This is a genomic window from Endozoicomonas atrinae, from assembly GCF_001647025.1.
Lineage (GTDB): Bacteria > Pseudomonadota > Gammaproteobacteria > Pseudomonadales > Endozoicomonadaceae > Endozoicomonas > Endozoicomonas atrinae.
In genome coordinates this window covers 1-42,594 of record NZ_LUKQ02000018.1, presented here as the reverse complement: position 1 = coordinate 42,594, position 42,594 = coordinate 1, and the positions used below count along the sequence as shown (strand labels likewise).

Here is a 42,594-nt window from a genome sequence, read left to right as displayed (position 1 = left end):
ATCAGAACCTGATGCACAGAGTTTTTGAGAAGTTAGGCTTGGCAATGAATGACGAAAAAGTCATGAATACTTATGAGGAGCTAAGTAGCTATGGTGCTATCGCTGCATAATAGTGTCCGGAGTATTGTCTCATCAACCTTATCTGAAACCTTCTCCAACTCACAAGCTTTTATTTCAACCCGATGACCTTTCCGTGAACATGCACTCCTATAATCATTAAATATCCTTTCACATTTACGGATTATTTTTTTGAAGTTAGAATAATCCCAGATAAAGCATAATTCTCTAAATAAAACCTCAATTAAAGCAAGCTCACAAGTGATAACCATGAAGGGTTTGACATCCTTACTTCTTAAAATATTTTCATACAATTCTCTTGCTGCAGAAGTGTTTTCACTCTGAAGTAACTCACATGCGCGATTACATATTGCCTCATTGGATAATCTTACTTGAGCCTTCACGTGATCAGCGATAGCTTCAGGAGTTTTTCTGTCACTTTGACTTATAGCTTCTGATACTTCGTCACTCTGACCTACATCACCTTCGTTAATAATTTCATTTTCCAGCTTTGACCACCTGACAGCCAACTGCTCCCCTCGAATACGCCCATAGCCTGATAAATATTGCCTTTTACTCGTTTCTATTTTATTCAACCAAGCATCTTTACCAATACGACTAACTCTCACATCAGCCAGCTTGCTTTCATGAAACCAAGAATCAGGAAGATTAATAAAAGCTCGGGAGAATTGAAAAAAACAATGACTGACCTGCTCCTTTCGCAAGTTTATACACCCCCCATCCCCCAACCTTTTGATGAAACTCTTATACATCTCCACGACTAATGCCTGCTTATTTCTCCCTGTAATTTTGCGATGTCCCGCAATTTTACATGCCAGTCCAGCAGACATAACCAGAGATATGTTATTTATGAATGGAAGCAGTTTACTTAAATCGATTTTCTCCAAATCGATACCGAAAACATAGTCCATCAAAAGAAAATCCAGAGTATCAAACAGCAACTTACTATATCCTTCATTTATTTTATCTAAAAAGCCTTCAAAAGCCCGTACAATAAAAGGATCAATTTTTCGAAAAATATATTCAGCCTGCTGCAGATCAACTTTTCGCTCATCTTTAGGACAACCTCTTGTCCATTTATAAAGCCTGGCACGAACATCTATAAATAATTGAAATTCCGATTCTTTTAATGAGAACCAAACATACTTAGCTGCATTTTCCTCAATAAGCTTCAAAACATCCACAACATGCTTAACAAAAAGCGCCGGATCATTCATTGAACCCAGCAGCAGGCGCCGCTTTTTCTTAATGCCATGAAGAGAAGATAAACTCAATTCATTAGCATCCTTTATTGGCACTACTCCCTCTGCTTGCTTTTGAGTATCGGAACTATTCGGTAATACAGGGTAATGTGCGCCAGCCACTTCAGTAACAATCGGTAGTTTTTTTATCGGCTTTGTTCTTTTACCACTACCAAGTTCAGAACCTGCTATCGCAGGTTGCTGTCGAGCAGAGGGGTTTGTAGCAGCACCCTCTCCAGCCTGAACCTTCTTCCTGGCCCTTCTTTTATTTTTTCTTACTTTTCTTACAGAGTCATCACTACTTATCCGCCTTGATACCTCTCTGCCTCCAACTATGCTCGCCCCTGGCTCCTGAAATGAAAGGCTGGCTCCCCCCTTTGCTGCCAAAACAGGTTTCACAGCCATTGAACGAACCGTACTTCCGGAAGCCGAATTCTGATATATGCCAGAAGACCTCTGATTAAAGGCAGCACAGGGTGATAACGAGTTATATATAGCAGGTATCACTCCTCCTGCTACATCATAAAACGGTACGGGTTTCTGAGAGATATCATTCACAGGCAGAATAGCTTGCCCTGCATGCACAGCTCTGACCACGCTGGCAGAGTGTTGCATATAGGGTAAACTGCCAACCATCCCCCCCATATTAAGAACCACTGGCTCCGACTGCGCGATTACCTGACATCCATAAAATACACCCTGTGGCCCCTCCATTGAAAAGCGCTGGTTTTCAATATACTGAGTATTAAGAAAACAACCAGGCTGGTCTTGCGAAAGCAAAGCATGTTGATTAATCGACAGGCCATGCTCCACAGCAACGGTTGGTATACACGTGCTACCTAAAAACGGAGCTGCTAATGACACTGACCGAGGGGCTTCCGGCATACTTGCCCTACAATCAGTTGATGGTGGTAAGTAATTCGGTAACCCATCATGATAACTCACAAAATCACCACGCCGAAAACCAAAAACAGGCTGACCGGATCTCCCGGTAATGGTCCTGCCATCCTCTCCTTTGACCTCAATGAAAGTCCCCTCTTCATTACAAAGGTTATATGCTGTTTGAACCTCATTACTTGAGACATTAGCCATGCGGATAACCTACTAACCTAGGGGGCGTTACCAACCGGACATACAACCAGACACTTTAATTGGAAGCCTCCACAAAACTGATTGCATACTGAAATCAGAATCCATTTACTAAAAATTTGTTCCAGATATCGGAACAAATCAATAAGAAATCCATGGAGCAAGCCTATAACAATTATTCAGAATCAAAACTCCCAGTCCGTTTCAATTACATTTATTTGCAAAATGCAACGCAAACCCGCGTCATACGTACAATTTCAGACTCCAATTTTTCGGCCGATATTGCTAATCTTAATGATGTTAACAGACCAGCCAACATCACAGGCAACCTCATGAAACTCCAAGCCAACAGCCGGCCAACACTGCGTCCAACACCAAATTCCCAGAATGTCTTTTCACTTCATCGCAGTACCATCAACCCGGTTAAACCGTTGCTAAAGGCTTCTACGACACTGCCTGCTTCAAAGTCATTCGATGAGACTGGTGGTTTTATCAAAGGCTATAATTGATCACTAACCCACCTTCGAAACTCCGCATATTATGGGCACGGCAGATAATTTATCTGCGCCCATCCATCTCTGTACAACAACTCCCCCCGAGCCAAATGAATCATTGATTTTTTCCAATAGCCTTGTTGGAATAGGATGTATTCAATCATTTTACCGGCTATGGATTAACGGCCTGATTTACATAAGGTTGTCCAGCTTTGAATACTCAACTGCTGTCATCCACCAAGCGACTGTATTATGCTGTATTAATCCCCAAGGGATACTCAAGACTTTGGCAGCCTGAGCGATGACTTGAGTAATGGTGAGTAATGGAAAGTGTCTTAGCCGTTAGGTTACTACTGAGCCAGGAAGGCACACTTCAACAGACAGAATGACACGGAGCTAACGCCCCTATGATATCGAAACTGCAGCCAGCTAAAAGAATTCTGCTGTTCTTTTCATCGCTGCTTTTCACAGTACTTCTCACAGGCAATCTCGCTCAGGCCGTAGACAAGGACATCAGCCAGCCAGTACCCACTCTGACGCCTAATCTGCAGCAGGCCATTGCCAGCGTCCACGTGGTTCAACTTCTTTCAAGAAGCCACTACCGGAAAATCCCCCTTGACCAGGACAATATGGAAAAGGTATTTGATCGCTACCTGGATCGCCTTGACCCAAACCGAAGCTTTTTCCTTCAGTCAGATATTCAGGAATTTGAGCCATATCGGAAAAAACTGGGAGACTCCCTGAAAAGCGGCGACCTCAACCCTGCCTTCGCCATCTTTAACCGCTATCGTGAACGAGCAGAAGAACGCGCACGCTTCATGCTTAAACAGTTAGACCTGGGCATTAAGGATCTGAACCTCAAAAAAAATGAAGAACTTGTGATTGAGCGCAAGGACGAGCCCTGGCTTACCAACAAGCAAGCCCAGCAACAGCTTTGGGTCAAGCAACTTAAAGACAGTGTATTAAGCCAGAAGCTGAACAACAAAACTGACGAAGAGATTATCAATCAGCTACGCAGAAGAAATACCAACCTGCTGCGCAGACTCCACCAGAGCAAAAGTGAAGATGCCTTTCAGACCTATATAAATGCCTTTGCTGGTATATACGACCCGCACACACAGTACTTCTCTCCACAGACGGCTGAAAACTTTGACATCAACATGAGCCTCTCTCTTGAAGGTATTGGAGCAGTACTTTCTGCAGAAGATGAATACACCAAAGTAGTCAGTGTTGTACCTGGCGGCCCTGCGGAGAAAGCCGGTCAGCTAAAACCCGGTGATAAAATCGTCAGCGTTGGACAGGGAAAGAAAGGCAACCTCGAAGATGTTGTCGGTATGCGTCTGGACGATGTGGTCAAATTGATTCGCGGCGCCAAACATACTCTGGTTCGCCTGGAGATTATCCCCGGTAGTAGCAAGGACAGCAGCACCCGGGTTTACGAGATTGTCCGGGATCGTGTCAAACTGGAAGAACAGGATGCTGCCAGCAAGATCATCGAAGTACCCATGAATGGAAAAAACAGTCGTATCGGAGTTATCGAGCTACCAACCTTCTACATCGACTTCAAAGCTGCCCAGGCCGGAGACCCCGATTATAAGAGTACTACCCGTGACGTCCGCAGGTTGTTGGAAAAATTAAAGAAAGAGAAAGTGGATGGCCTGATTATCGATCTTCGCGGTAATGGCGGAGGTTCATTGCAAGAAGCTAATGAATTGACCGGTCTGTTTATCGATAAAGGGCCTACCGTTGTCGTTCGTAATAACCGGGGTCGCTCTGAACGGCAGGAAGACCCGGACTCAGAGCAGCTCTACGATGGCCCCATGGTCGTCATGATTGATCGCCTCAGTGCATCCGCTTCCGAAATTTTTGCAGGTGCCATGCAGGATTATGGCAGGGCACTGATCGTTGGAAGCCAGAGTTACGGCAAAGGTACCGTGCAAAGCATCCAACCACTGAACCATGGGCAGCTGAAGCTCACGCTGGCCAAGTTCTACCGGGTTTCTGGCCAGAGCACGCAAAACCGTGGAGTTATACCCGATATAATCTTCCCATCCCTCTACGATGGCCGGGATATTGGTGAGGACACGCTTCCAGATGCACTACCATGGGACAATATCTCACCGGTATCTTACAGGCCTTATGCCAATTTCAGCCCCTACCTGCCGGAGCTGCAGAAAAAGCATGAATATCGCACCCGTAAAAATGCTGATTTTGTTTACCTCCATGAGATGAAGGACTACTTCGAACATTATGAAAATCAGAAAAAGGTTTCCCTGAATCAGGAAAGACGAGAGCTGGAGCTGCAAACCATGCGCAGCCAACGCCTTGCCATTGAAAACCGCCTGAGAAAATCCAGGGGACAGCCTTTGCTGAACAATCTTGATGAGCTCGAAGAGATTAATAATCAGGAGCTGGAACAGAAGAAAAAAGACAAAGAGCCTGATGCCTTTCTTCAGGAAGCGGGTGTCATCCTAACTGACATGGTGAAGGCTACCAACAATAAGCAACTCTTTACCCGCCGCTCTGGCTAGAACCTTCTTTCACTTAATAAAAAGCCCGCTATTGCGGGCTTTTTAATGAAAAGCACAATAATCAAACCAGGCTGGCTGACTGCTGACACTATCGATCTGGTCTATCTTGATTAAAGGAACCTCAAGCTCGAATAAGGCAATACCATCATGATGGATGCACAGTTCAACGATCTTTCAAGCCTGTTTTCCCAGCTAGGCCTTGAGACAGAACCAGAAGCCATTACCCACTTTCTCAATCAGCATTCACTGAAAAAAAATGAGAGGCTGGAAGATGCAGATTTCTGGAATACATCACAGAAGGCTTTTCTTGTGGAAGAAAGAGAGTTGGATGCGCAGTGGTGTGAAGCCATTGACGAGCTGGATACACTGCTGAGACATTAAAAGCCTACAAACCACAAAGATCACAAAGCACACGAAGAAAAGCTTTTCACCTTCTTTGTGGCTTGTGTGGTCTTCGTCGTGTTCAGGGCCTGATGACCTTTTCGCAGAGTAATATCAACTGAGCCCTGAGGATGAAATTCATAACACCCTCAAATCATCTAGTGACTTGTAGAGACGTCCCCCAACACTTCAGCAAGGCTTGAACGGGAAAGCTGCCCCTGTAACTGCCCATCATCATCAACCACAGGCAGGGGGAAGTCTGTATCCAATGTATCAGGAATCACTGACTCCAGAATCGAATCTGCCTGAATAGCGGGCACCGTCTCAATCAAGATAGAGCTTACTTTCTTGTGATTCCCCTTCAGTACCGCCTGTTCAAGGGTCTGCTGAAGTATAATGCCCTGATAACCCTCATCATTAACGTAATAGCCAAAGTCCTCAGATGTCTTTTTCATCTGACTCAACGCTTCATCAATGGTTTCCGCAGTAATCCGACAGGCCGGCGGCTTCATCACCGTTTCTACCGTCAATGCCCGGGCACGATTCACGTCTTTAACGAACGCTTCAACATATTCAGTAGCCGGGTTCAACAGAATTTCTTCCGGAGCCCCCTGCTGAACAAGCTCACCATCTTTCAGAATAGCGATGCGATCTCCTAACCTCAGCGCTTCATCGAGGTCATGGGTAATGAAAACAATGGTTTTATGCAGCTTGCTCTGCAGCTCTATCAACTGATCCTGCATTTCACTGCGAATCAGTGGGTCCAGAGCCGAGAAGGCTTCGTCCATCAACAGAATTTCCGCATCGGTACACAGTGCCCTGGCCAAACCAACCCGCTGTTGCTGACCACCAGATAACTGTGCCGGGTATTGCTGCTCATACCCTGCCAGACCAACCGTATCCAGCCACTGGGCCGCTTTCTTCAGTCGCTCTGCCTTGGCAACGCCTTGAACCGACAAACCATAAGCAACATTATCAATTACCGTCCGGTGAGGCATCAGCCCAAAACGCTGAAAGACCATGGACATCTTCTGCCGCCGGAAGTTCTCCAGCTCTTTGGCTGAAAACCGGGTAATATCGGTTCCATCAACCAGAATCTCACCCTCAGTGGGGTCAATCAAACGATTAAAGTGGCGAATCAAGGTAGACTTTCCAGATCCGGAAAGCCCCATGATCACAAAAATCTCACCCGATTTTACCTCAAGGTTGATATCCCTGAGTCCAAGCGTGTGCCCTGTATCAGCAAGAATCTGATCTTTGGACTCTCCCTGGTGAACCCGTGACATCACTTTTTCTGGTTGCTTCCCGAAAAGTTTGTATAACCCCCGGATTTGAATCAACGGCTTGTTAGTTTCACCATCACGCATGCTCAGCTCCCCCCAGATGTTTCTGGGTTCTGCGGGCATAAGCCTGAGAAACCCGATCGAAGATGATCGCCAACGCAACAATAGCAAGGCCGTTTAACAGTCCCAGTGTGAAATACTGGTTAGTAATCGATTTCAACACTGGCTGGCCAAGGCCTTTAACGCCAATCATGGATGCAATCACCACCATGGCCAGCGCCATCATGATGGTCTGATTAATCCCGGCCATAATGGTTGGCATTGCCAATGGCAGCTGAACACCCCATAACCGTTGAAAAGGGCTGGCGCCGTATGCAGTGGCTGCCTCCAGCACCTCTTTATCAACAAGGCGAATCCCAAGATTGGTCAGTCGAATGACCGGTGGAATGGCATAAATAACAACTGCGATTACACCGGGAATCTTACCAATTCCCAGTAACATCACGACAGGAATCAAATACACAAATGCTGGCATGGTCTGCATGATATCCAGAATTGGAGTAACAACCTTCTGTACCCGGTCTGAGCGGGCCATTGCAATACCAGTGGGTATACCCAGCACCAAGGAGAGTAACGTACATACCGTGATAACACTCAGGGTCCTCATGGTATTTTCCCACATACCAAAGTACCCAATTGCCAGAAGTGAACAGACAACACCTAAACACAGTTTCCAGGAGCGGCTGGCCGCATAGGCCAAACCAGTAATAACCGCCAGTATCAATAACCAGGGGGAGCTGATTAACAGGTTTTCAAACCAGACAAGAAAAGAAAGTAAAGGGTCAAAGAAAGACTCAATCAAATCGCCATATTCACGGGAAAAATCCCGGTAGGCTCCATCCAGAGACTTTCTCAAAGCGATAAGGTCACTGCGATCCATATCCGGAAACTCAGTAACCCATGATTCCTTAGCCATACACTTCAGCCTTTATTATGCTCTTTTATAAGAGAGAAATGGCGGTGGTCACACAAACAGCGAGTTACGTAAAAAATCCACGTAGAACAATATGCAACCACCCTTGCAAAACAGGCAAGTGATGACCTCAAAGAGCAGAAAGCTCTTGCTTTACTTTTTCAACAACATCTGCAGACAACCACTGAGTCCAGATGGGCTCATAGTTCGTCAAAAAGTGTTCCATTGCTATCTCACCATCAGCCTGATTTTCTTCCATCCAGGCCAGAAGCTCGTTCATTTGCTGATTAGTAAATGATCGTGTTGCCAGGTATTCATACGCAGCAGGCGCCTTAACGGCAAATGCCTCAGTAGTAATGGTGTTGACTGGAGAAGGGGGATACATGGTTACTTTTGGTGATTCACAGTCTTCTTTGGTAGTACAGGTCAGGTATTCATTCACATCTACACCTGAACCGAAGTCAACCTTAACCATTTCGTACTTACCTAGCACAGCTGAAGGTGCCCAGTAATAGCCAAACCAGGCTTCTTCACGCTCATATGCCTTGGCAATTGCACCGGACATACCTGCACCGGAACCTGGGTCGACCAAGTCAAAACCATACTCTTCAAGATCAAGAGCCTTGAACAGGTTTCCGGAATTAATCTGGCAGTTCCATCCTGCTGGACAACCATAAAAGGCGGACAAGCTTGAGTCTTCAGGGTGCTTGAATATTTTCGCCTTCTTTTTAATACCTTCAATGGTTTTCAAGTCAGCGTCTTTCTCGACCATATATTTCGGCACCCAGAACCCCTCTTCACCACCTTCAGAGATAGAGTTGCCCGCATAACGAAGGCGTTTTTCCTCTACGCCTTTATCGAAAGCCTGCCTCATGGAGTTACTCCACATTTCCGGAGCAATATCCGGCTCCCCCTTTTCAACCATAGAGGTTCCAGTAGCCATGGTATCACCGGGTACCAGCTCAACATTGCAGCCAAATACATTCTGGAGGATAAATTGATCAACGTGGGCTATCAGCGTTGCCGAGTTCCAGTTCATATCGGCAATGGTAACGTCGCCACATTCATTGGCAGAGACGGCCGCGGATAACGGGAACGACAGTGTAAGCAGGGCTCCAGCCGCAAATTTATTTTTTAGCATTTCTGTACCTGATTTATTATAAGTCCTTTACTGGTGCCGGGTAGTGCCTTTTTAATTCTATAAATTGACGTGAAAAACTGGGAATAAGAATTTCTGCTTTGAGGACGTTATCTGTAGATAAATAAGCAGAAATTTTTAAGCCCATTTTCCAGCGTCAAGGACAAAACCGTACTTTCCCGGACACCGATAGGGGCAATAACTTACACTTCTAATGATTAGATTTCAAATTACTTTCAGCTTCTCACCACCAGCCCCATCCAAGAAATAGAATAAAAATCAAACAATTAAGGCTCTGTACCACCAATATCCAGAAGCGGAGCAGCATCGATAGACTCAGCATCCATCATGGCTGCAACCCTTTGCAGAGAAGACAGCACCTGCGTTTTCTCCCAGGGCTCAAGAGCCTCAAAACGTTCAATAAACTTTTCATGCAGAAGAGCCGGTGCTGTTGCCAGTACAGAACGACCAAGTTCAGTCAATCGCGCGTTAACAATTCGTTTGTCACTGGCACTTCGAACTCTCTCAAGATACTGCCGCTCTTCCAGCCGGTTCAGAATGGTGGTAACTGTGGCCTGACTTAGCGATACATCCTGGGAGATCCGTTTAACCGTTACGTCACCCAGATCGTTAATGGCCTTTAACACCATGATTTGCGGCGTAGTCAGGCCACAGGCCTTGATCATGCGCTTTGAGTGAAGATCCGTTGCCCGTATGATCCGTCGTAGAGAAATAAGTACGTCAGTCCAATAACATGTTTCAGTCATACAACCTACTCAACAAAGAGTTTCAGAAAACAAGCGTGCTTATTTGCCACAAAATAAATAGCAAAACAAACACAATTTGATATCAAATAGTTTGAGCTGTAATATATTTCGCCTAGACTCCTAAATGAAGCTGTAAACAGGATCCTCTTCATGTTACTCCCCTCAGAGCGTTGATGGGCTTCTTGCACATAGTCCCAAACCCAAACGATCAAATTGATTTTGACCACTCAGCAAGAGCCTAAAACATGTCCCAACCGGAAAACTCGATGCCTTCCAGGCAAACGATCAATCCCCCCGTATTCTTTGGTTCAGCCATTTTAATACTTATATTGGTGGGCTATACGGTTTTTTTCCCTGAAGATGCCAATAGCCGCTTTACTCACCTGCAATCCAGCATTATGACCAACGCCAGCTGGTTTTATGTCATGGCAGTCGCCCTGATTCTCCTATGCGTAGCCTTTCTGGGCCTGTCCCGATATGGCGATATAAAGCTCGGCCCGGACCATGCAGAACCTTCATTCAGCTTTGGCTCATGGTTTGCCATGCTTTTTTCCGCCGGTATGGGTATTGGCCTGATGTTTTTTGGTGTAGCCGAACCGGTGATGCACTTCCTTTCACCTCCACTGGGTGAGCCGGGTACTGTGGAAGCAGCCAAAGAAGCCATGAAGCTCACCTTTTTTCACTGGGGTCTTCATGCCTGGGCAATATATGCAATCGTAGCCCTGATTCTTGCCTTCTTTGGTTACCGGCATAATTTACCACTCACTCTCCGCTCTGCCCTTTACCCCATTATTGGTGATCGCATTCATGGTATCCCTGGCCATACCATTGATGTGTTTGCCATATTAGGCACAATCTTTGGTGTCGCAACAGCTCTGGGCTATGGAGTTTTACAGGTAAACTCTGGCCTGAACTACCTCTTTGGTCTTGAAATCAGCACTCAGGCACAGGTCATTCTGATTGTTGTTATTACCGCACTGGCTACAATCTCGGTAGCGACTGGACTGGATAAGGGCATCCGGCGCTTGTCAGAAGCCAATTTACTTCTGGCATTGATGCTATTAGTGATGGTGGTATTACTCGGACCAACCGTTCTGCTGTTACAGATGTTCGTTCAAAATACTGGTGGTTACCTGTCAGACATCGTCGGTAAGACATTCAACCTCTACGCCTATGAACCTACGGAGTGGCTTGGTGGCTGGACGTTATTCTATTGGGCCTGGTGGCTCTCCTGGTCTCCTTTTGTCGGTATGTTTATCGCTCGCATTTCCAGGGGCAGAACCATCCGTGAATTTGTTACCGGAGTTCTGTTCGTTCCAACGGGTCTGACACTGATCTGGATGACCGCTTTTGGTAATACCGCTATCGATATGATTATGAATCAGGGGATGGCCGGTTTGGGACAGGCTGTAGAAACCGATGTACCTGTCGCTCTATTTAAGTTTCTGGAATATTTCCCGTTCTCAAATGTGTTGTCGATGATCGCAATTGCCATGGTGGTTATCTTTTTTGTGACCTCCTCTGACTCCAGCGCGATGGTAGTCGACATGCTTGCCTCAGGAGGCAACAGTAAAACCCCTATCTGGCAGCGGGTTTTCTGGTCCAGCCTGATTGGTGTTGTAGCCATGGTACTATTATTGGCAGGTGGCCTTCAGGCATTACAAACAGTGACCATAGCCTCTGCCCTGCCTTTTTCCATCGTACTTCTGGTTTCAGCTTATGGCTTACTGAAAGCGCTTGCTGTTGATGCCGCTAAAAGAGCGAGTCTGGAGAAAACAACACTGACTCCCAAAGTGGGTCATAAGCCGATTCCCTGGCAGAACCGATTAGCTACTATGGTCAGTTACCCTCGACGTTCCCATGTCAGTCGGTTTATACAGGATGTTGTACTCCCCGCCATGGAGTCCGTCGCATCAGAGCTCAGTAAACAGGGCGTAGAGAGCACGATACAACTGGATACTGAAAAGCAGATACCCAGCCTGGTCGTACTCCACGGCGATGAAGTGGACTTTTTCTACAAAGTAACCCCCCGCTCTTACCTTCAACCCAGCTTTATGCTGGACGAAGAAGATGAAGAAGAACGCAAATACTTCCGTGCAGAGGTTTTCCTCAGGGAAGGCGGCCAAGGTTACGATATTATGGGTTGGACCAGTGATCAGGTGATTGGTGATATTATCGATCAGTATGAAAAGCACATGCATTTTCTTCACATGGTTCGATAAGGCTAACCAGGCAGAGCTCATCGCCTCATCCTTCAGCAGCTCTTATTACGTATAACGAGCTGTTGAAGCAGGGTGGTGAAAGTCAAAACCTAATTTCATTGCTATGAACACGCCGGAATCCACACAGAAAAATGTCTTTGGCAAGCCATTAAAACCATGTTGCCTGCAAACAGCAACCGGCTTTTTTCGAGATGGATTTTGTCATACGGTTGAGCAGGATATTGGCAGGCATACCGTTTGCGCATTAATGACGGCCGACTTCCTGGAGTTTTCATTATCAAAAGGCAATGATCTGACCACACCAAAACCCGAATGGGATTTCCCCGGATTAAAAGAGGGCGACCGGTGGTGCATCTGCGCCGCTCGCTGGAACGAGGCATTTGAAGCCCATGTTGCCCCACCTGTATTTTTAGAAGCGACGCACCATGAAACACTGAACATTATTCCCCTGGCAGTACTGCAGAAGTTCGCGGTTCAATAAATACGTTGCTCAGCGCCTGAAGGCGCTGCTCATATTTTGCCATGTTCCGAGAAAACGCCTCTTCTACCGGTTCTCTTATTTAATATATGGGTAGACAAAGTCAAACTGCTGCCCTGTCAGGTTAATGGTCACTTTTGAATTGTATGACGTATCGTAACGCTCCATCCAACCATCAGCAGTGATATGGTAATTGTTTTTACTGCCATCCCTGATCAGATGCCCGGCAAGATTCCCGGTCAAGGTTTTCCCGTACACATTAATCCCTTTAAAGAAAAAGCTAAAATTAGCCCCACTGCAAACGTTCACCAGATCTGCATTACTACTATAAGGGATCACTACATACTGCTCTTCACGACCCGCCCTTGGCTTGAGCTTGAGTCTCATCACCATCATGCCAGCGTTACTGACATGAAGATAAAGTACCAGTTTAGACAGCCATAACTTTTCAGTTTTCGAAATACTGTACGCATCAAAGCGATAGGTTCCGGCTGGTATTTGACAGGCAGTAATGGATGACGAGTCAGAATACATCGGCTGTGTATAAGCCGGAGGTTCAGCTCTATAACCACGATATGAGTAATCATGCGAAGATGGGTATAATGGTCTCTCTGGATGAGGGTGGGCTGGAACATCAGGGTATGGCGGAGGATTAAACCGTTCAAAACCAATCGGTTCACCAAAGACAAGCGGTGGAAGTAAAAGGATAATAAACATGTATAGTTTCATAACAACACAACCATAAAATTAAGAAATTATTCTTTCTGGGTCGTTTACGGTCTGTGAAGAATAGGTCATTTACCAACGCCTATAGGATCGCTGTGAGATTAAAGATCAGATTGAGATTCCTTGCGTAAAAACAAAACATTCCTGAAGATCTATCTCAAATCCTGCTCATTAACTCGCTTAATCCTGACGACAGAATACCATTAACATCAACTTATGAATAAATCAGATTTTTGATATGGATTTCTGATCTACAGATTTCCCCAACCGAAATGGGCTTATCAAAATATTGACCTATAACGCCCCTCAACCCTTAATATCAATCATTATCAATTACACTTATACTTTAACGTCAAACTCTGGTGATGCATGTTAGTAAAAAGCTTTAACTCTGCTGCTGAAAATCCAATTCAGGATCTCTAGGACAATGGAGGGCATAACAGTACCCCTTCCTAGAGGAGCTACTTAAATTACTTTGCACGGTTGATCTCCGACTACCCGTTGAAGTCCGCCATTGGACTATCAGTATCTTCGGCAATGATTGGTGCAGGGGGCTGGTATAGAGATTGGTAAACACCTTCATAGCCGAACCATGGATATTCTGGCTCCTCGACAAGTGCGTTCTATTATTTCCAGCACTGCCAACAATCTGAATCATGTCGGCGGCCTGCCCACTCCCACCACAGGCCAGATAGCGATAGCTACAAATCTCCCCATACATGCATTAAAGAATAATCCGCCTCAATGGAGTAACGCTGTCGTTGATACGCTTTCAGTAGGTGCAATGCCCACAGCGGCAGGAGCATCATTCGTACAACCGTATAAAGACTGGAAAGCATACTTGCAACGAGGAGAAGTGCCGAATGTCCCCAGTAATACCTGGCTTATAATCGATTTTGCAGGTCGTTCATGTGTACTTGGCATGCTACTTGTTCAATCTCTGATTCAGAATGTTGAGCTCACTGCCTTTAATTTTCTAACACCTGCATCAGCGCTTGTAATCGAAGCGCTTGTAATCGAAACGATAGTAATATGTAGTGCGATCTACTTTCGCTGTAAACAAAACAACAATGACTATGTATTACTTGACGATCAAAGTGCACTCAATGAAATAGTCTCTTCAGAATAAAGTCTACCTTAAGCTATCCCCCTAATCAGAATAAATAGTCTTTCCAATATAAACCACATTAGAGTATACATTATCAGAAATCACTACAGGACTATTCAGCAAGCATATAAACACTGCTAATCTTTATATTTGGTGATTAATGAAGATACACAAAAAGAACAGTTTCAACACCATTCTTTTTGTGCGAAGTCATTAATACAGATTCATTTATTCTGAAGCTTCCAGTTTATCCTGAGTTCTTAATTCAAAATCAGAGGCATCATGCCGGTTTCTTAACTGCTCAGACAGTTCACCCCACGTGCGGTTGACCATTTTCCCACGCTGAACGGCCTTTCGCTGCCCAATCTGTCTGGCCCAGCGAACAACATATAGATAGCTCTCCACCTGAAGAAACTCAGCAGCTTCATACAGTTTTCCATCAACCAAGGCACCATACCATGGCCAGATAGCCATATCCGCAATGGTATAATCATCGCCACAGATATAGGTATTGTTTTCCAAGTGTTGGTTTAACACATCCAGCTGACGCTTGACCTCCATGGCAAAACGGTCAATTGAGTACTGATATTTTTCTGGGGCATAAGCATAGAAGTGACCAAACCCACCCCCCAGAAATGGGCCACTGCCTATCTGCCAGAACAGCCATGAGAGACACTGCGCCCGCATGGCTAGATCCGCTGGTATAAAAGCATTAAATTTCTCAGCCAGGTACAGAAGAATGGCTCCTGATTCAAACACAGGTATCTCAGCTCCATTGCTTCGATCCACCATAGCAGGAATCTTAGAGTTAGGGTTTATTTCAACAAAGCCCGAACCAAACTGTCCCCCTTCCATTATCTCAATTAGAAAAGCGTCATACTCTGCTTCCTTAATCCCCTGCTCCAATAACTCCTCAAACAGTATGGTAACTTTCACACCATTAGGCGTTGCCAATGAATAAAGTTGGAACGGATGCTTACCAACAGGAAGCGGCTTATCAAAACGGGCACCGGCCGTTGGTCGGTTAATGCCACCAAACTGGCCACCATTTTCACTTTCCCAGACCCACACCCTGGGAGGAACATAGGATGCATCTGCCATGGACAACTCCTTAACCAATTTTAAGTCACAAACTGTCCACCATAAGGCAATTCCCAGACAAAGGTAAGAGCATTCCATCAACAAACTCAGAAATTAAAAAACAAAATGAATAGTTTACATGCCTTGAGGAAAAAGATGGCTATGGCTGTGATGAAAAACACAATCCCTTGTACACCACAAATTTATTGAATGTCGGTATTTATATAGCCAGGAGACAGCAAGCATCCATAATATTCTATTGCCAGTAAGCCACATACTCTGGATAAAAAGCCTGGAGTCATCTATCTATTCCATACATCGAATTCACTGTTTGTAGATTTTAGCTCTTAAGTTCAAAATAAATAACTGGAGTATTCAAACAATGATAAAAACTGTTGTTGTATCAGCCCTGCTCTTGACTTGCTTTCTGGTTATGTCAAACCTTATTCCATGCTTACTACAAAATACACGTCCATCTACTAATAATAAGCCTCCAAAACAAAACAATGATCAGATAATAAAATCTATAGTTCTATTAGTTGGAATCGCGATTATATTGACATTGATCTTGCACTTCTGGCACTGAGGGTATTAGAGCTGGCTTTAGTATTTCCGCAATACAGCAATGCACTTTCCCTAAAAACAGATAAATATTAGAAAATCAACAGTGACAGGGGCATCCATGCATACTCTTAAAAAGCTTACACTATAGTGTACGTGATAAAACAAAAGGTGAAAAAACCTTTAATTTCAGATCCAGAATACCCAAAGCTTATAGACGTGCAAGGCTTTTATTTTATTTTCCACTGCCACTTTACTTTGTCGACCAGATCATCCCAACAACCCAGGGTTATCCCGGGAAAATCACACTCCAGGTCGTTCATTGCGCTGTTCTTGTATATTTTATGGTCCAGCGAGTAGTTTTTCTCAGCACTGTTAATCACTGTCTTGTCCTTTAGACCTTTACCACTTTTAACAAGTTGATCAGCTATGGCCAACAGCGCGCTATCCTTGAAAGGTCGAGTCAAATAGTGAGCATTGGATAAGTGCTGAGTTTCTTGAAGTACCAGATTAAGATCACTAAAATTACAAAGAACCAAGCCTTGAATCACAGCACTGTTTTTTTTAATTTTTGAAGTCTTAGAAATCAGCTCGATTCCATTTTTTTCTTTTAGCCGATAATCACAAACAATCAAATCTATTAACTCTTTAGCAATCTTTTCACAGGCACCTGCCCATGAAAGAGTAATTTCACACATATAACCTTTAGAAGTTAATAGTTTTTTCAACTGTTCACCAGCAGCCTGCTCATTCACTACCAGCAATGCTCGATGATAATAGCTCCGCTGACCTGATTTTTGAGGTTCACTCATAACCAAAAGCCCTAAGAAATACTGGAGTCCCCGAACTTAACCACTCGGTTACGCCCATTAACTTTAGCTTCATATAATGCCTCATCAGCACATTTAATCAGCTGTTCCGGGTATACATTTTTAGTACTGGGTACACAACTGGACACTCCCAGGCTAATAGTAACCTGCTCACATACTTCAGACTCAACGTTTTCCAGTTTAAGAGACTCTACGGCCTGGCGGAGTTTTTCACCAAATTTTGCGGCACTATCAACATCTTTGCCCGGTAATAAAGCAATAAACTCTTCACCTCCAAAGCGGGCCAGCATATCTGACTTCTGCTCTATAATGCTTTCCATAGCCTTAGCAACCTTACGCAGGACTTCATCACCATATTGATGCCCATAATGATCATTACACTTTTTGAAGCAATCTATATCCATCATAATCAGTGACAGAGGCTTTCCACTATCGGTTACTCTTTCCCATTCAGTCTGGATTGTCTCCTGGAAAGTTCTTCGGTTTGGTATACCTGTCAGTCCATCCATACTGGCCAGCTGCTGAAGCTTGATATTACTTTCTGCAAGTTTACGCTGGCTGACATCCAGCGCTTTGAATGCCTCATTACGCTGTAAGAGCCGAATATAACAATCTGAGTGGTATCGTATTCTAGCCAGCAGTTCAACAGGCTCCGGCAGCTTAATCAGGTAATCATTCCCACCAGCGTTAAATACATCAGCTTTCAGCTTGGCATCATCCTTCATCGATAGTGCAATAACTGGAACAGACCTGCTGAATTCACCAACCCTGAGGTAACGAAGCAACATCAAGCCACTAATATCCGGCATCACCATATCCAGCAAGATTACCGTTGGTCTCAGTTTCGCAGCAACATCAAGCGCTGTACTTGCATCAGAGCAGTAATGCATGCGGAGATCATCTTCATTTTCCAACATCAAATGCAACGCTTCAGCAACGGTTGGATCATCATCAATCAACAGAACCAAACCATGAGATGGAGCCTCAATGCGATGACCAATTGACTCTTCATTCGTTTTCACCAGGCTTCCCTCCCTGAAAATTACCACTCCCTTGAGAAATATTGATAATTTCCCGTAAACGCCCCCCTATTTGACCTGGAGCAAGTATTTCATTGGCGGCCCCTCGTTGAGCTGCATCCTGAGGCATTCCGTATACTGCACAACTGGCCTTATCCTGAGCAAAGGTATGACATCCCAGTCGCCTTAACGCTAGTAGCCCCCGGCCTCCATCCCTTCCCATACCGGTTAATAAAACGGCAACCAGCTTCTTTCGCCAGTGTTGAGCAATACTGCAAAAAAACTCATCCACAGAAGGACGATAAGGGTTTTCAATCGGATCTTTGGTGTATATCAACCTTCCAGAAGCATCCATTGTCAGATGATCATTGGTTTTTGCCAGAAATACCGTACCCGATTCAGGCCTCTCGCCCCCCTGAATCGTTCTGGTTCTCATGGGAATTTGCATATCTAGCCATTCAGCCATTCCGGATGCATGTTCCTCATCCATATGTTGAATGATTATCACAGAGGCCCTTGAAGCTTCCGGAAGCTCTGCAAGCAAAAGAGCAACAGCTCCAGGTCCTCCAGTTGAGCAACCAATAGCAATCAATAAGTCAGGCAAATCATCCGATAATTGACTTACTTTGTTTTTTACGTTTTTTTTTGGCGCTGAGAAGCCTTGTTCCGCATTTTTAAGTGCATGTTCCTGAGACACTGTTTTGAGCTTGCGCATCCTGCTGACAAAATTGGAGATGCTCTCTGAATTTCGTGATGGCATTTCAATTGCATCAATTGCTCCTGCAGAAAGCGCTTTAAAAATAGACGTATTCTGACGCTCCATGCGGGAGACAATAACGATTGTGCATTGGTGTTCCTTGAGAATGGTTCTGGTAGCTTCAACACCATCCATCTTTCCGGAAAGCTTGATCCCCATGAGCATCAAATCCGGTTTTTGAATCCGGCAACGCTGACCCGCTTCAATGCCACTACCAACACTCCAGATAACTTCCCAGCCCAGCCGCTCCTTCACCAGACGGATTAAATGCTCTCGTTCTGACAAATCGCCCCTGACCACTCCGATTTTCATAAGTTCAGGGCTCCCTCATCATCACCTCCATCATCAGGAAAGGCAGTACCAATCAAGTCCCTGACAGTGCTGATGAAGGTTTCATCCATAAAGCTGCCCTTGGTCAGGTAGTGGTCAGCTCCTACATCCATACCTCGCTGCCTGTCTGATTCGCGATCTTTGTAAGAGATAATGATGATTGGCAAATGCTGCAAGCGTCCTTCACTGCGAATATTAGATATAAACCCGAAACCATCCATTCGCGGCATATCAATATCCGTTATGATCAGGTCATAGTCATTCATACGAACCGCATTCCAGCCATCTGCACCATCGACGGCAATATCAACACGATAGCCTTTATCCTCCAACAGACTCTTTTCCAGTTCACGAACTGTGACAGAATCATCGACAACCAGAACACGCTTGGCTGAAGCCGCCCTCTCATCAGCTGAAGCCGTTGTATCACAGTTATCAATGCGTCCCTCTGCAACCAGTCGCTCAATCGACAGCACAAGATCATCCGCATCAAGGATTAAAATTGGTGTGCCATCATCAAGGAAAGCTGCAGAGCTGATATCCTTTATTTTTCCCATGCGATGATCGATCGGTCGTTCAACCAATGTCGTTTCACCAATAACAGAGTCTACTGTGACCGCGTACTGATGAGCTCCCCTTCCTAAAACAACAGCTTCCTGATAATTCTCAGTTTGGTGATTCTCAGGCAGTTCCAGCAACTGATGGGCACTCACAAGCCCGAGCTGAACACCATTTACATCCTCTACATACTGACGGTTTTCCAGGGTCTGTATATCACTCTGGCCAAGAGTAAGCACTTTATTCAGGGGGCCAACAGGCAAGGCATAAAAGAAGCCTGACACTTCAATGACCACACAACGTAACATGGACAATGTCAGTGGCAGTAACAGCTCAAAGCAACACCCTTTTCCCTCTTCGGAATGCAGCACTATCCGCCCACGCAGATTCTGTACCATTTCATGAATAAGGTTCATGCCAACGCCACGACCAGAAACAGTAGTAACCTCATCTTTCATGGAGAAATTAGGGAGTAAAAGAAATTCAAAAAGCTCAGAGTCAGACATGTTTGAAACCATATCCTCTGTCGCCATATTTTTTTTGAGTATCTTTTCCCTCAACTTCTGCCTGTTAACTCCGCCACCATCATCTTTAACCGTAATAACCAGCAAACCAGCTTTATGACTTGCTTCAACGGTAATAATCCCTTCTTCAGGCTTTCCCCTTTCCCGACGGACTTCAACAGGCTCGAAGCCATGGTCGATAGCATTCTGGATCAAGTGGGTCAAAGGCACATTAAGCTGCTCAAGAATATCCCTGTCTACCTGTGTATTCTCACCTTTAATTTCCAGCCGCACTTTTTTTTCCAGCTTTTGGGAAACCGTTCTTGCCAAACGCAGCAACCCCTGAGTTCCCTCTTTAAATGGCCGCATACGATGTGCCAGGGTCTCGCGCACCAGTTTATCGGTAAGCCAGGTGGTTTTTCGCTCATACTCTTCCAGCACAGAGCAGTTGTGATTCACCAACGCTTCAACAGACACTGACTCTCTCATTAATTCATTAAGGCAATGCCGGTCATTCTCTTCGATCTGATAGTTACACATTAACGCAATACACTTTTCCACAAGCTGGTTCATAGAGCGTGTGCTGCGCCTGAGCTTAATATTCTCCTGCCAGAATTTTTTAAGTTGACGAGATTCAACTGACAACTCTCCCGCCAGGCCAATCACTTTATTCAGCTTATCCGCATTAACACGGATAACTCGCTCCGATGTCTCTTCCGTCTCTTGAGTTTCAACAGCCAAAGATACTTCTGCATCATCCTGCTGAATGTCCTGACTACTGTTACTTTTTTTGAAGCTATCTGGATCTGAGAGCACTCTTGCAAGCTGTTCACTGAGCTTTTCAGCGTTTGCAGATGCCACCTGATCAATACCGCTCTGACGGGTCGCCATTTCTGACAGCTGAACAATACTATCCACACTCTTCAAAAGAAGGTCTGTGTGATCACCATTGATGGTAATTTGCTGCTTCTGCGCACATACAAAAATATCTTCCAGGGTATGAGCCAAGCGCATAACTGGATCGATATCTGCAAGTCTGGCCCCCCCCTTGATGGTGTGAGCCATCCGCATCATGGTTTCCAGACGCTGAGTCGAGGTAAGCCCCTGTTCAAGCTCAAGTAAATGCTGAGTTAAAACCTCAACCCGTTCTTCCAGTTCTTTCCAGAAAAAGTTTCTGATTTTCTGAAGGGCAGGTGTAACTTCTTTGTTCTGCGAACCTTCTGTATTCTCCGGTGGTGATAACTGCTGATTTTCCGCCAGTTCCGCCTCCTGCTTCTCTGACTCAAACTCTCCTGAGCCCACTTGAGATACTGGTTCCTTATCACTGGACAGCTCTGCCAGAGTTGAATTCATGGCCATGGTCGCATCTATACGCTGCTCTATCGATGAGGAACTTTTTACCAAACTAAGGGTGGTACTGAGTATCGAAGCTTCCTTATCCAACTCATCACTAATCCTTCCCTTACTCACAACATCCTCAGCGATCCTCTGCAAGCACTTACACGCTTTCAGGAGGACAGGAATATGCTGTTTTATCAACTCCTGCTGCCTGTCTCTTTCCTCCGAGCATTCCTGACACCAGTTTTCCGCAAAGTGTTCAGCCCACTGCAGCATCGACTCTGTCAGGCCACAGGCCTCACTCACTTTAGCCAGCATCGCGCCGGCTCGGGCAGAACGGAATAAATCAACAAATTCAGCTAAATCAACACGTTCCAAACCAGTTTCAGCTTTTAGGATTAACAGCTGCTTTAACTCGCTGATCTGCTGCGTAATTTCTGAATGAAAGAGCTTGGTCACCGCACTTGAACGACTTAATTGACTCTTTTCCTGTTCACTGGAATCCTTGTCAGTCATATTGATCATCCATCCATCATTTCATAGCCTGTTCAAGGCCATAAAGCAGTAAAGCTGCATCCAGCAGCCCTACACGTTTGTCTTCAAGCTGTATAAGGCCGACACTGTATTTATGAGCAGCCTTACTCACTGTGGACGGTAACGGTAATACATGCTCAGCGTTGTATCTTGACTGCCCCCACACTTCATCAACTTCCACTACCATTGGCTTATCAGACTTACCAATTGCCAACATACGAGGGTATGCCTTGCTCACACCCCGCTCGACATTATCATTACTCTCCTCCGCTACAATCCCTAATAGCTGGGACAGGGAAACCACTACCAGAGCGTCGCCATCAACATTAGCGATGCCCTTTATTCCTCTGTTACTGCGATGAGGTACCCAGCAACAGGACTGAGGTTTAAAAACACTCATAACAATGTCTGTATCTAATGCAAACCATTCAGAGCCAAGACGAAAAAGAGTCACTTTAGACCAGCCAGAGTCTGAAGCCGTCTTTTTTTCACGATAGAATTCACTGTATTTCTGCATCTCATCAGCATCAGGGAGTAACTGATCAGATAAACAATCCCGCCCGGCCTGAATATAAACCTGACAATTACGGCAATGAATAACCTCATTCAGAATGGAGCAAGTTGCCCCATGACTGGCCCAGACACCAATACTTCGCCAACAGGCATCAACTTGTGATTGATAGTCTGTCTGAATCAGCTCACTTGATGATTCCTCTTCTGCCATGGTTTCATTCCCTTAATGGTCCTTAATCAATACCTCAAGGTATACTTTCATCATCCAATACTCAGCTAATCAACCGACGTAGCCGTATTCTGAAATTTTCTGCCTTGCTCATATCTCCCTGGCGTTCACATACCATGGCACTGTGCAAAAGTGCCTCATGGTGCTCTGGATTCAGATACAACACTTTGCGAAAACAGTGAGAAGCGGCCTCCCACTCACCTTCAGCTTCACTGATAACCCCCATCATAAACTGGGCTTCCATATTTTCCGGACTTTGCTGTATCAGTTGCTGACACGACTCTCGTGCCTTATTCAGCTTACCGTTATCCACCAGACCCTCTATAGCCTCCAGCAACTCCTCACCGGTTAATACCTCCAATTCCGCTGGTGATGATTTATCAACCAGAGATTTTGACTGCTGTGGGGAGACTAATGTTGATACTGGTGCCTGATGTTTGACAGCAGGTTGATGAGCTGAATGCTGCTTTAGATTTCTGGAAGCCGTTTTTTTTCCAGGATTACCGACTTTTTGAGGCCTTACATTCGTATCAGAAAATTTGCGGGATATAGATTCAGAAACCATTCGATTTCGACAGCGTCGGACAGCTTGCTCAAACTCATTGACTGATTTCGTGAAACAAAAACGTTTATTACGATCGAGAGTATAAAAGCCCAGTTGAGCCATCGATGGCGCTTCACAATGCCCAACAATCAGCAGCCCATCATCCTTCAGATTCTGGCGCAGAGCCTTAGCCATTTTACGACGGCTTTCAGCATCCAGATATATCAGGAAATTCCGGCAAAAGATAACATCATAAGGCGCTGACTCTGTATTTTCAGGAAGACTTAACAAATTCGCCTGGTGAAAATCAACGCATTTCTTGACCGACGACTTCAGACGATACCCTTCACGAGTTTTATCAAAGTAAGGGGTCGAAAAGTCAGGCATTGTTCCTCTAAATGAAGCTCTCCCGTACTCAGCCTTGCAAGCTTTGTGTATCGCTTCACTATTAATATCAAAGCCATCAACAATAAATTGATCTTCCTGCAGGCCGGTATCCATTAACGCCATGACTATCGAGTAGGCTTCTTCACCACTGCTGCAAGGCATACTGGCAACTCGAAACGGACCAGGCGTACGTATATTGATTCTGCTGCTTAATGCTTTTTCCTGCAAAATTGCAAATGCCCTGAACTCACGGAAAAACCAGGTCTCCCCAACGGTTATTTCATCAATAAGAGCTGTCATTTCCGGTGGGGAGTCAATAACCAGAAGATAATATTCATCTGTACTATCAACCCCCACCGCATCCATGCGCCGCTGAATACTCTGGCTGACTGATTGCTGCCCTATCGACTCAGGATCCAAGCCTATATGCTGACGCAGTAACCCAGTCAGGGCATTAATTGACATGTCTCCCAGGCTCCCCACTATCCGTGTTCTGAGGGTAGAGCTGGCTTTTGAGCTCCGACGGAAGGATACCCTCCACCTCTAATCGATAGATTAATTCCTCTTCCACTGTTGCCGTAGCAGAATAAGGAATCCTCTTATTGCTGATGACCTGTGGAGTAAAGTCGCTCTCATCAAGCCTGATCGTTTCCGTAGCGCGTTCAGCAATTAAAGCCAACAATAACTTTTTATCTTCCTGCAGGTAGTTGACGACAACGATACGAGTACTCGCATAAGCAGAGCTTGTCTGCTGATGAAATAACATGGAAAGATCAATAACAGGTATCAGATTACCCCTATAATCCAGCATGCCAGAAACCTCTGGCGAAATATGTGTAATCTTTTTAATTGGCAGGAAAGGAATCACCTCAACAATAGCATCACTTGTTAAAGCGTAGGATTGCCCTGCAATTTCAAAGCGTAAGTAAATCATTGTTTGAATCATTCCGTGATTAAAGAGAACCCTCTAATTAAAACAAAGTACCTGATTAATGCGGCATCTCCCCATCAACTTGAAAGGATACGACTGACTGCTTTAGCCGCTCCGATTCATCGTTCAGATTTTCCACTACATTATTAGATATTCTCATTGAATCATTCAGATTACGTATTGTTTCACCCAACTGGCTCAAGGCTTCCTGTATCTGTTCAGCTCCATCAGACTGAGAGCGCATCCCCTGATGCACTGATTCAAAATGAGGTGCCAATGTTTGAACTTTCTCGACAATCTGACTTAATTGATCACTCACCCTGCAAGTCTCATCAACCCCCTGACGTATTTCATCAGAGAATTTCTCCATTCCCATGACCCCTGCTGATACAGCCGCCTGCATCTCCTTAACCATTTCCTCTATATCATAAGTTGCCACTGCCGTCTGATCAGCAAGTCGGCGAATCTCGGTCGCAACGGTACTGAACCCCACACCAAACTCTCCCGCTTTATCTGCTTCAATTGCGGCATTGACTGATAACAAGTTTGTTTGATCAGCAATTTTATTAATGGTTGTTACGACCACATTAATTTTTCCGGCTTTCTCATTCAAAACAGCCAGCTTATCCGAAATATTCTGTGACGCTGACACCATCTGCTCAACAGTTCCCCTCATTCGGGTAAGCCCCTCATGCCCCTGTTCAGCAAGTTCAGATGTATCATCAACCGCGCGGGCAACTTCATCCATATTACTGACTAATTCTCGGGAAGTTTGAGAAATCCCCTGAGACGTCGCCATAATTTCATGGGTTGTAGCTTCCTGTTCCTTGGCTGATGCGGCCTGTTCTTTTGTTGTCGCACTGATATTTACCGCGGTACTGGAGAGTTGAACACAGGACTTCTGCACATCATCAACAATCTTGGACAAACTATCCGCCATTTGGTTTGTGCCTGTCTTCAGCGTGTCAAAATCACCACAGGCATCCAGCTCGACTCTTTTGGAGAAGTCTCCAGAGGAAACGGAGGCCATCACCTCATGAACTTCAGCAATAATATTCTGCTGTCCTTCCAGCATTTTATTAAACGCCATAGCCGCCTGACCGGTCTCATCCTTACTGACAACGGGTAGACGCATTGAGAGCTTACCGGTTTGCTGGACAGCGACCATGGTGTCTGACATGGTTTTGATCGGTTTGGCAATAACCCTGGCAAGCAAAAGCGCTATCAAAATGATGAGTAATGCAGACACACAAACAATAACAAACATGGTACGCTGTGCTTCATGGAGAGGCAGAAAAGCCTCAGAAACATCAATTTCTGCCAGGATAGCCCAGGTTACATTATCCGAGACCTGGACAGGCTCATATGCAGAAAGAACTTCAGTACCATTGAAATCATGAATAATTTTTGAACCGGTTTGACCTTCAAATACATCATGAACTGCTGCAGTATCAACCTTCCCGCGGACAGGGTGCTCAAAGGAAGCATCAACCGAATGATAAACCGGGTCTTTAAACGAGTCAGAACGCATCAACTTATCCGAGCCGACCAGATACGTCTCCCCTGTTTCTCCCATTCCTGTACGCTCTGTCATTACTTCATCAATCGTATGTACTGATAACTTGAGCGCCAGCACCATCACAGCCTGACCTTCAGACATAACGGGAATAGCAATGAAAGCTGCAGGCTTGCCTCCACTCGGGGCATAAGGAGCAAAGTCAACCATATGAAAGCTTCCAGACTTCAAAGCACCTCTGACAACATCTCCCAGGCCACTGTCTCTATCGCTCCCTGTCAGCAGGTTAGTCTGATACTCACTCCCATGTTCAACGGTAAAGAAGCAAAAGCCTTTCGCATCGAATAAATAAATTTCGTCATACCCATTTCTTTTTATATAACGAGAAAAAACTCTTAACCCATTCTCTTCAAAATAGTTTATCGTTTTTTCCAGGCCATTCAGTGTAATATGCACTTCAAGCTGATCAGCCAAAGTTTCAATTTCTTGTTTATTTTTTTGAATTTGTTTCTGAATTTGATGGGCTTTTATTGTTCGGACGGCTTCCAAATGCTGGAAAGCATCATTCTCCAACGCCTCAACCTTTACACCCAGACTGAAAACACTAATAACCAACGACGGTATCAAACTGCACAATGTAATAACAACCAATAGTTTTTTTTTGAAATCCAGGCGGTTCCAGAAATTCATTTCCATGCCTCTTGATATTTCATTCCATGAATTTAATTTTTCAAATAAAAACAGCACCAACTCTTTTTATTAATATGCTCTCTAACAGAGAATACAGCCCCCAACTCTAGAGAGTTTAAGAATTAGAGTTCAACTGAAAGACAGCGACAGACTGCTGCAAGCGATCTGATTCACTATTCAATTCATCCACGATATTGTTGGACATCCGCATTGAATCATTCAGATTACGGATGGTTTCACTCAACTGAGAAAGCGCTTCTTTAATCTGTTCTGCACCATCGGACTGAGAACGCATCCCTGTATGAACCGACTCAAAGTGAGGCCCTAATGTCTGGACTTTTTCAACAATCAAACTCAGCTGACCACTGACCTGACGGGTATCATCAACACCCTGCCTGATTTCGTCTGAGAACTTTTCCATCCCCATCACTCCGGCGGAAACGGCGGCCTGCATCTCCTTAACCATCTCTTCAATATCGAAGGTTGCCACAGCTGTTTGATCTGCCAGACGCCGGATCTCAGTAGCTACGGTACTAAAGCCCACACCATACTCACCCGCTTTATCTGCTTCGATAGCTGCATTGACGGATAACAGATTGGTTTGATCCGCAATTTTATTAATAGTAGTCACTACCACATTAATTTTGTTGGCTTTCTCATTCAGCACAGTGAGTTTGTCGGAAATATTCTGGGATGCAAGCACCATCTGCTCAACTGTACCACTCATCCTTGCCAGCCCATCATGGCCCTGCTCTGCCAGACCAGACGTATCATCAACAGCCCGTGCCACCTCATCCATATTTTCCACCAGGTCACGGGCAGTTTTTGAGATGTGCTCTGAGGTAGCCATAATCTCATGGGTTGTCGCTTCCTGCTCTTTGGCGGAAGCGGCCTGCTCCTTGGTGGTCGCGCTGATATTAACCGCCGTGCTTGAAAGCTGAGTACCTGACTGCATTACATTATTCACCAGCTCAGAAATACTATTCGCCATATCGTTAAAGGACTGACCAAGCTGTGCCAGTTCGTTGGTACCAGGCGCATTAATCCTTGAGATTAAATTGCCTTTCGATATTTCCAGCGTGGCATTGACAACCCTGTCCAAACGATCCGTCAGGGCACGCGAATAAAACATGATCAACAGCCCCGCGAGAACCACAACAAGAATACAGGTCATAACCAGCTGTCTGATCAGAAAACCATTTTCAGTTTCATGCAGTCTATGCACAGTCTGAATCAACGCTTCAAGCTCACGGATCAATGCAGCTTCTTCCCCACCGGTCATTTGATCTACCTTCCGATAGGACAACGAATTATCAGGATCAAATACTTTTAGAGCGGTCATATGCAGCTGATTTAATTCCTCATGATGACGAATCACATCTTCAACACCGGCTGTATCGATCTCAAGTCCTGCCAGAATCCCCATCACTTCTGTCAAATACCTGGCGGAAAGTGTTTCCATTTCATGAAGCAGAGCGAGGTGAGAGTCATAAGCCTGCTGCTTATGACCACGAAGCAGAATATTCTTCCATTCATCCAACTGGCGGGTAACTGCAACTTCAGACTTTTCAAGAAGGAGGTCAGCCCGGTTTAATTGCTCAGTCTTCTGAAATAACCAGAAGCCCATGCCACCAAGCCCGGCCAACATGACAATAAAAACCAAAACCAGCATAACGAAAAGCTGCATCCTCAGCTTCACATTATTTAAAAACAGGTTCCACATGCAGATTTCCTTCCCAACTGACTGTTCTTATTGAATGAGTGGAGGTGGAGCTCAATTTATTCTCCACATCTAAATAAAGCCTAGCCGATTTGGTTCAACGGTTTAGAGTAATTACACCGTTTTGTTCTGCATTAAGTGAAATCAGGCAATGGTTCTGACTGTCAATTATTTGATGGGATCAACCAATCTTTATTATCTCTAGTCAAAGTTTCAACACATAAGATCGATAAAAAGCTGAAAGCCTTTGAAGGGTTAGTATCCCTTTAATTCCAGGCAAGTCTGAATTGTTATGTATAAAATCTGAAAGGAGCCAGAATAGTCAAACAGAAGTTTCAACGCATGTTAGCACTCGTGCACAGGGTGGGATTTTTGATGACGGTCTTGTTCAGGATACCAATGAAGCACCTTATCAAGCCGAGAACCCGAAAGCATTTGATCTATTATACATTCCCTTTATCCAGAAGTTTGACCCTCAAAACGAAGAATCGGAAAGGGATTTTTTCCAAAAAGTATATGAGCTTCTGGCGCCTCTTAGAGGACTTCTGGTCATTACAATCATTGGAATTGGCAGATCAGATGACAATACCGCTATCATGAAAGGGCTGAGAATTTCGAGGTTATTGAATCAGTCGGGCATTCCAGCTTCCAATATCAGAGTAATCACATCACACAGGCATAATTATGTACTGGCTAACAGAAACGACAGGAGAGATCTTTTCAAACCCAGTCCCGGGCCTCTACCGGAAAAGGACCGGTAAACTACAGGCAAATTCAGAACTAACCACAGGTATTGATATACAAAAAAATAAGAGGTCGAAAAACTTTCTCCTCCACTTTGTCTAATAGGAGAGAGAAAACAGTAAAAAAGTCTGCGATACTTATATCCTTAAACTCTCCTGCAGCCCTTTAAATTCAGAGATTTTAATTCAGAGTGAGAAATTCTGAGACCTTACTATTGCTCTATAACCTGAACGCCCTTCCTTGGCATATATCCCCACTCTTTTTTACGACGAAGAAACTGGAGCCATCCCACCAGTCGTAACAAATTAACCAGCTGTCGATAGCCGATGTTTTCAATAATCGCCACGAAGAGTAACTTTATATAACTTCTTGTCTCTTTATAACTTCTATTCCATCGTTCCTCCAGCCAGAGCGATAATAAACTGGTAAAGATACCAAACAGTGTCATCAGGCCTATATAAGCGAGCAGTGCATGAAATTCCAGTATGCCTGCTGCATAAGTGACCGTGATGACAAAGTAACCAAACAACTCCAGAACTGGCCCCAGTACATCAACAACCAGAATGACTAGCATGGATAACAACCCCACCCGACCGTATTTTGGGTTAAACAAGATAGAAATGTTATTGAAAAATGTCTCCAGACTACCCTGTTGCCAACGGGTACGCTGATTGCAAAATGATCGTATCGTACTAGGTACTTCTGTCCAGCATACAGGTTCGGGAACAGCTGCAATATGGTGTCTGGATGACAGGCTATCCCTTACGTAGCGATGCATTTCCATTACCAGCTCCATATCCTCCCCCATGGAACCTTTGGGATAGCCACCAATGTTGCAGACAATATCCTTTTTAAAGACACCAAAAGCACCTGATATCAGGGTTAACATACCAACACGACTCCACCCGTTTCTGGCGATCATAAAAGCCCTCAGGTATTCCACAACCTGAACTAATTCGAGAAAGGTTTTCGGCAACCCTACTTTTTCAACAATGCCATGCCGTACTTTGCAACCATTGAGAACACAAACCGTACCACCAACGGCTATGGTATGTTCCGGATCATCAACAAAAGGCTTGATGATCTTGAGCAGAGATTCTTCTTCCAGTAACGTATCTCCATCCATGACACAGAACAGGTCCGAACGGGCAACATTAATACCGGCATTAATGGCGTCGGCCTTTCCCCCGTTCTCCTTATCAATGACCAGCAGGTTGGTATTGAGGCGGCTGATATAAATATCCTTGACAGGTTCATGCTCCAGTTTCCACTCCGCCGCATAGTCTACCTTTTCCAGCTCATATCGGCTGATGAGCGTGTGTAGCGTCTGATCACTGGAGCCGTCATTAATCACGATCACCTGGTAGTCTGGATATTTCAGCGCTAGCAGTGCATCAACGCTAACCTCTACCAGTGCCTCTTCATTAAAAACAGGAGTCAGTATTGTTACGGGTGGGGCCAGACCCGATGAGATAAACAACTCTTCGCTGAACGATTCTTTGGACTTATTATGAATGATTAACACAAACAGAACGGGGAGTAGTTGAATAAGTGCAATGATCAGGGTATTAGTGATAAAAAAAAGACTGACCAGTTCAATTTCCTGGGCATATTGCTGAAGAAACGTTTGTGCCTGATCCATCACGTTCACGGTTTCATCCCTCAATGTTCACTGGCTTTTGCTGTTCCAACAACACACTTTTTGCAATCTCTCCAGCCCTGCCCTCCCTGCTGACAGCCAGATCCAGCACTCGATGTCCCGCATCTCCCAACTGGTAAAGTGCACAGGCACAATGATAAGTCACCAGCCAGTCTTCATCGTTCAGCCCTGTATAAAGGGCATTTATCAACTCCGGCTGCTTTTGTGTTTCCGACAGTTCAGCGGCCATTCGACGAACCCGTACCGAATCATCAGCCAGCGCTTCCTGCAATATCAGATTGTCGATAGCTGGGCACACAGTTTTCATTATCAGCAGCATGTGGTATCGGATACGCTCATCCTTCTCCTGCAGCATACTGTGAAAGTAACCTATCTCAATGGGAGCCCGTAACTCCTGTAAAGCGTGCATCGCACCTATGCGAATCGCCGTCGGCATACGGATATGGACAGCTGCCTTCAACAAATCCTCAATACCGGCAGAATCTGTATTTCTCAGGATATCCGCCACCAGTAACCAGGAGATATTCCTGTTTTTTTCTAACGTATCAATGACCGGTATGACATAGCAGGCATCTTTTTTCAAAAGAACCCTCATTGCCAGAAACCTTAATCGCTCAGGCTCTGTGTAATTAATCATTATCTGAAATAGCCACGCATCAGACAGTCTTGAAGAGTGGTAGAGTATCTGAATAGCCTTCATGCGCTTTTCTGCATTGTTACCATCCAGAAAGTCCGACAGGTATGCATACACCCCAAGCTCCTCAAGCACGAGGGTAAGCTTTTCTGCTGACCCTCCTTTTAAAGACCTGAAAAGCTCATCCGCTATTTCAACCAGTAACCAGTTATCACTTTGTCTAAGCGACAAAGTTTTTTTATCGACTGTTTCAAGAGGGCTAAAGAGGTAGGTTGACAACCATTGACTTAACGTCTTCCGGCGATACTGTTGCTTCACTTCAATTTTATGCCGGTAGAACCGTACCATGATTTCAATGACCATCATGGCAAGTGAGATAGTGGCCAGTGCCAGCCCAGTATACCAGATGATCAACCATTCCATGGTTCTGGCCCCTAAAAGAAAAATGTCAGTCCAACGGATAACTCTTCACGAACATAGAAGGTTGCCAACCTGTCTCGACTGTATCCCGTTCGTAGCCTCATATTCTCCGAATATCGATACTCCGTACCAGCAAACCAGCTATCCGCTTCAATCACCCGGTTACTGTCCAATTCATGGGCATTGGAATATCCGGCATAGGCTCGCCAGTTACCTCCAGGGTGCCAGTCACCTTTGATGAGCATATCAACAGTATGTGGGGTACGGCGGCTGTCGGTAATGATCCCCTGGACAGAAAAAGCCAGCAGGTCATTGATGTAGTAGGTCGTTCCCGGTTTAACTGAGTAGACAGTGTTATCACCATACCACTCCCCCTTGAAACTGCCATTTAACGCCCAGGGGGTACTTCTGTCCGGTCGGTACTCTAGACGAAACTCTGCTTTACGGAATGGCAGAAAGCTGGCGTCAGGGGCCAAAGTAATATGTGCAGATCCGGAATATTGGGCCGACAACCTCTGGTACACTGAGACCCCGACAGCCACATCTTTCATGCCAAAGCGCTGCTCTTCTCTGGCCTGAATGGCAACCGCCATCCCCCCATTGAACTTTCTCGAAAGACTGTACTGGTGTTTGTGCCAGTGGCGCAGCTGCGGATTGTTAAAAACCGTCGTCGATGCACCAATATCAGCACGCCAGAGCCTGACCTCAGCTCTGCTCATAGAAGAAAGTATAAGAAGCAATAGTAAAAATGAGGTATACCAACCATTGGTAAACCTTAAGGCTGATTCAGCAGTGAGGCATGGTGATCTGTTTTTTATACAATTCGATGACATTCCTTTGCCATATCCGTTATATCAATCATCAGGTGGATTATTGTATCGGCAACACTTTTTGAACCCTTGCCAGCAACTCAACAGGATCAAAGGGTTTGCAGATATAGTCACTGGCTCCCAACTCAAGCCCTTTGGCAATATTGTTCTGTTGATTCAGCGCTGACAGCATGATGGCTGGAACGTCCCTGGTTTCCGCCGAACTCCTGATTTTATGCAGTACAGCAAATCCATCCAGGCCGGGCATCATACAATCCAGTATCATCAGGTCAGGGTGGTGTTCCTGGGCATACTGAACGGCATCAATACCATTGCTGCAGGTGGTCACCTGATACCCTTCCCGGTTTAAAAGGTTACATAGCACCCCGGTAATCATGACATCATCATCCACCAGCAAGATGTTATATGAGGCATGATTCAGAGTATCCCTGACTTTATCCAGCAACACCGCACCATCACAGGGTTTAGTCAGGTAATCACTGGCTCCCCGGGACAGACAGTTAACCACGATCTCCATATCTTCTACGGCGGAAAGCATTACGACAGGTGTTTTTTCAAGCTCAGGGATTGCCTTTAACTGCTCAAGCAGTGCCATGCCTGTTGTATCGGGTAAATTGATATCCAGAAAAATCAAATCAGGGGTTGATCTTTTGATGTTATCCAGCGCTTCGGCCCCGGTCATAGCCATCGTTGTTGAATAGGATTCCTGCTCCAGAACCAACTTAACGGCTTTACCGAGCATGATGTCATCATCAATCAACAAAATAGCGGCTACTGACGCTTCACCAGACTCTCCACTCTCAGTAACCTCAACTTTCAGGGGAGCTGACTCTTCCTTGTTTTCATCACCCAGAGCCTCATTGATGGCATCAATCAGTTCCGAAGCCAGCAACTGTAGCTGAGCCATAGCATCCGCATTTATTGAACGCCCGGATTCTGCAGTGTGAATACTGCCAAGCAAACAGTCCAGGGGCGCTGCGGTATCACTTATTCGGTTAAATCCATAGGTTGCTCCCGTGCCCGCCAGATTATGTGCGATGGTCTTCAGCCGGGAACAAGCCATTCCTTCGGGTTGCTCCAGTTCAGGATCAACCAGCAACTGGTTGAGCTCACTCCGGAGCCCCGAGAGAGATGTCAGATACTCCTTTTGGAGCTGGCGCATTTGCGCTTTAAATTGTTCCGAGTTATCCATTTTATTACCAGTGCAATGCCATCATTATTACTGTGCATTCCAAAGCGTATTGAGCTGATCCGGTAATGCCATCGGATCAAAGGGTTTTGGAATAACACCGCAGACACCTAACTCCATATACCGTTCAACTTCGGTGGCTTGTACCTTAGCTGTCATGAAAACCACCGGAACCTGTTGATAGCCCTCCAGCTTCTTAAGCTCTTTAAACACGTCAATACCACTCATAACCGGCATCATCACATCCAGAAGTACTAACTGAGGCCTGAGGGTTTTCGCTTTTTCCAACGCTTCCACGCCGGATTCACAACTTGTAATCTTGAATTGCCCAACGGTAGCCAGAGTTAATTCGGTAATCTTGCGAATATCGGCATCATCTTCAACGTGCAATATTTCAACCAGCGGCTCTTTCATTTTTCTCCCCTTGTAATGAGGCTGGCCCTCACAATAGAAGTATCATCGGCGGATCAAGCAACGGGTTAACAGGTATAAATAACTGGACAGATATTTCATATAACCAGCTATTTAAGAACAAGGGAGTTATTTCCCTTTGGAAGCTATGAGAAATTTGAAAGAACCCGATTGATCGCTTGGAGATACCTGTCCTGCCCTGGTTTTTTCCATGGAAGTGATCAGGGCCAGTAAAAGAGCAGTAATTCGGGACTGGTCATGTTCACTGATAGACTGCTGCCCATTGGTTGCCATTACGTCATCCAGAACATGCGACAAAATTCTAGCTGAATCTGAAAGATCCGGAAAACCAAATGATTCACCAGACCCCTTGAGCTTGAAGGCAGTATTCCGTAATTCATTAAGATCCATCAGCGACATTTCTCTGGTTTCCAATTCGACAAGAAGTCTCTGAATGTTCTCAATGGTTTGCTGGAGAGTATCGAGATAATTGTGTTTTAACTGATCAACATTTTGGCTGATGGAACTACTGTTTTTTTCATGAAAATCGTGCCAGATTGACTCAACTGTTTCAGGCAACGTTGAAGGTTGAAATGGTTTGCAGATTACTCCCGACACTCCCATATTTTTATACTCCTCAATGGATTCCATTGAGTTTTTCGCCGTTATAAAAATAAAAGGTATGTGCTGGTATTGTGGAAGCTCTTTGAGCTGTTGCAACAGCTCTGGACCACTGACATCAGGCATCATTACATCAAGAATGACCAGCTGAGGATGAAGTGTTTTACACACCTCAAGGGCTTTCACACCGCTGTCAAAGACATCCACTTTATAAGGCCCCTGCTGACTAAGTGCAAAGCGCACCAGCTCCCTGATATCGTCATCATCATCAACATATAAAATATTTTGCAGTGATAAGCCCATAATGCCTGTCTCAATCTATTTAATCATGAGTACTCAGACCATCGGCCTTCCATCCTCAAACTTGATTAGTAGCTGACCCTATAACATTACCAACCAGGCTTGACTCCGGCTTATAAGTAGTTGAGCAAATGGAATCGAATATTTCTGGATGAGTGGACAGTTACTATGCAAGGCACAACGACGGGAGCATAGCCGTAGCTATGTGACCAGAGTTGTAACACCGCACAACTGCATGGATGCAGGGGTTAGAGCAACGCATGGAGCAGTTGCCGGGAGTGACTGACCACTTGTTCAGAAAATATGATTTCATTTGGTTAACTACTTACAACAGGCAAATCAAAGTAAAAAGTAGCCCCCTGTCCAGGTTCACTGTGGAGCCCAATGATTCCACCATGGAGTTCAATAATCGCTTGCGAAATTGCCAGACCAAGCCCTGTCCCCCCTTTACTTCGGGTATCAGAGCTGTCTGCCTGCATAAAACGGCCAAATATTTGAGACTTGAACTCATCAGGAACCCCCGGACCATGATCAATAACCAGCACACGAACCCACTCCTCATCCGATTCGAGTTTGATTGATACAATTTCATCCTTAGGAGAGAATTTGACCGCATTGGAAATCAGGTTAGCCAGCACCTGTTTAAGCCTTTGCTTATCCCCATGCACCCTGTCAGCAAAGCCAAGCGTACCCTCTCCTTTCAGTCTTATATTGCGTGAGTACGCGTAATGTTCACTCTCTTTAATAACCTGCTCAACCAGATCCGCAAGATCAACCTCTTCAAGAGAAAGTTCCATTTTCCCTGAATTAATCTTTTCAAGATCCAGCAAATCATTTATCAGGAAGAGAAGGCGCTCGGCATTACGATCAGCAGTAGTCAGAAGATCCTGCATCTGCGGCTCCAGCGAAGCTTGTCCTAGCTGAATTAATAATCTGAGAGCCCCCCGGATTGATGTCAGAGGTGTTCTAAGCTCGTGACTAACAGTCGAGACAAACTCCCGCTGGAGTTTTTCCACTTTTTTCCGTTCAGTGATGTCCCGGGCAACGAACAGCAGCCCCTGTACACCTCCCGAAGCATCAAATACCCTTTTTGCTGTTAACGCCACTGGAATATATTGCCCCTCTTTGGTGATGTAACTCAGTTCCCTTTTATTGACATTATCTTGTCCGTCCTGCTCATCCTCAGGCTGCCCCCTCCGGGTGAACATCCGCTGAATATTGTCAACCTCTTCCTGATCATGCAGTTCAATGACCGACTTTCCCGTTAGCTCATCGGTGGTATAGCCAAGCATATGCTCACTACCTTTATTTACCATGCTGACCAAGCCTTCAGAATTGGTAAAAATGATACTGTAGGAGACACTGTCCAGAATCGCCTGTCTCAATATGGTACTCTGATAAAGTGATTGCTCAGCCTTGCACCGTGACATCTCATGGCCAATCCATTGGGCAAATAGCTGAATAAGCTGAAAATCCCCCTTTCGGAACCCATCTGAACGAGGCTCAGCACTGGAAAAATTTATTGTTCCATAACACACGCCATCAACCAGAATTCGAGCACCAAGGTAAGACTCCAATCCAAAGGATTGATAACAGGGATGATCTTTAATCTGGCTTTTGCCTGCATAATCAAACCCTGTGGGCACGCCGGAAATTAACGTGTGAATACAGTAGGTATTACCGAGAGGAAATGAAGTGCCCACCGATGGTGCACCATCATCAGTTGAAACGTACTCCACCGTGTAGGACTCATTTTCAATACGACTGATAATCGCCAGCGGCATGTCAAAAATCGTACACCCAAGCTCCAGCAACCGCTGTAACTTCTGCGGTAAATCCAATTCGGTTAACGATATGACGTTATGAAACTTCTCCAGTGCTTTGGTATAACTTTCAAGCTCGGCCTCTGCTTTTTTTCGTATTGAAATATCCCGAACAATCCCAATAAACAAGGTTCGCTGGTCACGCTGGTCACGCTGGTCACGCTGGTCACCAAGCGTAATGTCACTTATCGCCAGCTCCATAGGAAATACCGAACCGTCCTTACGCAGCCCTTGAGCCTCTCTTCCAATACCGATCACCTTTCTGACACCGGTATTCAGGTAATTTTGAAGATAACCATCATGATGACTCTGATAGGGTTCAGGCATCAACATTTTGATATTTTTACCTTGAACATCATGGGCATGATAACCAAATATCTTTTCTGCAGCGGGGTTAAAATCCTCTATCAAGCCACGGGTATTGATACTGATAATGGCATCAACCGCATTGTCTATCACGGCTTTATGACGAGCCTGACTGTTAAGAAGGTCGTTTTCCCGTTCCTGGATCTGATGACACATGTTGCGAAATGCAGTGAGCACTCTGCCCACTTCGTCATTGGCCGAGTCACGATATGAAATATCGCGATAGTTTCCCTCTGCAACTTTTCCGGTAACCTCCATCAGCTGCTTAATGGGAATCCATACCCACAGGTTCTGCAGCAATGCGATCAACACCATGGATAACAATGCAATGACAATTATCAAGAGTTCAAAGTTATAAATACGTTCTATTTCAACTGCCAGCGCTGATTCCAAATCAATAAAAACCTGGATCTCAGCGACAGTCCTCCCCTCAAATACAATAGTATCTTTCAATAACTCTATACTATTCTCATCAGGAAGGTCGACAGTCTCGAGAGGGTACAGTTGCAACTGTTTTTCATCATAAAGTTGTACCAGATGCCAGTCAGTCTTAGTTGCTAATACCGAGTCAACTGTATGATGTACTCTGGCTAAATCGCTGTTGAGAATATCTGGAAGCAAGGCCATACCCAGCAGGTTAATAAAGACCCGCTCACTCTTCAGTATGTGTTTACGCTCATCATTAATTAGCTGTGGCAGCCAGTAAGAGTGGATAAATAGAATTAAAAACCCAAATGCCAGGACAATAGGGGATAGCGACTTAATCCGTAGACTCATCGCTCCCCCTACCTAACATAGAACTCTTCCAGCCCCATACTGCGTATAGGTGCATAATCATTCAGGCTCGTACTACCCGGTACCTTCATTGGAATCCTCTCCAGTAAACCCCTGCCCTTCTTACTGTCGGCTAATTCGATAAAAGCTGATCTGAATTGCTCCTTTACCGTGTCCGTAACCCTTGGATGCGACACCACTGGATGACTTGCCACCCTGGGTGTTTTATACAAAACCCGTAGTTGGTCTCGTATACGTCTGGGCTGAAGGGACAATGTTCTCTGCACCCCACCACCAGCGGAGGCCTTGCCCAGCAGAACATTGAGATACACTGAGCTATGACTCTTCACGTACAGTTCATTCACCTGGATACGGTAGGTTCGGGAGAACTCAGCCCGTGGGATTAAAGCCGCACCCAATGCGTTGGGAGAGGGAAAAGCCACGGTTTTTCCTGCCAGCTCCTCAACCGACTGTAACGAGCTGTCATTCCTGACCACCAGGATGCCATAAAGTTGTCGGCTCAGATCCCGGATCAGCGGTATATACCCCTGCTCATGGCTAGCTACAATAGCGTGATAGGGGTTCATATACGCAAAATCAAACTTCCCCTCCTGAAACTGCTTTTCAAACTCAGGTATGGACGGAGATGGATGGAATTGAAATTGAAGTCCACTTATTATCTCTAACTCATCAAGTACCGGCTGCCAGGTTTCAACCGTTTGTTGAACAGCAAACTGAGGCACCACACCAAATAAGTACACTCTTTGACTCTCTGCCATCGCAGAAAATGACAGAAATAAGCAAGACAGAATACAGCCAGTGCCTATGAAGCGGATTTTTTCCATAAAAGACTCCAGCTTTTTCATGGCTGATCAGATGTAAATATGCATTCTGTCTAATTGTGAGTACAGATGCACATGCTACAGGAAACTATGTGACTCCATGATCAAGTTGATGCACAAAATTGCGACCAGGCATGTGAGTATCGCACTTGAAGCTGGAGCTAACATTGATAAATACCTACTTCTGACTCACTCCCCCTCTATTCATGGCTTTCTCATGACCGGTGTTTTGTAAATCAAACTCAACATAAAATACGGTTCCTTTTCCATTAGCTGAAGTAAAGCCAATATCCCCCCCCAATGCAGTAATAATTTTTTTGCAGATATAAAGGCCCAAACCTGCGCCCTGAACAGCACGGGTAGAGGATGAATCAACCTGAGTAAAGCGCTCAAAAATAACCTCTTTAAAGTCTTCCGGTATCCCTGGCCCTTGATCAGCCACCTCAATTCTCAATTTGTTTTCTATGATTTGAGACCGGATAACAACATCACTGCCTTCAGGAGAGAACTTGATCGCATTTGAGAGAAAATTAATGAGCACCTGCTCCAATCGATGCTGATCGGTATTAATGACTACCCCTTTAGCATCCCCCTCAACAATAATGCTTGAATGATACTGTTCACAGTACACGGCCTGATTTCTAACGATACTCTGAATGAGTTGATCTACGTCGGTGACTGCAATGTCAAACTCCAGTTTATTCTCACTCAGCTTCTCTACATCCAAAATATCATTAACCAGCCGGTTAAGCCGTTTGCTGTTCTTATGCGCTATATCGAGTATTTCCTGCATTTTTTCTGGTAATGCCTGATTCATCTGCCCGAAAAGAGCCAGCGCTCCATGAATAGAGGTCAGTGGTGTGCGCAATTCATGGCTGACAACAGATAGAAATTCAGACTTCACTCTGCTGGCCTCTTTCAGTTTGATATTTTTCTCTTCAAGAACCCGGGTCATCTGATCAGCATACTGCAGTGCCATCCTGTTCATCCGTGTCATAAAAAGAAAGAGACCCAATAAAAGACTGTCAATAATAATGCCTGCAATTAATATGATATATGGCTGATTGGAGCTGGTCGCAAGACGAAAAGCCTGACCCGATTCGATATCAAACACCCAGGTTCTACCGTACATTTCCACTTCAGACGTTCTGGCAAAGAGTGGATCTGAATCCACGTCTCTTTCCTGCGGGTTATCTTCATAGAGCAAAACATCCGCATCACTGATTTTGATCCGAAGATATCTGTTCTCCTTTGCCAGTGTTCCTTTCATCAGCTCCCTCATGATAAAGGGCGCATAAGAGACACCAAGGATTGATTGCTGGCGCTCAATAAGGGTTTCAGGAATACCTGATGATTTGTAGACCGGCGTATAAAATAAAAAACCCGGTGTTTTCTCGGCATCCTGAACCAGAATGATGGGGCCAGTCACTTGAGCTGCACCTTCATCCCGGGCACGCTGAATGGCCTGATAGCGGTTTTGCTCAAACGCCATATCAAGCCCTATCGCCTGCCGGTTGGTTGCCTCTGGTTCAATGTATGTTATTGGCCAGTACTCTTTTTCACTGTGTTGCGGATGTATCCGGTAGTCTGGTCGGCTTGCTCTCTCATTCGCTAAATACTGATCCAAGTCCTTAGGCTGAATATTGAAAATAACACCAATACCGTTTATTCCGGGATAGGTCTGATCTATATCCAGACTTTTTGCATACATCTTCCACTGATCATAGGAGACTTGGTTATTACTGGAGTCAATCAATGCTGCTGCACTCCTGAGCGCATTTTCGTATAGCTCCATCCTCTCCTTCACCAGCCTGATGATGTGCTCGGACTCACGATCAAATTTACTCTTATTCTTCTGCACTACCTGCTGGCTTGAAAACTGCCAGGCTCCCACGGTTAGAAGCAGAGAAAGAACCACAATAACCCAGTGAAATCGGTGTAAGCGACCACCTTTTTCAAGCCTCGCTCTCAATGCTACGCTATCGAGTGCTTTTGCATTCCCTGTATTCATGGTTCTTTCAACGGTTGATTACCCCAAAATATTTATATCGTTTACTATGAAAGTTCCTTGACAAAGCTTTATTTACAAGCAAAGTGAGTTCGACACTCAGAAAGCCATAGGCATCCCTTCTGTCAGAAAATCTGCGAGCAAGTGACTTTTAAGAAATACAGTTTATGGAAGTTATTAATTCACTATTATCCAGCTCAAAAATAACTCAGATTCCTGTTATTTAGGCCGGTTTACCGGCTTCCAGATACATTAACCCTGCGTCCGAATCATCTGATCCAGTCTAACCATGTTTGCCAGAGCGAATAACATCGCCAGTTTGCCATCATTTTTCAGCAGTCCCCCGATAACGGGCTTTGATAAACCCAAACTGGCATTTGATGATTCTGAAGGGATGTTCCACCTTGGCTCGGATGCTGGCTTTAAGTTATTCCGTTTTCAAAATGACTTTATTGATTCGAGGATGTTTCCTCAGTTTCTTCAACTTGCCTGGCTGTTCGGCTATATGCCACTGTACATCGTCTGTATTGAGCTCTTTTCGCTTCTCAGCGCCTCGGTAGCCGGCATCGGCAAAGACAAACTGTTCACCACCATGCAACAGGTTACTGGCTTGATTAAGGTCATGTTCATTGACGGCGGTTGTCGCCAGACTATGAGTCAAACCTGTACGGGCATCGACACCAATATGCGCCTTCATGCCGAAATACCACTGGTTACCCTTTCTGGTCTGGTGCATTTGGGGATCTCGCTGTCCCGTTTGATTCTTTGTCGATGTCGGCGCTTCGATGATCGTGGCATCGACCAGTGAGCCTTCTTTCAAAACGATACCAGACTCAGTAAGCCATTGGTTTACGTCCGTGAAAATAGCCCGAGCCAGATTGTGAGCCTCCAGCAGGTGCCGAAAGTTCATGATGGTTGTACGATCCGGAATCGATTTATCCAGAGATAGTCCGCTAAATAGTCTCATGGATGCAATTTCATAAAGGGCATCTTCCATGGCCGGATCACTGAGGCTATACCATTGTTGAAGACAGTGTATTCGAAGCATGGTGGACAGCGGGTAAGGCCTACGGCCATTCCCGGGTTTGGGGTAATAAGGCTCAATAATTGCCTCAAGACGATGCCAGGGAATCAGTTTATCCATACGGGCAAGGAATATTTCTTTGCGGGTCTGGCGACGCTTTTGAGTGAATTCAGCGTCCGAAAAGCTGAGTTGTTGGTCCATGGCTAATCTCCAGCAAGGGCTGAGAGGAGATTAGCTTATTATCGGGGGACTTAATCGCAGGCTCCTTAGGGCAATACTCCGGACACTATTATGCAGCGATAGCACCATAGCTACTTAGCTCCTCATAAGTATTCATGACTTTTTCGTCATTCATTGCCAAGCCTAACTTCTCAAAAACTCTGTGCATCAGGTTCTGAT

The 42,594-nt window shown here is 45.1% G+C and carries 32 protein-coding genes and 1 pseudogene; 7 read left to right on the top strand and 26 right to left on the bottom strand.

Annotated features, from left to right (window positions below; genetic code table 11):
- Window positions 1-80: 80 nt before the first annotated feature.
- The gene (locus tag AK963_RS04355; RefSeq protein WP_066014252.1) at window positions 81-2,411 is read right to left on the bottom strand and encodes a hypothetical protein; all 2,331 of its coding nucleotides are present in this window, start codon (window positions 2,409-2,411) and stop codon (window positions 81-83) included.
- 152 nt (window positions 2,412-2,563) lie between these two features.
- Here AK963_RS04355 and AK963_RS04350 point away from each other — a divergent pair, with 152 nt between their 5' ends.
- The 3 genes from AK963_RS04350 (at window position 2,564) to AK963_RS04340 (ending at window position 5,814) form a co-directional block, all read left to right on the top strand.
- Window positions 2,564-2,917 carry a hypothetical protein gene (locus AK963_RS04350; protein ID WP_066014251.1) on the top strand — a complete coding sequence of 118 codons (354 nt, stop codon included), beginning with the start codon at window positions 2,564-2,566 and terminating at the stop codon, window positions 2,915-2,917.
- 392 nt (window positions 2,918-3,309) lie between these two features.
- Window positions 3,310-5,433 carry a carboxy terminal-processing peptidase gene (locus AK963_RS04345; protein WP_066014250.1) on the top strand — a complete coding sequence of 708 codons (2,124 nt, stop codon included), beginning with the start codon at window positions 3,310-3,312 and terminating at the stop codon, window positions 5,431-5,433.
- Window positions 5,434-5,580: 147 nt separating this feature from the next.
- A complete protein-coding gene (locus AK963_RS04340) occupies window positions 5,581-5,814 on the top strand; it encodes a DUF2789 family protein (protein WP_202969716.1) in 234 nt (77 codons plus the stop codon).
- Window positions 5,815-5,972: 158 nt separating this feature from the next.
- Here the strand turns inward: AK963_RS04340 and AK963_RS04335 are convergent, their stop codons facing one another.
- From AK963_RS04335 to AK963_RS04320, 4 genes are all read right to left on the bottom strand, one after another.
- Window positions 5,973-7,181 carry a quaternary amine ABC transporter ATP-binding protein gene (locus AK963_RS04335; RefSeq protein ID WP_066014249.1) on the bottom strand — a complete coding sequence of 403 codons (1,209 nt, stop codon included), beginning with the start codon at window positions 7,179-7,181 and terminating at the stop codon, window positions 5,973-5,975.
- Window positions 7,174-8,073 carry an ABC transporter permease gene (locus AK963_RS04330; protein ID WP_066014248.1) on the bottom strand — a complete coding sequence of 300 codons (900 nt, stop codon included), beginning with the start codon at window positions 8,071-8,073 and terminating at the stop codon, window positions 7,174-7,176. Before AK963_RS04330 ends, AK963_RS04335 begins: the two co-directional genes overlap by 8 nt.
- 127 nt (window positions 8,074-8,200) lie before the next feature.
- On the bottom strand, window positions 8,201-9,211 hold the full coding sequence (locus tag AK963_RS04325) for an ABC transporter substrate-binding protein (protein WP_202969715.1): 1,011 nt from the start codon (window positions 9,209-9,211) through the stop codon (window positions 8,201-8,203).
- Window positions 9,212-9,495: 284 nt separating this feature from the next.
- The gene (locus AK963_RS04320; RefSeq protein WP_066014247.1) at window positions 9,496-9,975 is read right to left on the bottom strand and encodes a MarR family winged helix-turn-helix transcriptional regulator; all 480 of its coding nucleotides are present in this window, start codon (window positions 9,973-9,975) and stop codon (window positions 9,496-9,498) included.
- Between the two features lie 245 nt (window positions 9,976-10,220).
- Between AK963_RS04320 and AK963_RS04315 the strand changes: the two genes are divergently transcribed.
- Window positions 10,221-12,197 (top strand): BCCT family transporter, encoded by a 1,977-nt coding sequence (locus AK963_RS04315; protein WP_066014246.1) that lies wholly within the window; start codon window positions 10,221-10,223, stop codon window positions 12,195-12,197.
- Between the two features lie 103 nt (window positions 12,198-12,300).
- Window positions 12,301-12,678, top strand: a complete 378-nt coding sequence (locus AK963_RS04310; RefSeq protein WP_066014245.1) for a DUF2237 family protein — start codon at window positions 12,301-12,303, stop codon at window positions 12,676-12,678.
- A gap of 75 nt (window positions 12,679-12,753) precedes the next feature.
- Here AK963_RS04310 and AK963_RS04305 read toward each other — a convergent pair whose 3' ends face one another.
- On the bottom strand, window positions 12,754-13,209 hold the full coding sequence (locus AK963_RS04305; protein WP_066014244.1) for a hypothetical protein: 456 nt from the start codon (window positions 13,207-13,209) through the stop codon (window positions 12,754-12,756).
- On the opposite strand from AK963_RS04305, the gene AK963_RS33100 reads away from it, so the two are divergent.
- Both AK963_RS33100 and AK963_RS04300 read left to right on the top strand, forming a co-directional pair.
- The gene (locus tag AK963_RS33100) at window positions 13,191-13,331 is read left to right on the top strand and encodes a hypothetical protein (protein WP_175404433.1); all 141 of its coding nucleotides are present in this window, start codon (window positions 13,191-13,193) and stop codon (window positions 13,329-13,331) included. The two genes, AK963_RS04305 and AK963_RS33100, sit on opposite strands and share 19 nt — an antisense overlap.
- 662 nt (window positions 13,332-13,993) lie before the next feature.
- A complete protein-coding gene (locus AK963_RS04300; protein ID WP_066014243.1) occupies window positions 13,994-14,530 on the top strand; it encodes a hypothetical protein in 537 nt (178 codons plus the stop codon).
- A gap of 207 nt (window positions 14,531-14,737) precedes the next feature.
- On the opposite strand, the gene yghU is transcribed toward AK963_RS04300, so the two are convergent.
- From yghU to AK963_RS04190, 20 genes and pseudogenes are all read right to left on the bottom strand, one after another.
- A complete protein-coding gene (gene yghU / locus AK963_RS04295; protein ID WP_066014242.1) occupies window positions 14,738-15,610 on the bottom strand; it encodes a glutathione-dependent disulfide-bond oxidoreductase in 873 nt (290 codons plus the stop codon).
- Window positions 15,611-16,380: 770 nt separating this feature from the next.
- Entirely contained in the window at window positions 16,381-16,962 is a 582-nt protein-coding gene (locus tag AK963_RS04290) for a response regulator (protein ID WP_066014241.1), read from the bottom strand.
- Window positions 16,963-16,973: 11 nt separating this feature from the next.
- Window positions 16,974-18,002: a diguanylate cyclase gene (locus AK963_RS04285; RefSeq protein ID WP_238593636.1), complete on the bottom strand. Its 1,029-nt coding sequence runs from the start codon at window positions 18,000-18,002 to the stop codon at window positions 16,974-16,976.
- Complete coding sequence (locus AK963_RS04280) at window positions 17,989-19,068, bottom strand: chemotaxis protein CheB (RefSeq protein ID WP_066014240.1); 1,080 nt, start codon at window positions 19,066-19,068, stop codon at window positions 17,989-17,991. The genes AK963_RS04285 and AK963_RS04280 overlap by 14 nt, the downstream gene beginning before the upstream one ends.
- A complete protein-coding gene (locus tag AK963_RS04275; RefSeq protein WP_175404432.1) occupies window positions 19,065-22,001 on the bottom strand; it encodes a hybrid sensor histidine kinase/response regulator in 2,937 nt (978 codons plus the stop codon). The genes AK963_RS04280 and AK963_RS04275 overlap by 4 nt, the downstream gene beginning before the upstream one ends.
- Window positions 22,002-22,017: 16 nt before the next feature.
- On the bottom strand, window positions 22,018-22,743 hold the full coding sequence (locus tag AK963_RS04270; RefSeq protein WP_066014239.1) for a chemotaxis protein CheW: 726 nt from the start codon (window positions 22,741-22,743) through the stop codon (window positions 22,018-22,020).
- A gap of 61 nt (window positions 22,744-22,804) precedes the next feature.
- The gene (locus tag AK963_RS04265; protein ID WP_066014238.1) at window positions 22,805-24,157 is read right to left on the bottom strand and encodes a CheR family methyltransferase; all 1,353 of its coding nucleotides are present in this window, start codon (window positions 24,155-24,157) and stop codon (window positions 22,805-22,807) included.
- On the bottom strand, window positions 24,147-24,626 hold the full coding sequence (locus AK963_RS04260) for a chemotaxis protein CheW (RefSeq protein ID WP_066014237.1): 480 nt from the start codon (window positions 24,624-24,626) through the stop codon (window positions 24,147-24,149). The genes AK963_RS04265 and AK963_RS04260 overlap by 11 nt, the downstream gene beginning before the upstream one ends.
- Before the next feature lie 55 nt (window positions 24,627-24,681).
- A complete protein-coding gene (locus tag AK963_RS04255) occupies window positions 24,682-26,829 on the bottom strand; it encodes a methyl-accepting chemotaxis protein (protein ID WP_175404431.1) in 2,148 nt (715 codons plus the stop codon).
- A gap of 115 nt (window positions 26,830-26,944) precedes the next feature.
- On the bottom strand, window positions 26,945-28,501 hold the full coding sequence (locus AK963_RS04250; RefSeq protein ID WP_175404430.1) for a methyl-accepting chemotaxis protein: 1,557 nt from the start codon (window positions 28,499-28,501) through the stop codon (window positions 26,945-26,947).
- 1,003 nt (window positions 28,502-29,504) lie between these two features.
- On the bottom strand, window positions 29,505-30,935 hold the full coding sequence (locus tag AK963_RS04240) for a glycosyltransferase family 2 protein (protein WP_238593638.1): 1,431 nt from the start codon (window positions 30,933-30,935) through the stop codon (window positions 29,505-29,507).
- Between the two features lie 13 nt (window positions 30,936-30,948).
- On the bottom strand, window positions 30,949-32,010 hold the full coding sequence (locus tag AK963_RS04235; protein WP_066014233.1) for a HEAT repeat domain-containing protein: 1,062 nt from the start codon (window positions 32,008-32,010) through the stop codon (window positions 30,949-30,951).
- 11 nt (window positions 32,011-32,021) lie between these two features.
- Window positions 32,022-32,726 (bottom strand): YaiO family outer membrane beta-barrel protein, encoded by a 705-nt coding sequence (locus tag AK963_RS04230; protein WP_175404429.1) that lies wholly within the window; start codon window positions 32,724-32,726, stop codon window positions 32,022-32,024.
- Between the two features lie 151 nt (window positions 32,727-32,877).
- Window positions 32,878-34,029 carry a response regulator gene (locus AK963_RS04225; protein WP_066014231.1) on the bottom strand — a complete coding sequence of 384 codons (1,152 nt, stop codon included), beginning with the start codon at window positions 34,027-34,029 and terminating at the stop codon, window positions 32,878-32,880.
- Between the two features lie 27 nt (window positions 34,030-34,056).
- Window positions 34,057-34,440 carry a response regulator gene (locus tag AK963_RS04220; protein ID WP_066014230.1) on the bottom strand — a complete coding sequence of 128 codons (384 nt, stop codon included), beginning with the start codon at window positions 34,438-34,440 and terminating at the stop codon, window positions 34,057-34,059.
- A 126-nt stretch (window positions 34,441-34,566) separates the two neighbouring features.
- A complete protein-coding gene (locus tag AK963_RS04215) occupies window positions 34,567-35,361 on the bottom strand; it encodes a response regulator (protein WP_066014229.1) in 795 nt (264 codons plus the stop codon).
- A 314-nt stretch (window positions 35,362-35,675) separates the two neighbouring features.
- Entirely contained in the window at window positions 35,676-38,324 is a 2,649-nt protein-coding gene (locus tag AK963_RS04210) for a PAS domain S-box protein (RefSeq protein WP_066014228.1), read from the bottom strand.
- 8 nt (window positions 38,325-38,332) lie between these two features.
- The gene (locus AK963_RS04205; protein WP_083232454.1) at window positions 38,333-39,166 is read right to left on the bottom strand and encodes a phosphate/phosphite/phosphonate ABC transporter substrate-binding protein; all 834 of its coding nucleotides are present in this window, start codon (window positions 39,164-39,166) and stop codon (window positions 38,333-38,335) included.
- 175 nt (window positions 39,167-39,341) lie between these two features.
- Entirely contained in the window at window positions 39,342-41,174 is a 1,833-nt protein-coding gene (locus tag AK963_RS04200) for a CHASE domain-containing protein (RefSeq protein WP_083232449.1), read from the bottom strand.
- Between the two features lie 249 nt (window positions 41,175-41,423).
- Window positions 41,424-42,396: pseudogene (locus AK963_RS04190) on the bottom strand (IS5 family transposase).
- Window positions 42,397-42,594: the final 198 nt, after the last annotated feature.

Coding starts and splice junctions, on each gene's coding strand:
- AK963_RS04315 (WP_066014246.1), top strand. CDS start 10,221: ATGTCCCAACCGGAAAACTCGATGCCTTCCAGGCAAACGATCAATCCC.
- AK963_RS04290 (WP_066014241.1), bottom strand. CDS start 16,962: ATGAGTGAACCTCAAAAATCAGGTCAGCGGAGCTATTATCATCGAGCA.
- AK963_RS04260 (WP_066014237.1), bottom strand. CDS start 24,626: ATGATTTACTTACGCTTTGAAATTGCAGGGCAATCCTACGCTTTAACA.
- AK963_RS04210 (WP_066014228.1), bottom strand. CDS start 38,324: ATGAGTCTACGGATTAAGTCGCTATCCCCTATTGTCCTGGCATTTGGG.
- AK963_RS04225 (WP_066014231.1), bottom strand. CDS start 34,029: ATGGATAACTCGGAACAATTTAAAGCGCAAATGCGCCAGCTCCAAAAG.
- AK963_RS04345 (WP_066014250.1), top strand. CDS start 3,310: ATGATATCGAAACTGCAGCCAGCTAAAAGAATTCTGCTGTTCTTTTCA.
- AK963_RS04270 (WP_066014239.1), bottom strand. CDS start 22,743: ATGGCAGAAGAGGAATCATCAAGTGAGCTGATTCAGACAGACTATCAA.
- AK963_RS04255 (WP_175404431.1), bottom strand. CDS start 26,829: ATGAATTTCTGGAACCGCCTGGATTTCAAAAAAAAACTATTGGTTGTT.
- AK963_RS04325 (WP_202969715.1), bottom strand. CDS start 9,211: ATGCTAAAAAATAAATTTGCGGCTGGAGCCCTGCTTACACTGTCGTTC.
- AK963_RS04335 (WP_066014249.1), bottom strand. CDS start 7,181: ATGCGTGATGGTGAAACTAACAAGCCGTTGATTCAAATCCGGGGGTTA.
- AK963_RS04220 (WP_066014230.1), bottom strand. CDS start 34,440: ATGAAAGAGCCGCTGGTTGAAATATTGCACGTTGAAGATGATGCCGAT.
- AK963_RS04310 (WP_066014245.1), top strand. CDS start 12,301: ATGAACACGCCGGAATCCACACAGAAAAATGTCTTTGGCAAGCCATTA.
- AK963_RS04275 (WP_175404432.1), bottom strand. CDS start 22,001: ATGACTGACAAGGATTCCAGTGAACAGGAAAAGAGTCAATTAAGTCGT.
- AK963_RS04350 (WP_066014251.1), top strand. CDS start 2,564: ATGGAGCAAGCCTATAACAATTATTCAGAATCAAAACTCCCAGTCCGT.
- AK963_RS04235 (WP_066014233.1), bottom strand. CDS start 32,010: ATGGAATGGTTGATCATCTGGTATACTGGGCTGGCACTGGCCACTATC.
- AK963_RS33100 (WP_175404433.1), top strand. CDS start 13,191: ATGACGAGTCAGAATACATCGGCTGTGTATAAGCCGGAGGTTCAGCTC.
- AK963_RS04300 (WP_066014243.1), top strand. CDS start 13,994: ATGGATATTCTGGCTCCTCGACAAGTGCGTTCTATTATTTCCAGCACT.
- AK963_RS04200 (WP_083232449.1), bottom strand. CDS start 41,174: ATGAATACAGGGAATGCAAAAGCACTCGATAGCGTAGCATTGAGAGCG.
- AK963_RS04340 (WP_202969716.1), top strand. CDS start 5,581: ATGATGGATGCACAGTTCAACGATCTTTCAAGCCTGTTTTCCCAGCTA.
- AK963_RS04320 (WP_066014247.1), bottom strand. CDS start 9,975: ATGACTGAAACATGTTATTGGACTGACGTACTTATTTCTCTACGACGG.
- AK963_RS04240 (WP_238593638.1), bottom strand. CDS start 30,935: ATGGATCAGGCACAAACGTTTCTTCAGCAATATGCCCAGGAAATTGAA.
- AK963_RS04355 (WP_066014252.1), bottom strand. CDS start 2,411: ATGGCTAATGTCTCAAGTAATGAGGTTCAAACAGCATATAACCTTTGT.
- AK963_RS04280 (WP_066014240.1), bottom strand. CDS start 19,068: ATGAAAATCGGAGTGGTCAGGGGCGATTTGTCAGAACGAGAGCATTTA.
- AK963_RS04330 (WP_066014248.1), bottom strand. CDS start 8,073: ATGGCTAAGGAATCATGGGTTACTGAGTTTCCGGATATGGATCGCAGT.
- AK963_RS04230 (WP_175404429.1), bottom strand. CDS start 32,726: ATGAGCAGAGCTGAGGTCAGGCTCTGGCGTGCTGATATTGGTGCATCG.
- AK963_RS04265 (WP_066014238.1), bottom strand. CDS start 24,157: ATGTCAATTAATGCCCTGACTGGGTTACTGCGTCAGCATATAGGCTTG.
- AK963_RS04305 (WP_066014244.1), bottom strand. CDS start 13,209: ATGTATTCTGACTCGTCATCCATTACTGCCTGTCAAATACCAGCCGGA.
- AK963_RS04205 (WP_083232454.1), bottom strand. CDS start 39,166: ATGGAAAAAATCCGCTTCATAGGCACTGGCTGTATTCTGTCTTGCTTA.
- AK963_RS04215 (WP_066014229.1), bottom strand. CDS start 35,361: ATGGGCTTATCACTGCAAAATATTTTATATGTTGATGATGATGACGAT.
- AK963_RS04250 (WP_175404430.1), bottom strand. CDS start 28,501: ATGCTGGTTTTGGTTTTTATTGTCATGTTGGCCGGGCTTGGTGGCATG.
- yghU (WP_066014242.1), bottom strand. CDS start 15,610: ATGGCAGATGCATCCTATGTTCCTCCCAGGGTGTGGGTCTGGGAAAGT.